Consider the following 56,787-nt stretch of genomic DNA (forward strand, 5'->3'; position numbering starts at 1 on the left):
CTCGGCGCGCACCGGCTGGCACAGCGAGCGCCTGGTCCCCGCGATCGAGCGGTCGCTCGCCTCCTGGGACCGGCGGGTCCCGACGGGCAAGCTCACCGCCTCGGGGTCGTGCGCCGCGAGCGCGCGCCAGATGGCCTCGTGCTCGTCGTGCGTGCGCTCCTCGATCCCCTCGGTGTGCAGCACCCGCCACAGGCGCGCCCGGACCGTGCGGCCGGCGAACGACTCGATGAGCGCCTCCAGCACCGGGTTGCCGGTGTGCGCCGCGATGACGCGGTGGAACGCGATGTCGATCTCGATGAACTTGTCGTGGTCCACGGGCGTGGTGCGCAGGACGTCGGCGACCTGGTCCAGGATCGCCCGCGCCTCGGCGACTGCGCCGTCGGGCATCCGGCGCGCGGCGAGCCCGGCGGCCTCCGTCTCGAGCACGCGGCGGACGCTGTGGAACGCGGGCATGGCGCCGTCGTCCTGCAGGTCGAGGACCAGCGCCATGGGAGAGAGCAGGCGGCCGGGATCGAGGCTGGTCACGTACGTGCCGTCGCCCTGGCGGGTGTGCACGACGCCGAGGATCGACAGCGCGCGAACGCCCTCCCGGAGCGAGCCGCGGGAGACCTGGAGCGTGTCGGCCAGGTCCTTCTCGACCGGCAGCCGGTCGCCGGGGCGGAGCCGTCCGTCGAGGATCATCCTGCGGATGCCGTCGACGACCTCGTCAGTGCGGGACATGGTCGGAAGTATCGCGCACAGCGGCATCGCGCACCCAGTACGTGCCGTGCGGGAACCGGAACCGGTCCAGGGACTCCTCGTACAGCTGCGTGGAGTAACCCGGCCGGGACGGCAGCACGTACGCGGTGCCCGCGCCCCGGTCCGCGACGAGGCACGGGTCGGTGAAGTGCTCGTGCAGGTGGTCCACGTACTCGGTCACCCGGCCGTCGAGGTCGCCGCCGATCGCCACGTAGTCGAGCACGGAGACGTGCTGCACCATCTCGCACAGTCCGACGCCGCCCGCGTGCGGGCACACCGGGACGCCGAACTTCGCCGCGAGCAGCAGGACGGCGACTATCTCGTTGATGCTCGCGAGCCGCCCGGTGTCGAGCTGGCAGTAGTCGATGGCGTCCGCCTGGAAGAGCTGCTTGAACATCACGCGGTTGTGGCAGTGCTCGCCCGTCGCCACCCCGACCGGCGCGACGGCGCGGCGGATGGCGGCGTGCCCGAGGATGTCGTCGGGCGACGTGGGCTCCTCGATCCACAGCGGGTCGAACCGGGCCAGCACCCCCATCCACTCGATCGCCTGCGGCACGTCCCAGACCTGGTTGGCGTCGATCATCAGCGCGCGGTCGGGGCCCAGCACCTCGCGTGCGATCGTCAGCCGGCGGAGGTCCTCGGTGAGACTGGCCCCGACCTTGAGCTTGACGTGCTGGTACCCGGCGTCGACGGCCTCCTGGCACAGCCGCCGCAGCTTGTCGTCGCTGTAGCCGAGCCAGCCGGCCGACGTCGTGTACACGGGGTAGCCGGTGCGCTCCAGGTGGGCGAGGCGCTCCTGCCTGGTGGGCTCGCGTTCCCGGAGCATTTCCAGCGCCTCGTCACGGGTCAGAGCGTCGGAGAGGTAGCGCAGGTCTGCGATCTCGACCAGCTCCTCCGGCGTCATGTCGACCAGCAGGCGCCACAGCGGCTTGCCCGCGCGGCGCGCGACCAGGTCCCAGGCTGCGTTGAGCACCGCGGCCAGAGACAGGTGCACCACGCCCTTCTCGGGCCCGAGCCAGCGCAGCTGGCTGTCGGACGTCAGGTCCCGGTAGACGGCGCCCATGTCCGCGGCGAGCTCGTCGACGTCCCGGCCCACGAGCGCGGCTGCCTGCTGGCGCGCGGCCTCGGCAACGATGTCGTTGCCCCGGCCGATCGTGAACGTCAGGCCGTAGCCGCTCAGGAGTGCGCCGCCGGGGTCGTCCGGGTCGGGGACGTCCGTCTCCAGGACGACATAGGCCGCCGAGTAGTCGGCGTCCTTGTTCATCGCATCGGAGCCGTCGGCCGTCACCGACGTCGGGAACCGCACGTCCTCGACGCGGACACCTCTGATCGTGGCCATGCCCGCTCCCTCGCAAACATCAGATGAACTTCCAGCAATCTACGGATGGGTGGGGCCAGGGTCAAGGCTGGAGGGTGCGGAGCGGAGGATTGATTTGACCAATGTGGGCTGGGGCTGGTTGCTTCGGTCCCATGCACGGTTCCGGGAATGACTTCGGTCGGTTGGGATGAGATCGGTCAGTCAACCGACCGGTCTCATCCCATCCGACCGATCTCATTGCGACCGACCGCAGGTCTCCCGCGCCGCCAGCCGTCAGACCAGCACCTCGCCGTCGCGCGCGACGACCCGTCCGCCCGCGACCACGAGCGCCCGGCGTGGGGCACGGACGACGGCGTCCGGCACGTTCTCGGCGTCGACGAGCACGACGTCGGCCGGAGCGCCCACCACCAGGTCGTGCACGGGCCGCCCCACGAATCGGCCGGCGTCCGCCGAGGCGATCCGGGCCGCGGTGACCAGGTCCTCGTCGTACCGAAATCCTGACAGGCGGGCGAGCTGCGTGGTCAGCGCCAGCAGGTCGCCGGTGCCGTACGGGGACCACAGGTCGCGGATGCCATCGGTGCCGAGTCCGACGGCGACCCCGGCGTCGCGCAGCGCGTGCAGCGGCAGGGGTGCCGCGCCGATCGGCGCCACGGTGGTCATGGTGATCCCCGCCTCACCCATCGCGGCGACGAGCTCGGCCTGGCGCGCGGCAGCCAGCTGGCCGACGGCGAAGCCGTGCGCCACGTTGACCTTTCCCTGGAGGCCGGCGCGCAGCGTCCGGTCGATGATCAGCTCGATCTGGAAGGCTCCGAGGTCGCCGCCGTCGTGCAGATGGACGTCGATCCCGACGCCGCGCCGCTCCGCGATCGCGAACAGGCCGTCGAGCTGGCCCACCGGGTCGCGGTCGATGGAGGCGGGGTCGAGGCCGCCGACGTGCTCGGCGCCCGCCACGGCGGCGGCGTCGAGCAGCTCGAGCACGCCCGGTCGGCGCAGCACGCCGTCCTGCGGAAACGCCACGATCTGAGCCGTCACGGCGCCGCCCAGCGCTGCGACCGCCTCGCGCACCGCCTCGATGCCGCGCAGCCCGACGCCGAGGTCGACGTCGACGTGCGTGCGGACGGCGGTGGTGCCGGTACGGACCGACTCACGCAGGACGGCGAGCGTCACGTCGACGCCGGGGATGCCGAGCTCGCCGCGGTGCGCCCGCTCGTGCGCGATGCGGCCCTGCACGCCGCCCTCTCCGCCGTAGCTCACCCACGGCTTGCCCCACCACGACTTGTCCACGTGGGCGTGCGCGTTGACCAGGCCGGGCAGCGCGAGCAGCCCGCCGCCATCGATGACGGCGCCGGCACCGCCGTCGGTAGCCGGAGCGGCTGAAGCAGCTGAAGCAGCTGAAGCAGCCGAAGCGTGCGGGACGATCGCCGCGATCAGGCCGTCCACGACGTGCAGATCGCTGCGCTCGCCGCCCCAGGGACGTACGTCGCGCAGGACGGTGACGGTGGACGTGCCGGGGCCGGGAGAGCGCATGCCGAAAATCGTAGGCGGTCTGTCGCTACCCGCGGCGCTTGCGGTCGGCCTTGCCGGTCCAGTGGCCTACCCAGATCGCGCCGAGCAGCGCCAGCACGCCGATGAGGACCGGCGCGGCCGCCAGCGGCGCGACGGCGGCCACCGCCGAGACGAGCAGGGGCCCGCCGGTGTTGCCGATGTCGCCGCACAGCCGCCAGCCGCCAAGGAACTGCGCACGGCCCACCTGCGGCGCGGCGTCGGCGCCGAGGGTCATCACGATCCCCGAGCCGAGCCCGTTACCGAGGGCGATCACCGCCATCACCAGGCCGACGCCGAGCGCGGAGTCGGTCAGCGGGAGCAGCAGGCAGCCGACGCCGACCGCGAGGACCACCGGCACGGCCACGACCTGCCTGCCGCGGGTGTCCAGCAGCCAGCCGCCCGGCAGGGTGAGCGCGATGTCGATGGTCGCGGCGACCGCGAACAGCAGCGAGACCACCGCCGCGGAGATGTGGACGTGATCGGCCCACAGCGGCAGCAGACCGGTGCGCACCGACCGGGAGGCGCCGATGATGATGACCGCCACGCCGAGGGTGAGCAGCGTGCGCCGGTGCTCCCACAGGACCGAGTGCACCGGGAGCGGGGTGGTGCTGCGCGCCACGCGCCCGAAGTCCGGCATCCGGGTCACGATCAGCGCCGAGGCGAGCGACGCGCACGCCGCGAGCACGAACACGGAGCGGACCCCGAGCAGGTGGATCAGCAGCGCACCCAGCAGCGGGCCGATCAGGACCCCGAGACGCATCGAACCGCCCAGCAGCGCCATCCCGCGCGCACGGTGGCTGATCGGCACCGCGTCGATCAGGAACCCCTGCCGGGCCAGCAGGAAGGCCGTCCAGCTCATCCCGCTGACGAAGACGCACACGCACAGCAGCCAGATCGAGGGCACCAGGAAGGCGGCCAGCATCGCCACCGCGTCGACGAGCCCGGCGATCACGAGGGTGCGACGCTCGCCGAGCCGCGCCACCAGCGCGCCCGACGGGAGGGAGTTGGCCAGCTGCCCGATCCCCAGGAGCGCGACCACGAACGCGGCGAGGGCCGTGCCCGCCCCGAGGTTGGCCGCGTGGATCACCAGGATCGGCAGAACGGCGCCGTGGCCGATCGAGCTGACGACGGACGGCAGGTAGGCGACGACGGCGATGTCGCGGAAGCGGAACGCCGGATCGTCAGCTGGGTCGCCCGTCCCGGTCACGCCATCATCCTGCCAGATAGTTAGCCGCGGCAACGACCTGGGCTACCGTGCTGGGCGTTGACGCGCCCGACCACCTCCGCTAGTGTCCCGTTCATCGACACAGCGGTCCCGATCAGTGGGACTGCGCACAATGGGGTGGAGATGTGGAGATGAGTACGCTCACGCGCCGCGCAGTGCTGCGGGCGATCGGGACAGCGGGGATCGCCGGCGTCGCGGCCACGATCGCCGGCTGCGCACCGACGATCGGGACGGGACGGCTCCCACGAATCGCCGCCGCCTATGACGGGCCGCCGATCAGGCTGCGGTTCTGGAACGGGCTCACCGGCGGCGACGGTCCGGTCATGCGGACGCTGATCGCCGAGTTCACGCGCGAGCACCCGAACATCGGCATCGACATGTACGCCTTGCCGTGGACGGACTTCTACCAGAAGTTCCCCGCCGCGGTCACCAGCGGTCTGGCGCCGGACTTCGCCCTCATGCACAACTTCCAGGTGGCCACGAACGCCGCGCGGAAGGTGATCATGCCCGTCGACGAGGTCCTCGACACCGTCGGCCTCGTGGAGGACGAGTACCTGCCGGTCGTCTGGGGTTCCGGCGTCTACCGCGGTCAGCGCTGGTCGCTGCCGCTGGACATGTGGCCGGACTCGCTGTTCTACAACCGCCGGGTGCTGGAGCAGGCAGGGCTGGACCCGGACGCGCCGCCGGCCGACCGCACCGGGTACGAGCAGGCGCTGGACGCGATCGCGTCCACCGGGATCCGCGGCCACTGGCTCCCCGCCGTCGACCCGCAGGGGGTCGGGCGTGGCTTCGACTCGCTCCTGTGGCAGTTCGGCGGCGAGCACTATGACAGCGCTGGCAGGGCCGCGACGTTCGCCGGCGAGGCAGGTGTCGAGGCGCTCGCATGGCAGCAGTCCCTCGTCCACAACGGCTGGAGTCCCCGGAGCGTCAGCGGCTCCGACGCCAGCATCGCGTTCAAGAACGACCAGAACGCGTTCCTCTGGGGTGGTCCCGGCGCCCTCATCAACGACCTCGGGTCGGTCGACGGGCTCGACTGGGACGTCGCTCCGCTCCCGCGGATCGGCGGCCGGCGCGCGGCGTTCTCGGGCTCGCACCAGTTCGTGGTCTCGCGCCAGCCGAGCTTCGACGCCGACCGGCTCGCCGCCGTCGTGACCTTCCTCGGATGGATCCTCGCGAACTCGATCGGCTGGGCGACGGCGGGCCCCGTGCCCGCCCGGCTGCCGATCCTCGAGTCCCCGGAGCTGGCGGACCTGCCCGCCCAGGCGAACGTCGCCGCGGGCGTCGAGCACATCAGGTTCTACCCGCTGGTGCCGGGTATCGCGGAGGTCCAGACGACCATCCTGTACCCCGCGATCGGCGACGCGCTGCTCTCGCTCGGCGACCCGCGCAGCGCGCTGGACACCGCGACGACCCAGGCGTCCTTCCTGCTCCAGGAGAACGCCGAGAAGTACGGGAGGGCCTGACATGACCACCATCGCCTCGCCGCGCGACCGCACGGACCGTCCAGGCGGTCCCCGGCGCTCCGCCGGGGACATGCCACGCCGCTCCACGGCACGCTCGCCCCACCAGCCCCGACCCTGGACGCCGTACCTCTTCCTCGCGCCGTTCCTGCTGATCTTCGGGACGTTCGTCCTGGCACCCGCCGTCTCCGGGATCTGGATGAGCCTGCACAACTGGGACTTCTTCCTGCCCGACCGGCCCTTCGTCGGGCTGCAGAACTATGTCGACCTGTTCACGCCCGACGCGCTCGTCGCGCAGCAGTTCTGGGAGAGCATGCGAGCGACCGGCCTGTTCGTGCTGCTCTCGGTCCCCTTGCTGATGGCGATCCCGCTCGGCCTCGCGCTCCTGCTCAACCAGCGGTTCCGCGGGCGCACCTTCTTCCGGGCGGTGTTCTTCGCGCCCTACGTGCTGGGCGTCAGCGTGGTCGGCCTGCTCTGGCAGTACCTCCTCAACGGCAACACCGGTCTGGTGAACGGCTACCTGGCGCAGCTCGGCATCGCCGAGGCCGTGCCGTGGCTGACCGCGACGCCGTGGGTCTGGGTGTCGCTCGTCGGCGTCACGGTCTGGTGGACGATGGGCTTCAACTCCGTGGTCTATCTCGCAGGGCTGCAGAACGTCGACGAGGCGCTCTACGACGCGGCCAAGGTCGACGGCGCGGGCCGCTGGGCCCAGTTCGTGCACGTCACCATCCCGCAGCTGCGCCCGGTGCTCCTCTTCGTCCTCACGATGACGGTGCTCGCCTCGGCCAACATGTTCGGCCAGTCGTACCTGCTCACCTCTGGCAACCCGTCGAACGAGACGCGCACGGCGATCATGTTCATCGCCGAGGTCGGCCTGGAGCAGTTCCGCATGGGCCTCGCCGCCGCGATGAGCTATCTGCTCGCCCTGCTGCTGATCGTCGTCAGCGCACTGAACTTCCTGTTCCTGCGACAGAAGGAGAGCTGAGATGGCAACGACCATCGACCGGACCGGCAGCGCTGCCCGGCCAGTGGCAACCCGGCCGGTCACGGCTCGGAGCGGTCAGGCAGCGGGCGGCCGCGGCGTCGTCGGAACCCTGCTGCTCTACGCCATGCTGCTCATCCTGTCCGTCATCATCCTGGCCCCGCTGCTGTGGATGCTGTCGACGTCGTTCAAGACCACCGGCGATGCCACGGCCCTCCCGCCGCAGTGGATACCGCCGACGCCGTCCCTCGAGGGGTACACCAAGCTGTTCGCCGACGCGCAGGCGCCCCTGCTGCGGTGGCTCGGGAACTCGGTGCTCGTCGGGGTGCTGCACACCGCGCTCGTGCTCGTCACCGCGTCGATGGCGGCCTACCCGCTGGCCCGGATGCGGTTCCCGGGCAGGCGAGTCGTGTTCGCGCTGATCATCGCCACGCTGTTCGTCCCGGGATTCGTCTTCCTCATGCCGAACTACCTGATCGTCGACGGCCTCGGCTGGCTCGACAGCCTCTGGGCGCTCGTCGTCCCGGGCGCGGCGAGCGCGTTCGGCGTCTTCTTCCTCACGCAGTTCTTCGCGAGTCTTCCCGCGGAGCTCGAGGAGGCGGCGCTCATCGACGGCGCGAACCGCTGGCAGATCTTCTTCCGCGTCGTGCTGCCGCTCTCCAGGGCGCCGCTCGCGACCCTCGGGCTCCTGTCGTTCCTCGCCAGCTGGAACGACTTCCTCTGGCCGTTGTACGTGCTGTTCAACCCGTCGCAGCTGACCCTGCCCGCCGGCCTGGCGACGCTGCGCGGCGCCTACGCCACCGACTTCCCCGCCGTCATGGCCGGCGCGGCGATCGCGAGCATCCCCGTGCTGATCCTGTTCGCCTTCGTGCAGCGCTTCGTGATCTCCGGCGTCGCCCGGTCGGGCCTCAAGGGATGAGCGGCGCCAGGAGAGAATGGCCCCGTGAATGACACGAGCACCCGGACCTCCGCCGACGGTGGGACCGTCGGCACCCTCGCACGTGGCCTCGACATCGTGGAATGGGTCGCCGCGACGCCGAGCGCGACCGTCCAGCGGCTCGCGGCCGACCTCGGTCTCAGCCGCAGCGCGGCCTACCGCATCGTCGGCATGCTCAGGGAGCGTGGTTACGTGGTGGGCGAGACCGAGCTGCGTCTCGGCCCGGTCATCATGCGGCTCGGCCTCCAGACGCTGCACGGCCTCGACATCTACGCCGTCGGGCCCGAGCCGCTGCGGGAGCTGGTCCGGCAGACCGAGGAGACGGCGTTCATCGCCGTCTTCGACGACGACCAGATGTGCTACGTCATGCAGGAGGAGGGGCCGCAGGTGGTGAAGGTGGTCTCCAAGCTCGGCAGCCGGGCACCCGTGCACGCGTCGGGCCTCGGCAAGGCCTACCTGTCGGCGCTGTCGGACGCCGCGGCCGGGTCGGTCATCGAGCGCATCCCGCTGACGGGCTACACCGCGACGACCTTCACCAGCGCACCCGCGCTGCACGCGGAGCTCGACCGCATCCGTGAGCAGGGCTGGGCCCTCGACGACGCCGAGCGCGAGCCGGGGGTCCGCTGCATCGCCGCGCCGATCCGTGGCGCCGACGGCAGCCCGGTCGCCGCGATCAGCACTGCCGGGCCGCGCGACCGGATCGTCGCCGCCCAGCCCACGATCGTCGCGGCGGTGCGCCGCACCGCCGACCGCATCTCCGTCGCGCTCGGCGCGGCGCCTTCTCCCGACCGGCTCTCTCCCGACACTTGATTGGACCCCATGGGCACCTCCGACCCTCGCATCCGTTCCGTCCGGCTCGCTCGCCTCGACACGCGCTACCCACGGACGGTGGGCCGCAACGCTCGGCTCGGCAGCCACGGCGACGGCCCCGACTCGCACGTCGCGGTGCTGGTGACCGACGACGGCCGCACGGGGTGGGGCCTGTTCGAGGGCCCGCCGGGCGACGTCGGCCGGGTGGAGGGCCGCCAGCTCTCCGAGCTGATCGACGCGGGCACCGGCGTGCTCGACGACGCGGACCGCTGGCTCGACATCGCCCTGCACGACCTGCTCGGCGTGGTGTTCGACGCTCCGGTGCACGCGCTGCTCGGCGGGCACGGCTCGGTGGACGTCCCGCTCTACGACGGCGCGATCTACTTCGACGACCTCGATCCGCAGGACGCGCCGCGCGGGATCGAGGTGCTGCTCCAGGAGTGCCGCGCCGACGCCGCTCTGGGCTACCGCGACTTCAAGCTCAAGATCGGCCGGGGCAACCGCTGGCTGCCCCGCGACCTGGGCGACGTGCGCGACATCGAGGTGACCCGTGCGGTCCGCGCCGCCTTCCCGGACGCCCGGATCCTCGTCGACGCGAACGACGGGTACGACCTCGACGGATTCGTCACGTACCTCGAGGCGGTCGCCGACGTCGGCCTGTTCTGGGTCGAGGAGCCGTTCCTCGACGACGCCGGCGACCTCGCCGCGCTCCGCGCGTGGCTCGACGCGAAGTCCCCGGAGACCCGGATCGCGGAGGGGGAGACGTCGCCGGACGTCGGCGCGCTGCTGCCCGTCGCGGCGGCCGGGTCCATCGACGTGCTGCTGATGGACGTGATGTCGTACGGCCTCACCGCGTGGCGACGGCTGATGCCGGATCTCGCCGCGGCAGGCGTCCAGGGCTCGCCGCACGCGTGGGGACGGCCGCTGAAGACCCGGTACGCGGCGCACCTCGCGGCGGGACTCGGCAACGTCGAGGTCGTCGAGGGTGTGCCGGGCGACGTCGCCGGTGTCGACCCCCGGCTGCTCCGCCCGGTGGACGGTGTGCTGCGCCTCGACGGCGCGCCGGGCTTCGGCGTCCCGCTGCCCGACGAGGCACACCTGCGGCAGATCGGCTGATGACGGCGACGAACCCGGTGTAGGACCTACGTCCCGGACGCAGCCGGCGGCCCGGCCCGGCCGGTCGACTCCCGCCAGACGATGTGCTGGAGGGAATCCCCCTGCGGCGGCGGCTCCTCGCCGCGCAGCGCCGCGACGAGGAGCCGCATGGCGTGCCTCCCCGCCGCCCGGAAGTCGACGTCGACGGTCGTGAGCGTCGGCATGGTGTAGGCACCGAACCGGGCGTTGTCCCAGCCGGTCACCACGACGTCCCCCGGCACGGACCACCCGCGCTCGGCGGCACCGCGCAGGACGCCGATGGCCAGGTCGTCGTTGGCCGCGATCACCGCGACGGGCGGCGCGTCGTCGGGCAGGGCCAGGACGGCCTGCCGACCGGTCTCCGGCGGCCACTCCCCGCCTAGCACGCCGAGCGACTCGGCGCCGAGCCGCTTGACCGTTGCGAGGTACGTGTCATGGCGGGCGCGCGCGGACGAGAACCCCTGCGGCCCCGCGACGTGCACGAACCGGCGGTGACCCGCCGCGACGAGCGCGCGGACGAACACCTCGATCAGGCCGGCGTCGGCCAGCTCGCCGACGCTCCGCATCTGCTCGTCAAATGCCGTCGCGGCCAGGACCGGAGGAGCGTCCCGGCCGTCCGACAGGGCTGAGCCGAGCACCGGGACGAACGTCAGGATGCCCTCGTACTGCCCGCCGGCGGCCAGCTCGAGCACGCGCTCGGTCCGGTCCTCCACGGTGCCCTCGACGCTGTGGGTCTCCATGACGTAGCCGGCTTCGTTCGCGACGTGGCTCGCGCCGCTGAGCATGCGCATCTGGTTGTCGAACGCGACCCCCATGATCACGGCAAGACGTCCGGACCGGCGGGTGCGCATCGACCGTGCCGCGAGGTTCGGGCGGTAGCCGATCGAGTCGGCGACCTTCAGGACGTGTTCGCGGGTCGCGGGGGAGATCGCGCCCTTTCCGGTCAGGACGTAGGACACCGTCGTCTGTGAGACGCCGGCGATGCGCGCGACGTCACGGCTCGTTGGCGGTAGTGACACGCTCATATTCTCCATCCTCTTGACAGTGGTCCCGGGCAGGCCCAACCATAGTGACACGTATCACCAGTGACACGTATCACCGGCCCGGATGCGGGCCTCGACCCTCAAGGAGGAGGTGTCCATGTCTGTCGTCGAGCTGCAACGGCTGGCGCGCAGGTCCCCGCAGGCCAGGCCGGACAACAAGGCGGCACTCGCGTTCCTCGGACCATGGGTGCTCGGCGCGCTCGTGCTCACTCTCGGCCCGATCCTCGCGTCCCTGTACCTGGCATTCACCGACTACAACCTGCTGCAGAACGCCAACTGGATCGGCCTCGCCAACTTCGAGCGCATGCTCACCGACACCCGGCTGCACCAGTCGTTGGTGGTCACGTTCGTCTATGTGCTCGTCGGGGTGCCGGGCCAGCTCCTGGTGGCGCTCGTGCTCGCGCTGCTGCTCGACCGTGGGCTACGTGGCCGGGCGATCTACCGGTCGGCCTTCTACCTGCCCAGCCTGCTCGGCGCCTCCGTGGCCATCGCGGTGCTGTGGCGTCTGGTGTTCGGGGGCGACGGGCTCGTCAACGCGATGCTCGGCCTCGTCGGCATCCACACCACCACGAGCTGGATCGGCAGTCCCGACACGGCGCTGGGAACGATCATCCTGCTGCACATCTGGACCTTCGGGTCACCGATGGTGATCTTCCTGGCCGGCCTGCGGCAGATCCCGGTCGAGCTCTACGAGGCCGCCGCGACGGACGGCGCAGGACCGTGGCGAAGGTTCGGCGCGATCACGCTCCCGCTGCTGACGCCGATCATCTTCTTCAACCTCGTCCTGGCGACCATCAACTCGTTCTCGTCCTTCACCCAGGCGTTCATCGTCTCGGGTGGTACCGGTGGGCCGTCCGACTCGCTGCTCTTCTACACGCTCTACCTCTACCAGGAAGGCTTCTCGTCCTTCCGCATGGGCTACGCGTCGGCACTCGCCTGGCTGCTCGTCCTGATCATCGGCGTGTTCACCGTCATCAACTTCTGGCTCTCGAAGTACTGGGTGCACTATGAAAACTGAGTCCACGACCCGACCCGTGCCGCACCAGCCCGCCAGCACCGTACGGCCGACGTCCGGAGGGTCGCCGGGCGCCGCTCGCCGACGCCCGGAGAGCCGACGGTTCCGGCAGGTGCTCCGCAGGGTCGTCAAGCACGCCCTGCTCGTCCTGGGCGTCATCACCACCCTGTACCCGGTGCTGTGGATGGTGGTGAGCTCGCTGCGGCCGGACGGCGAGATCTTCGGCAACCCGTCGCTGCTGCTGACGACGTTCCACGTCGAGAACTACGTCTACGGCTGGACGGCACTGGGCAGGCCCTTCAGCCTGTACCTGCTCAACTCGGCCCTCGTGGTGATCGGCTCGATCATCGGCAACCTCGTGAGCTGCTCGATGGCGGCCTACGCGTTCGCTCGCCTGCGGTTCCGGTTCCAGGGACCGGCGTTCGCCTACATGCTCGTCACGATCATGCTGCCCGTGCACGTCGTGATCGTGCCGCAGTACATCCTGTGGGCGCAGGTGGGGCTCGTGAACTCCTTCTGGCCGCTCATCGTCCCCAAGCTGCTGGCCACCGACGCGTTCTTCATCTTCCTCATGGTCCAGTTCATCCGGGGGCTGCCCCGCGAGCTCGACGAGGCCGCCCGCATCGACGGAGCAGGACACGGCCGGATCTTCTTCCTGATCATCCTGCCGCTGATGAAGCCGGCCCTGGCCACCACTGCGATCTTCACGTTCATCTGGACGTGGAACGACTTCTTCTCCCAGCTCATCTACCTGACCGACCCGCAGAAGTACACGGTCCCGATCGCGCTGCGCTCTTTCATCGACGCGCAGTCGAGCTCGTCGTTCGGCGGGATGTTCGCGATGAGCGTCGTCGCCATCGTGCCCCTCGTCCTCGCCTTCGCCCTCGGCCAGAAGTACCTGGTGCAGGGCATCGCCACCACGGGGCTCAAATGAGCCCCCGCACGAGAAGGAGCCCGCTATGAACCGGATCCGCCGGACCGCCGTCGGCACCGTCGCCGCGGCCATGACGCTCACGCTCGCCGCGTGCGGCGTCGCACAGCCACAAGGATCGACCGAGCTCGCCGACGAGCCCGTCACCCTCCGCGTCACGTGGTGGGGCGGCGATACGCGCCATGCCCGCACCCAGGAGGTCTTCGACCTCTTCGAGGAGAAGCACCCCACCATCACCATCGAACCGGAGTTCTCCGACTGGACCGGCTACTGGGAGAAGCTCGCCACCGCCACGGCCGGCGGCAACGCGGCCGACGTCATCCAGATGGACCAGCTCTACCTGGCCTCGTACGCCTCGCGCGGCAGCCTCGTCGACCTCGGCTCCCTGTCCCAGCTCGACACGTCGGGCCTGGAACAGCCGGTGCTGGACATGGGCGCGTGGAACGACGCCCTCTACGGGATGCCGATCTCGACCACCTCGACCGGCCTGCTGGTGAACACCGACCTGATCGAGGAGATCGGCGTCCCGCTGCCCGACACCTCCACCTGGGACTGGAAGGAGTTCGAGGCATGGGCCAACAAGGTCACCGAGAAGTCGTCGGGTGACACCTTCGGCACCGGCATCATCAACAACGAGTTCGGCCTGCAGCTCTTCGCCCGCCAGCACGACGACCAGCTGTTCTCCGCGGACGACATAGTGATCCAGCCCGAGACGCTGGCCGCCTTCTTCCAGCTCGCGCTCGACTGGACGTCAGGCGGTGCCGCCGCTCCGGCGTCGAGCCAGGCAGAGTCCACCGGCCTGGCGCTCGACCAGACACCGTTCGCGACCGGAGAGACCGCGGCGATCTTCACGCCCTCGACCATGATCACCGCGTACGCGGCGGCCAGCGGGGCCGAGCTCGAGCTGGTGCAGCTGCCGACCCCCGACGAGGACACGACGAACTACGACTACTTCAAGCCCGGGATGTACTGGTCGGTGTCGTCCAAGTCCGAGCATCCCGCTGAGGCCGCGCTGCTCGTCGACTTCCTGGTCAACGACCCCGAGGCGGCCAAGATCATCGGCACGGAGCGGGGCATCCCGGCCAACGCGCAGACGCTCGAGTCGCTCGGCCAGGACCTCACGCCCGAGGAGCGCAAGGCTGCCGACTTCGCCGAGCAGCGAAAGCCGCACCTGGGCGAGGCACCCGCGATCGTCCCGAACGGCGCCTCGGACATCGACACGATCCTGCAGCGCTACCTGCAGGAGGTCATGTTCGAGGAGCGGACACCACTGGACGCGGCCGACGCGATGATCGCCGAGGTCCAGAGCTCGACCGAAGCAGCCAAGTGACCGGAGGAAATGTGCTCAAGATCGGCATCATCGGGACCGGCGGGATCGCCCGCACCCACATCGACGGCTACCGGAGGTTTCCGGCCGAGTGCGAGATCGTCGCCCTGTGCGACATCGCGCCCGGCAAGGCCGACACCGTGCGCGCCGAGCTCGGCCTGTCGTCCGCGCGGGCCTACGAGCGGGCCGAGGACCTGCTCGCGGCCGAGGACCTGGATCTCGTCAGCATCGCGACGCCGCCGTCGACGCATGCGGAGCTCACGATCGCCGCCCTGCGGGCCGGCGTCGACGTGCTGGTCGAGAAGCCGATGGCACCGTCGCTCGAGGAGTGCGACGCGATGATCGCTGCCGCCGCCGAGAACGACCGGATCCTGTCCGTCGTCGCGCAGAACCGCTTCCGCGACGACATGGCCACGCTCAAGGAGGTGCTCAGCTCGGGCCTGGTCGGCCCGGTCTCCCACGCGCAGGTCTCCTCGGCGTGGTGGCGCGGCACCGAGTACTACGACCTGTGGTGGCGCGGCACGTGGGAGTCCGAGGGTGGCGGGTGCACGCTCAACCACGCCATCCACCACCTGGACCTCACCGCGTGGATGCTCGGCGCGCCCAGCGCCGTCACCGCGGTGCTCACCAACGCCGCGCACGAGAACTCCGAGGTCGAGGACCTCTCGGTGGCCGTCCTGCAGTACGACCGGGCGCTCGCCGAGGTGACCAGCTCCGTGGTGCACCACGGTGAGGAGCAGGCCATCGTGGTCCAGGGCCGGCACGCGCGGGTGTCCCAGCCCTGGAAGGTCGTCGCCGACGTCGCCGAGCCCAACGGGTTTCCCGCCGCCGGGGGAGACACCACGCGCGCCGCCAAGATCGAGGCGCTCGCCGCGGCGCACACCCCGCTGGAGCACGAGGGGCACGCGGGGCAGATCGGTGACGTGCTCGGTGCGGTGCGCGAGCGCCGTCGTCCCGTCGTGGACGGCACGGACGGCCGCCGGGCCATCGAGCTCGTCACCGCCATCTACGTGGCGGGCATCGAGCGCCGCACCGTCGACCTGCCGCTGCCGGCGCACGACCCGTACTACCGCGCGGGCGCGCTCGTCGAGCGGGCCCCGCGCTTCTTCGAGAAGACGGCCTCGGTGGCCGAGCTGCCCGGCGACATCACCGTCGGCAGCAGCAGCAGCGACGACTGACCCGCCCGAGAAAGTTCGAGCCCGAGAAAGTTCGAGAGAGAGCTGAGATGTCATGACGACGACCAGTGGCGCCGCGTACGCGCCCGAACCGATACCCGCCCCCGTTGTCCGTCCCGGTGAGTTCCCGTTCGCCGCGGTGCGCCTCGACCACGGGCACATCTACGGGATGTGCGAGGGCCTGATCAGTGCCGGTGGGACGCTCAAGTGGGTCTACGACCCGGACCCCGCGAAGGTGACGGCGTTCCGGGAGAAGTTCCCGGACGTGCGGGTGGCGCGTAGCGAGGACGAGGTGCTCGACGACGACGAGGTCCTCCTCGTCGCGGGCGCCGCGGTCACCTCGGAGCGCTGTGCGCTGGGCCTGCGCGTGATCGAGGCGGGCAAGGACTACTTCACCGACAAGGCTCCGCTGACGACCCTCGACCAGCTCGCAGCGGCCCGGGAGGCGACCGCGCGGACCGGGCGCAAGTACGCCGTCTACTACTCCGAGCGGATCCACGTCGAGGCGGCGGTGCTGGCCGGCCAGCTCATCGACCAGGGCGCGATCGGCCGCGTGCTGCAGGTCATGGGCCTCGGCCCGCACCGCCTGGGCACGGGACGTCCGGACTGGTTCTTCGAGAAGGAGAAGTACGGCGGGATCCTGTGCGACATCGGTAGCCACAACTTCGAGCAGATGCTCCACTTCGCCGGCGCCAAGGACGCCGAGGTGGCGTACTCGGCGATCGCGAACTATCACCACCCCGAGCACCCGGGGCTCGACGACTTCGGCGAGGCGACGATCGTCATGGACAACGGTGCCAGCGGCTACTGCCGGGTCGACTGGTTCACCCCGGACGGCCTGAGCACCTGGGGCGACGGACGTACCTTCGTGCTGGGCACCGATGGCTACATCGAGCTGCGCAAGTACGCCAACGTCGGCACGAACGAGGGCCCGGGCCACGTGTTCCTCGTCGACGGCAAGGATGAGCACCACCTCGTCGCGGACGGGAACGTGGGCTTCCCCTTCTTCGGCCAGCTCGTCATCGACTGCCTCGAACGCACGGAGACCGCGATGACGCAGGAGCACGCGTTCAAGGCGGCCGAGCTCAGCGTCCTGGCCCAGAGGGGCGCGCGGGTCCTCACGCCGTGACCCTGTTCGCCTGGTCCCTAGCTGCTGCAACCGACCGAACTCGCTGACTTCGGTCCCTTGGGATGAGATCGGTCGGTCAACCGACCGATCTCATCCCATCAGACCGATCTCATCCTGGTACGGTGCCGACCCCAACCTGCGGACCGAAGGAGTGTTCTCGACGATGGTGTTGGAGCGACATGGTCTCGTCGTCGACGTGGTCCCGGAGAAGCGCGAGGAGTACCTGCGTCTGCACGCGGCGGTCTGGCCGCAGGTGGAGGCGACCCTCCAGGCCTGCAACGTGCACAACTACACGATCTTCGTCCTGGAGAACACGCTGTTCGCCTACTACGAGTACACCGGCGCCGACCACGCTGCCGACATGGCGCGGATCGCGCAGGACCCGGTCACCCGGGAGTGGTGGACGCACACGGACCCGTGCCAGACACCCTTCGGGCGGGACGCCGGACCCGGTGAGACGTGGCGGGACATGCGGGAGGTGTGGCACCTGGAGTAGGCGACGCCCGGTCCGGCCGCCGGCGGACGAGCCCGTGGTGGACGCTTGTCCGGGTTGGTCGCCGATAAGGTTAGGCTTACCTGCGTGACTCCTACTGCTCTCCGTGGTGACGACCTCGTGCTGGGCTACCAGCGCACCACCGTCGTGCACGGTGTCGTCGTGCACCTGACACCGGGCGTCGTGACCGCCCTCGTCGGCCCGAACGGGTCCGGCAAGTCGACGGTGCTTCGCTCGCTCGCCCGCCTGCACCCGGTGCAGCAGGGCACCGTCAACCTCGGCGCCACACCCGACGACGCCGTCGACGCCGCGCCGCTGTCGGCGCGCGAGTTCGCCCGCCGCGTCACGCTGCTCGCCCAGTCCCGTCCGCACCCGGCCGGGCTCGAGGTGCGCGACGTCGTGACGTTCGGCCGGCACCCGCACCGCCGCCGGTTCGCGCCGCTGACCGACGCCGACCACGCCGCGATCGACCGGGCGATGGCCATCACCGGGGTCGCCGGGATGGCCCGCCGCGGCGTCGACCAGCTCTCCGGCGGGGAGGTGCAGCGGGTCTGGCTGGCGACCTGCCTGGCGCAGGAGACCGGCGTCGTCCTGCTGGACGAGCCCACCAACCACCTCGACCTGCGCTACCAGGTCGAGACGCTCGACCTCGTGCGTGACCTCGCCGAGGAGCACGGCACCGCCGTCGGCATCGTGCTGCACGATTTGGACCACGCCGCCTCCGTCGCGGACGCCGTCGTCCTGCTGCACCAGGGACGCGTGCTCGCGGCAGGGCCGCCCGCCCAGGTGCTCACGTCCGAGCACCTGTCGCTCGCCTACGGCCTGCCGATCGACGTCACCACCGACCCCGGCACGGGACGGGTCCGCGTGCACCCGCGCGGCCGCCACCACGGCCGGACGCGCTGACCTGCCACCGCCCCTCGGGCGCCTCGGCGCCCCGCACCATCCGCCGTACGCGGCGAGTACCGACCGACACGACGTGTCACGAACCTCAAGGAGACCCATGTCCCTGCGCTCCACCGCGCCCCTGGCGGGCGCCGCACTGATCCTGCCGCTCGTGCTGGCGGGCTGCGGCACCACCGACCCGAGCACGGCCGCCCCGGCGGCCCCGACCGAGGCGGTCTCCGGCGACTGCGCGGACGTCACGACAGCGACCGGGCCGGTCTCGCTGACCGACTCCTTCGGTCGCACGGTCGAGCTGGACCAGCCGGCCGAGCGCGTAGCGGTGCTGGAGTGGCAGCAGACGGAGGACCTGCTCAGCCTCTGCGTGAACCCGGTGGCCGTCGCCGACGTCGAGGGCTACACCACCTGGAACAACGCCGAGGAGCTGCCCGACGGCGTGACCGACGTCGGCACGCGCGGCGAGCCGAACCTCGACGCCCTGTACGCGACGGACCCCGACCTCGTCATCATCGAGGCCTACACGCCCGACGACGAGATCATCGCCAAGCTCGAGGCGTACGACGTCCCCGTGCTGGCCACCAAGGGCGGCGACGCCGCCGACCCGATCGAGAACATGTTCGCCACCTTCGACCTCATCGCGCAGGCCACCGGCCGCACGGAGCGTGCCGAGAGCGTCACGGAGGAGTTCGAGCAGCACGTGGCCGACGGCGCCGCGCAGATCGCGGAGGCAGATCCGGAGCACACCGACTTCGTCTACTTCGACGGCTCGGTCGACGGCGGCAACGTCGCGCTGCGCCCGTTCGGGCAGGGCTCGCTGATCGGGGAGCTCGGCGAGGAGCTCGGTCTGACCAACGCCTGGACGGGCGAGGTCGACCCCGCCTACGGCCTGGGCCAGTCCGACATCGAGGGCATGACGGAGGTCGGCTCCGCCACCCTGCTGCGCACCGGCACCAAGGAGGGGGAGACCGACGGGGCCACCGAGCTGACCAAGAACGACGTCTGGGCCGGCCTGCCCGCCGTCGCCGAGGACCGGTCCCACGCGTTCCCCGAGCACATCTGGACGTTCGGCGGCCCGCGCTCCGCCGAGAAGGTCATCGACGCCTACGTCGACGTCTTCGCGAAGTGACGCGATGACCGTCACCCGGTCGCCGTCCCCGACGGAAACCTTGCCACAGGCACCCGCCTCCCGCCCCACCGCGTGGGCGACCGGTGCCGCGACCCTGGTGGTGCTCGCGCTGGCCGTGCTCGTCGTCGGTGCCTGGCACCTGACGCAGGGCACGTCCGGCGTCGGAGCGGGCGACCTGCTGCGCCTGGTCACCGGGCAGGACCCGAGCGACTCCGGTGCGGTCCGCGACATCCTCGTCGGCTCCCGCCTGCCGCGCCTCGCGGCGGGCGTGGCCGTCGGGTTCGCCCTGGGCGTGGCGGGTGCGCTCTTCCAGTCGATCGCCCGCAACGCCCTGGCCTCGCCGGACACCCTCGCGGTGACCGCAGGCTCCTACCTGGCGGTCGTCGTCGTGTCCGCGTTCGGGCTGGCGGTCCCGTTCTGGGCCTCGGGTGCCGTCGCGTTCGCCGGTGGTATCGCCGCCGCCGGGCTCGTGCTCGGGCTGGCCGGGGGCGGGGGCTCGTCCACCACGCGCCTGGTGCTCGCCGGGACCGCCGTCGCCCTGGCGCTGCAGGCCGCGACCTCCGCGCTGCTCATCCTGTTCGAGGCGGAGACCACGGGGCTGTTCGCCTGGGGCAGCGGCTCCCTGAGCCAGCTCAACCTCACCGCGTTCTGGCGGGTGCTGCCCGTCGTCGTGCTCGTCACCGTGGTCGGCGTGCTGCTGTCCCGGCGCCTGGACGCGCTCGGCCTGGGCGACGACACGGCGAGCGCGCTGGGTGTGCCGGTGCGTTCCACTCGTGTGCTCGGTGTGCTGCTGGCCGTGCTCCTCACCGCCGCCGCGGTGACCCTCGCGGGTCCGCTCGGGTTCGTCGGCCTGGCCGCACCCGTGGTCGCCCGACTGCTCGCGCGGGTGGTCCCCGCGCTGCACCGGCACGCGATCCTGCTGCCGGCCGCCGGGCTGCTCGGATCCTTCGTCGTCGTGCTCGCCGACGTCGTCGTCCGTGCCGTGCTGGGTGCCGAGGAGGCGTTGTCGGTGCCGACGGGCGTCGCCACGACGATCGCCGGTGCCCTGATCATGGTGCTGCTCGCGCGACACCTGCGCGACGCCGGGCCGTCCCGGAGACCACCGACGGCGACGGCCGGACCACGCAGCACGCGGCGCTTCGTCGTCGCGCTGAGCGTCTGCGTGGCACTCGCGGTCGGCGTGGCGGTGCTCGGCCTGCTCGCCGGGTCGACCTGGCTCCGGACCGGCGACATCGCGCTGTGGCTGCAGGGCCAGGGGCCGGCTGTGGTCCAGTTCGCGCTCGACGAGCGCGCGCCACGGCTGCTGGCCGCCCTCGCCGCCGGGGCGGCGCTCGCCCTCGCCGGGACGATGGTGCAGGCGACGGCCCGCAACCCGCTCGCCGAACCCGCCATCCTCGGGATCACCGGGGGAGCGGGCCTCGGCGCGGTGATCGTGGTGACGGCGGTCGCCGGTACCGCCTGGGGCAACGGGATCGCGGCGAGCAACGGTGCGATGCTCGTCGCGGCCGTGGCCGGCGGTCTGCTGGCCTTCGGCGTCGTCTACCTGCTGGCCTGGCGCGGCGGGCTGCACGCCGACCGGCTCGTGCTCATCGGCATCGGCATCGGCTACCTGACCACCGCGCTGACGACGTTCCTGCTGCTGAACTCCGACCCGTGGAACACCCCGCGGATCTACACCTGGCTGTCGGGCACCACGTACGGGCGCAGCTTCGACCAGATCCTGCCCGTCGTCGTGGTGCTGGCGCTCGCGGTGCCCCTCGCACTGCTGGTCCGGCGTGAGCTGGACCTGCTCGCCGTCGACGACGACACGCCGCGCCTGGTGGGGGTCCGGCTGGAGCGCAGCCGGCTGCTCGTGCTCGCCGCCGCGGCCGTGCTGGCAGCGACGAGCGTGACGGCCGTCGGTGTCGTGGGGTTCGTCGGCCTCGTGGCTCCGCACGCCGCGCGCGCTCTCGTGGGCGGCAGGCACGCGCGGGTGCTGCCGGTGGCGATGCTGCTCGGGGCCGTGCTGCTCGGTCTGGCCGACACCCTGGGCCGGACCGTGATCGCACCGGCGCAGCTGCCCGCCGGCCTGGCGGTCGCGCTGCTCGGGGCGCCCTACTTCGTCTGGCTCCTGAGCCGTTCCCGGGCGTGACCCCGGGCGGTCAGCCGCCCGGACTCACGCCCGCTGCCCGGCCCGTCCGCCCGCTGCCCGGCCCGGCCCGTCCGCCCGCTGCCCGGCCCGGGCCGGGCCAGGACCCCGGCCCTGACCCGACGTACCCGGTACCGCGAGTCAGGGCCGCAGTCCGGTTCCAGGGCTGCGAACCTGCGCATCGTCGTCAGCCGACGTCGTGCGCCCGCACCATCCGCTCCTCGCGGAGCGCCACCTCCAGCGCCACGAACGCCAGCACGTCCAGCAGGAGCCCGAACGCGGCAGTCCACTGCACGGCGCGGAACACCAGGAGCTGGGTGAACAGCAAGCTGATCAGCACCGCGCGGCGCACCCAGACGGCGCCGCGCAGGTGGGCCCGCCGGCCGGCGACGACGCCGACGACCAGCAGCGTCACGGACGCCCCGACGGCCGTGAGGATCGCGACGCCGGTCCACTCCGGCAGCCCGGGCACGAGCCCCCGCGCCACCCGGGCGCCCACCCACGCCTGCGTCGCACCGACGACCAGGAGCACGGAGATCACCAGCCACGCGGCCCACGTCCGGTCCACGAGCCCGTCGAGCCACCGCACCACGCGGTCGACGCCGCCGCGTACCGGGTCCGGCACGTCGGTGTCGTCGTCCGGAACCGCCTCGATCAGCCTGGCCACCCGTTCCGCGCCGGGTTCGCCGGCACCCTGCGCGGCGAGCGCGCGCGCCTCCTCCCGGGCGGTCGGCGTGAAGCCGCCGGCCAGCCCGGCGGTGAGCCGGTCGGCCGCCACGGCGAGGTATTCGGCGGGGTGGTGCGCCCGCCGGCCGTGCAGCCCTTCGACGACCAGCACGAGCAGCACCGTGACGAGATAGATGATCGCGGCGGTGGGCGCATAGAAGTAGTCGTTGTCGGACGTGACGAACTTGCCCACCTCGTCGATGAACAACCCGAAGCCGACGCCGCCGAGGACCGCGCCGAGCGACCGCGGTGCCGGTCCCACGTACGACAGCAGCAGCATGATGGCCAGTGCCATGAGCAGACCGCCCCACAGGACGTGGGCGAGATGCAGCCCACCGCCACCGACCTGCGGGTAGCCCGTCGCGGCCAGCGCCGCCCGCGTGGTGAGCACGGTCACGACGCTCGCCACGAGGAAGGTCACCAGGTGCCGCACCGCGGCGGTGTCGCGCGGGGCCCCGAGCCGCAGCAGGTGCCCGCGGCCGCCGAGCCCACCCGGTCCGGTCGTCACCTCGTTCATCACGCAGTCTCCCTTCGTGCTCCACGGCGATGAGATTCGCCGAGGCTCCCAGTCTGTCCCGACATACCGATCAACCGGGTTCCGAGGAGAACATCATGACCACGACCTACACGTTCGACGTCTGCTCCAGCCTCGACGGGTTCGGTGCCGCGGGCGGGGACTGGTCCGGCTACTGGGGCAAGCAGGGCCCCGAGCTGCTCGACCACCGGCTCGCCCTCTACGAACCCGAGCAGCGGATGGTCCTCGGCGCCAACACCTACCGGGCGTTCGCCCAGATGCTGGCCGCGAGCACCGAGGAGTCCGACGTGCGGGACCCCTGGGTCACCCGGATGCGGAACCTGCCGGCCACGGTGGTGTCGACGACGCTGGACGAACCCCTCGACTGGCCCGACGCGACAGTCGTGCGCGGCGACGCCGTCGACGCCGTCGCGCGGCTCAAGGAGGAGTCCGACGTACCGTTGCGCTCCCACGGCAGCCTGTCCATGAACCGGGCACTGATGGCGGCCGGCCTGGTCGACCTCGTTCAGGTGACGCTCTTTCCCGTGGTCACCGGCCGCTCCGGGCTGGACCCGATCTTCCAGGGTGCGGCCGACTTCGACCTCGAGCTGATCGAGAGCCGGACGCTCGACGGCCGCACCCTGGAGCTCAGCTACCGGCCGACGCTGCACCGATGACGTCGGTCGTCATCGCGAGGTCGCGCGACGCGTCGAAGTCGTCCGCCAGGGCCTCGAGGCGGCCGGCCGCCAGCGACAGGGAATCCGAGCCGAGGAGCTGGTGCAGCGGGGCCTCGCCGGCGGTCGCGACGGTGATGATGGCCGCAGCGACCTTGGCGGGGTCGCCGAGCTGCGTCCCCGGCATCGCCAGGTGCTGCTCGACCATCTCCCGGACGGCGGGGTAGGCGTCGCTGGTGGACCGCGGCATGCCGAGCGAGACCGGGCGCAGGAAGTCGGTGCGTAGGTAGCCGGGCTCGATCAGGTGCACGCGCACGCCGTGGTCGCCGACCTCGGCGGCCAGCGACTCCGTGAGCGCCTCCAGGGCGAACTTGCCCGCTGCGTACAGGCCCCAGCCCGGGAAGGGCACCAGCCCGACGACGGAGGACACGTTGACGACATGGCCGCTGCGGCGCTCGCGGAAACCCGGCAGGACCGCGCGCAGCACGTTCCAGACGCCGAAGACCTGCACGTCGAACATCGCGCGGGCGTCGGCGTCGGAGACTTCCTCGACGGCGGCGAGATAGCCGTAGCCCGCGTTGTTCACGACCACGTCGAGGTTTCCGAACCGCTGCTCGGTGGTGGCGATCGCCTGCGTGACCTGCGCCTGGTCGGCGAGGTCTACCGCGAGGGGCAGCAGGCGGGACGTGTCCGTCCCGCCGAGCGCCGCGACCAGCCGCTCCGTCGAGCGGGTGGTGGCCGCGACGTCGTCGCCCCGCTCGAGCAGCTGCCGGACGAGCTCGAGGCCGAGGCCGCGCGAAGTGCCGGTGACGAACCAGGTGGCCGGGCGGTCAGTGGGGTAAGCCATGGTGGTGTGCTCCTTGGGTGGTCGGACGTCGGCACGTCGTGCCGACCCCTCAACCCTCCGGTCGGACGCGGCGCCCGCGGGCTCCACAACCCGTCGGGTGCGTCCTGGGTGCGCGCGGACCAGGACGCAGAGGCCTACCCACGGGGCGCCGTCGCGTCGAGCGGGCGCCCAGAATGGTGGCATGCCCGAGAAGAACGGTGAGCTCGCGGACTTCCTCCGCAAGGCCCGCGGCCAGTGCGACGCGACCCGTGCCGGCCTGCCGGCGGACGGCAGGGTGCGCCGGGTGCCGGGACTGCGCCGCGAGGAGGTCGCGTTCCTCGCGGGGGTCTCGGCCGACTACTACGCACGCCTCGAACAGGGGCGGCGCATCGTCCCGTCCGCGTCGGTGGTGGACGCCATCGGCCGGGCGCTGGAGCTCGACGAGGCGGGACGGGCTCACCTCGCGGACCTGATCGGTCTGGACTCCACCAGCTCGAGGCCACGCGCACTACCGGTCCAGCGGGTCCGTCCGGGGCTGTACCAGCTGCTCGCAGCCCTCGGCGACGTGCCGGTGCTCGTGCTCGGTCGCCGGGCCGACGTGCTCACGCAGAACCGCCTGGGCAAGGCCCTCTTCACCGACTTCGAGCGGTTCCCGGCCGCGCGCCGGAACTATGCGCGCTGGATGCTCCTCGACGACGACGCGCGCACCCTGTTCGTCGACTGGGAGGAGCAGGCGCGCGTCGCTGTGCAGAGCCTGCGGCTGGAGGCGGGCAACGACCCGGCAGACCGGGCCACCGCCGACCTGGTCGAGGAGCTGCGGGGGGCCAGCCCCGACTTCGGCCGCTGGTGGGACGAGCACCGGGTCAACCAGCGCACGTACGGTTCCAAACGGCTGCGCCACCCCGTGGTCGGGGACCTCACGGTCGAGTACGAGACGCTCACGCTGCCCGGCGACGCCCGCACGACGCTGTACGCCTACTCGGCCGAGGCAGGCTCGCCGTCGGAGCGGGCGTTGAGCCTCCTGGCGAGCTGGTCGCTGGCCGGCCCCGTCACCGCACCACCGCCGCGATCGCGCTGACCTCGATGAGCGCGCCGGGCACCCCCAGCCCGGCGACGCGCGCCCCGAGCACCAACGGCGGCTCGTCGGAGGCGAGCACCGGGGCGATCGCCCCGTACGCCGCGCGGAGGTCGACACCGTCCACGAAGAGCACGGTCCACTGCACGACGTCGGCGAAGGTGGCCCCGGCCGCGGCCAGCGCGACCCCGGCGTTCTCCAGGGCACGTGCCGCCTGCACGGCGACGTCCTCCGCACCGACGAGCGAGCCGTCCGCGTCGACGGCGTTCTGGCCGCCCACGTAGATGGTGGTCGCGCCGGGCGGTACCACCGCGACGTGGCTGAAGGCCGGGCTCGAGACGAGCCCCTCGGGGCGAAGACGCTGGATCGATGTCATGCCCAGATGCTGCCAGGAGCCACTGACACGCCCGCGGCTCGTGACCGGCCGGGCGGGCACGGCACGCGGTCAGTCGAACAGGCGCCGGAACACGTTCGTGTCGGCGAGGTCGACGAGCTCGTCCCCGCGCCCCGACATGATCGTGCGGAGCGCGTACAGCGTGAAGCCCCGTACCTGCTCGGCCGAGATCGCCGGCGGGATCGACAGCTCCTGCTGGGCGGTGACGACGTCGACCAGCGCCGGGCCGTCGTGGTCGAAGGCCGTGCGCAGGGCGCCCTCCAGGTCGTCGGGCTGCTCCACACGCTGGCCGTGGATTCCCATCGCGTTCGCGACGTCGGCGAAGTTCGGGTTGTCGAGCTGGGTACCGAAGTTCACGAACCCGGCGGCCTTCATCTCCACCTCGACGAAGTTCAGCGAGGAGTTGTTGAACACCACGACCTTGACCGGCAGCTTGTTCTGCCGGATGGTCAGCAGCTCGCCGAAGAGCATCCCGAGCCCGCCGTCGCCCGACAGGGCGATCACCTGCCGCTCGGGGAACGCCGACTGGGCGCCGATGGCGTGGGGCACGGCGTTCGCCATGGTCCCGTGGCTGAACGACCCGATAAGGCGGCGGGCGCCGTTCATCGTCAGGTACCGGGACGCCCAGACCACCGGGGAGCCGACGTCCGGGATGAACACCGCATCGTCGGTGGCCAGCTCGCTCACGAGCCGCGCGAGGTACTGCGGGTGGATCGGCTCGCGGTTGCGGTCGTTGTCGGCGAGGTCGTCGAGGTCCTTCCGCGCCCTCGCGTAGTGCTTCAGCGAGGAGTCGAGGTGCTTGCGGTGGGTGTGCTCGTCGAGCAGGGGGAGGAGCGCGTCGACGGTGTCGCCGACGTCGCCCACGAGCCCGAGGTCGATCGGGGTGCGCCGGCCGAGCTGCTCACCCCGGATGTCGACCTGCACGATCTTCGCCTTCGACGGGTAGAACTGCTGGTAGGGGAAGTCGGTCCCGAGCATCAGCAGCGCGTCGCAGGCCTCCATGGCGCGGTAGCCCGAGGTGAACCCGAGCAGCCCCGTCATGCCGACGTCGTAGGGGTTGTCGTACTCGAGGAAGTCCTTGCCGCGCAGGGCGTGCACGACGGGCGCCTTGAGCTTCTCGGCGATCTCGAGCACCTGCCGGTGGGCCCCCTCGGTGCCCGCGCCGCCCAGGATCGTCACCTTCTTCGCCGCGTTCAGGATCTCGGCCGCCCGCCTGAGCTCGCCGTCACCCGGCCGCACGACGCTCTGCGAAGCCCGGATCGGCGCCGACTTCTTGCGGCCGGCGCTCTCGGCCAGGAAGACCTCGCCCGGGATGACGACGACGGCGACGCCGCGCTTCTCCACCGCGGTGCGCATGGCGATCTCGAGCACGCGTGGCAGCTGCTCCGGGATGCTCACCAGCTCCGTGTAGACGCTGCACTCGCGGAACAGGTCCTGCGGGTGCGTCTCCTGGAAGTAGTTGCTGCCGATCTCGGCCGTCGGGATCTGCGCCGCGATCGCGAGCACGGGCACCCGGCTCCGGTTGGCGTCGAAGAGCCCGTTGATCAGGTGCAGGTTGCCCGGGCCGCAGCTGCCCGCGCAGACCGTGAGCTCACCGGTCAGCGTGGCCTCGGCCGCAGCGGCGAAGGCCGCCGACTCCTCGTGCCGCACCTGCTCCCAGGTGACCCCAGCGCTCGTGCGGATGGCATCGGTGAACCCGTTCAGGGAGTCACCGGGCAGACCGTAGACCCGCTCGACCCCCGCGTCCTTGATGATCTCCACGACGGTCTCGGCGACATTCGTCATCTCGTGCACCTTCGCTCGTCAGCGGTCACCTCTCGATCAGAGAGCGTCTCGAACCTAGACCGGGCCGCAGGCCGTCGCAATGCCAGGTGCCGCGGGTCACGGCCACCGGCCACAGGGTGCGCCGCCGTGCCGGCGGACCCTACGAACCGTAGGCCTCGGCGAAGTCCGCGACCTTGTGCGCGTAGGACACCGATTCGTTGTAGGTGCCCAGCGCGGTGGCCCAGCCGTCGTCGGTGGTGACGTCGTCGCCGCTGTCGCACAGGTAGAGCGCCGCCGTCAGTGCCGCGTCGTCGATCTGGTTCGGATTCGCCTCGCCGTCGAGATTCCCGTCCTCGGCGTAGTCCGCCCAGGTGGTCGGGATGAACTGCATGGGGCCGACGGCGCGGTCGAACTCCGTGTCGCCGTCGAGCTCGCCCCGGTCGGTGTCGAGGATCTTCTTGACGCCCTCCCTGCCGTCCAGCGGAATGCCGATGATGGACGGGCGTACGGTGCCGTCGGTGGTCGCGCTGGCGCCGCCGTAGCTGCCGTGGATCGTCTCGACGGCGCCGATCCCCGCCAGCGTGTTCCAGCCGACGCCGCACTCCGGCCGGGTCTGTGCCAGCCGGAGGGACGCGCCGGCGTAGGCGGCCAGGGCCCGCTGGGGGATCTCCGTGCGCTCGGAGACGTCCTGGAGCCAGTCGGAGGGGGCAAGCTCGGCCAGGGGGACCGCGTCGGCATCCGCGTCGGGCTCCGCGGCGGACTCAGGGACGAGCTGGAGCGGTGCGGGCGGGAAGTCGAGCATCGGCGGGCTCGGGCTCTGGCTCGGTGCTGAGCCCATGCTGCAGCCGCCCAGGAGCAAGACGGCTGCGACGGTGGCGATCCCGGTTCGTGGAGTTCTCACGGTGCAGACATTACGGCTGTTCAGAGGTCCGGTTGTCCATCCCGACAAGACCTCCCGCACATGCGCGCATCTGGACCCGCCGGCGCGCCGGAACAGTAGGCTCGCGACATGCTCGTGCCTCCCGTGATCCCGGCCGCGCGATGACGGTGCTCGAGTACCCGGGCCGGGCGGCGGAGTGGCTGCACGCGCTGCCGCTCGGCAACGGGCGGCTGGGCGCGATGTGCTGGGGCGGTTCGACGGCGCGGTTCGACCTCAACCACGAGGGCGTGTGGTCCGGATCACCCGACGGCGACGCGGCGTCCGCCGGTGGCACCGACAGGGAGGCGCAGCAGCTCCTGGCGCGCGCCCGCCGCGCGGCGACGTCGGGGCGCTGGCACGAGGCCACCGCGCCGCTCCAGGCGCTGCAGGCCCCGTACGCCCAGACCTTCCTGCCTCTGGGCACGCTGGAGGTCGTGACGCCGGAAGCCGGTCCGGGCCGCCGGTCGCTCGACCTGCGCACCGGGACCCACACCTGGAGCCGGCCGGGAGGGCAGTCGCGGACCGTGGTCTCCGCGGTCGACGACGTTCTGCTGCACGTGGTCGACGGCGCGTCGTCGGACCCGGTCGAGGTGCGCCTGACCTCTCCGCTGCACGAGCTGCACCGCGAGCACGGTCCCGAGGGGATCGAGGTCCGGCTCCGCGCGCCGTCCGACGTCGCGCCAGGCCACGAGCCGGACCTTCCGGCCGCGACCGAGGGGCCCGGCGCCGTCGAGGCCTGCGTCGTCGTCGGCTGGCGCCGGCAGGGCGACCGGCTGGTGCTCGCCCTCGCCGTCGAGACGACGTATCGCGGGCCCGGCTCAGCGCTGCGCGGTTCGGCCACGGAGCTGGCCGACCGGGCCCGCGCACGGGTCGGGCGGGTGCTCGCCGAGGATCCAGCGGAGGTGCTGCGCCGGCACGACGCCGAGCACACCAGCCTGTTCGACCGGTGCGGCGTCCGGGTGGACCGACCGGGCCAGGAACCGCCCGGAACGATCGAGGAGCGCCTGGCCGTGGCGCGTGCGGACCCGCGGCGGGCCCTGGAGGCCGACCCCGGCCTGGCCGGAGCGCTGCTGGACCACGCCCGCTACCTGCTCATGTCCTCCTCGCGCGGCTGCCGGCTGCCCGCGACCCTGCAGGGCCTGTGGAACCTCGACATGCGACCGCCGTGGAGCTCCAGCTACACGCTCAACATCAACACCGAGATGAACTACTGGCCCGCCGAGGTCCTCGGGCTGCCCGAGACGGTCCAGCCGCTGGAGGACCTCGTCGTGGCGCTCGCGTCGAGCGGCCGGGCCACCGCCCGCCGGCTGGGCGCCGCGGGGTGGGCGGCACACCACAACAGCGACGCCTGGGCCTTCGCCTCGTCCGTCGGCGGCGGCCACGGCGACCTGGCCTGGGCGTTCTGGCCGGTGGGCGGCCTGTGGCTCGTCCGGCACCTGGTCGAGCGGGTGCGCTTCGGCTCGGTCGACGACGACCACGTCCGCGACGTCGTGTGGCCGGTGCTGCGCGACGCCGCGGAGTTCGCCCTCTCGTGGCTCGTGCGCGCGCCGGACGGCTCCTGGGGCACTGCCCCGTCCACCTCCCCGGAGAACACGTTCGTCGACGCGCGGGGCCGCACCGTCGCGGTGACCTGCTCGAGCGCCATGGACCGTGCACTGGTGCGCGACGTGCTGCGCTCCGTCGTGGAGCTCGCGCCGCGGATCGGTGCGGAGTCCGCCGGCCTCGCCGAGCGGGCCGCCGTCGTGCTCCCGGACCTGCCCGGCGTCCTCGTGGCCGCGGACGGACGGGTCATGGAGTGGGGCGAGGCGCAGGTCGAGAGCGATCCCCACCACCGGCACGTGAGCCACCTCTACCCCCTCTTCCCCGGGGACGAGCCGCTGACCGCGACCGAGGAGGCCGCGGCGGCCGCCTCCCTGGAGCGGCGCGGCGACGACTCGTCCGGCTGGTCGCTCGCCTGGAAGATCGCCCTCTGGGCCCGGCTGCACCGCCCCGACCGGGTCTCCGACCTGCTCGACCTCGTGCTCCGTGACGCGACCGGCGTGCACGGGCAGTGGGCAGGGGGCCTCTACCGCAACCTGTTCGCGGCGCACCCGCCGTTCCAGATCGACGGCAACCTTGGGTACGCGGCGGCGCTCGCCGAGTGCCTGCTGCAGAGCCACCGCGGGTACGTCGACCTCCTCCCGGCGCTCCCGGCCGAGCTCGCCACGGGCTCGGCCCATGGCCTGGTCGCGCGGCCGGGCGTCGTCGTGGACCTCGACTGGGCCGACGGCGACCTCGTCCAGGCCGTGGTGCGGCCCCGTTCGCCCACGCCGAAGGCGGTCGAAGGACGGACCGTGGTGCTGCGCTGGCGGGGTCGCGAGGTGCGGCGCCGGCTCGCCGAAGGGCCGCTCGTGGTGGGGCCTGCGGACTTCGGGGCCACGACTGAGGGGACGTGAGTCACTACGGCGATACGGTGGCACCATGCAGACGGCGCGGCAGGCGGGACTCCAACCCCGCCCACTCAGGCGGGTGTTGTCCTGAGAAGAGGACGCCGATGGCGTTTCCCACGTTCTACCGCCGCGCGTTCCTGAACAAGCGCGGCTTCCACGCGGGCGCGTATGTGCACGCTGCTATCGAGGTCACCGAGGGGTACTCCGGAGAGCCACAGAATTGAGGTCGGCTCCTGCGCTGTCATCCGGCACGATGACGCCCATGAACACCGTGACCTTGTGGCGGCCGACCGGCCCCACCGAGCTGGCGCTGGTCGAGGCATCGGGCTGGAGGTCGTGGCCGCCGCGCCTGCCCGAGCAGCCCATCTTCTACCCGGTGCTCAACGAGGACTACGCGACCAGGATCGCGCGGGACTGGAACGCCAAGGCGTCCGGAGTCGGGTACGTGACCCGGTTCGAGGTCGAGAAGGCGTTCCTGGACCGGTACGAGGTCCAGCAAGCGGGCGGGCAGACCATCCTGGAGTACTGGATCCCGGCCGAGGACCTGGAGGAGCTCAACGGACACATCGTCGGCACGATCGAGGTCGTTGCCGAGTATCGGTGAGCCAGGAGATCAGGGGACGACCGACAGCGGATGCACTGCGCCGATGCCCGCGTCCACGAGTGCGGCGTGCGTCATCGTCGCGGTCAGGGGCACGATCTCGTAGGCAGCTTCGAGCACCAGCGGGGTCTGTTCCAGGCGCACGCGTGTCGCCACGGTGACGTGCGGTGTCCAGGTTCCCGGTACGTAGTGCTTGTGCAGGTCGTCCTCCGACGGGTCGAGTGCCTCGACGAGCCGTTCCTGGCGCGCCGCGAGGCGGCTCGACACCGCGGGGATCAGGCTCATCCGGCCGCGCCGGAAGGCCGCGACGGCGTCGAGCTGGACGGTGGTCGCGCCGGCGTCGGGCAGCGATTCGACGGCGGCGCGTACCTTCTCCAGGTCCCAGGACCGTAGGACTGCCAGCGACAGGTGCGGCACGTGCCGGCCGTGGGTGTGCGTGGCAGGCGTCGGCACGCCCTTGGCCTCCAGTCGCTGCCAGAGCTGTCGCAGGACCCGCTCGGTCGGCCTGTCGAACAGCAGGCAGATGGCCAGTGCCACGAAGCCAGCGTAGGCCGCTTTCCGGGGTCCGGGGCGCTCGCACCGAGCCGCTGCTACTGGTCGCCGTCCGACTCGCTGGGCCTGCTGGCAGCCGAACGCAAGGGACCCGGTGACGTCATCGGCTACCGCGGACTGATCGCCAACACCCATGGGCTGGACGACGAGCCGGAGCTGGCGTTCGAGCTGCTGCGCAGGGTCTGGGGCCAGGGGTACGCGACCGAGGCTGCTCTGGCGGTTCTGGGCTGGGCGCAGGCGTCGGGCTACCGGCGGCTGTGGGCCACCGTCCGGGACTGGAACGGTGCTTCTCGTGGCGCGCTGGCGAAGCTCGGGTTCGCCGAGACCGGCCGAGTGGACCCGGACGAGGTGCACGGGGACTCGCTGTTCCTGGCCAGGGATCTGTGAGCGGGGAGGTCCTTCGCCGTGTCCGCGCGCCCGCCGGCGCTGACGCTTGCCCGTAGAGATCACCAGTGTCAGTGTCTGGGGGCAGTATCGGGGGTGGCAAACCGACCTGGAGGATCTCATGTCTGACACACCCACCACGCCCCGCACCTACCCGCACGGCGTGCCCAGCTGGATCGACCTGGAGACGCAGGACGTCGACGCGGCGCTCGACTTCTATGGCGAGCTGTTCGGCTGGAGGTTCACCGAGAAGCTGCCGCCCGGGGCGCCCGGGCGCTATGTCGTCGCGTCGTCGGACGGCACAGACGCCACGGCGATCGCCGCGGTCGCCACGCCCGCCGCGGGCTTCGACGGCGAGGTGGCGTGGCACACCTACCTCGCAGTGGACGACGTCGACGACACGGCCGCGCGGGTCGCGGAGCTGGGCGGCGTCGTGAGCTCGGCACTGGAGGACGTCGGACCCCCGGGGCGCCCCGCGGGCCGGATGGCACGGATCGTCGACCCGCAGGGGGCGCCCGGCCGGCTGTGGCAGGCGGGTACACGACTCGGCGCGCAGACCACCAATGCGCCGGACACGTGGAACTTCAGCAACCTGCTCACGCCGGACGTGGACGCCGCACTACGGTTCTACGGCCCCCTGCTCGGCTGGGAACGCACCGACGACCTCGGGGCCGGCATGGCGCGCGTCCCCGGGTACGGCGACCACCTGGCCCGCACGGTCGATCCCGGCATCCACGAGCGGCAGGCGTTCGTGCCATCCGGGTTCGCCGACGTCGTGGCCGGGGTCCTGCGAGCCGCCGGGCCGGCGCGCTGGTCGGTGGCCTTCGCCGTCAGCGACCGGGACGCCTCGGTCACGGCCGCACAGCGCTCCGGTGCGACGGTCCTGGCGACGGAGGACGGCGAGTGGAGCAAGGAGGCGACGATCCGCGACCCGTTCGGCGCCGAGCTCGTGCTCGCGCAGTTCGACCCGCCGGAATCGTTCCTCGAGGCGGAGAGTGAGGCGGAGAACCAGGCATGAGGACCGACCAGGACGCTGGACGTCGCAACCTCGTCGTCACGTCTGCCGGGCGGAGGAGGCGAGGCGAGCGGCGAGCGCGGTGACGAGCTCGCGCAGCTCAGCGGGGCGTTCGACGACGAACGGCAGGTCGAGCGAGGCGAGCACGGGAGGCAGCCAGTCGAGACGCTCGACCCGCAGCTCGGCACGCCACCAGTCCCCGGCCGCCTGGGTCTTGCCTGCCGGCGACTCGTGCTCCGTCAGGGTCGCGACGCTCGCGGGCAGGTGGGCCCGGATCTGGCCGGCCGTCCCGTTGATCCGCAAGGTCACCGCATGCCGGTACTCGGCCGTGGCGAACCGCGACAGCAGATGCTGTGCCGGATCGAGGCCCGCTGGCACCTCGAACGAGCCGGGCAGGGTCCGCGCGTCCGTGATGCGGTCGAGCCGGAGGGTGCGCTGCTCGTCGATCCCGACGTCCATGCCCGTGACGTACCACCGGCCCGAATGGGCGACGAGCCCGTAGGCGTGCAGCGTGCGCTCGCTGCGCCGCCCCTCGCGATCGGCGTACCTGATGGAGACCGGCCGGCGGTGGCGCACCGCGTCCGCGACGGTGAGCAGGACCGCGGTATCCGGGGGGTCGGGCGCACCGGTCTGCTCCGTCCAGGTCAGAGACTCCAGGAGCGTGTCGAGGCGTCGGGCGACGTGCTTGGGCAGCACCCGCCGGATCTTGGCCGAAGCCGTCTCACCGGCCGTGTGCTGCGACGTCGGGAGGCCTGCCCGGCGGCCGGCGGCCAGGCCGAGGAGGACGGCCGTCGCCTCGTCGTCGCTGAGCATCAGCGGAGGCAGGCGGTACCCGGAGCCGAGGCGGTAGCCGCCGTAACGACCGCGCACCGACTCCACCGGGATGTCCAGGTCGATCAGCTGGTCCACATAGCGACGCACGGTGCGTCCTTCGACACCGAGCCGGTCGGCGAGCTCGGCGATGGTCCGGGTGCCACCCGACTGCAGCAGCTCGAGGAGGGTCAGCACGCGGCCAGCTGGTCGGGACATCCTTCCAGGTTACGCGGATAGTGGACCGATCCTGTCCACTATTGGTCGTAGCCTCGGGCCTGCACCCCTTCCGCACAGCCAGAGGAGACCACTATGAACTTCGTCTCGATCCGCGTCATCACCGGCGACGTCGCGCGCCTCGTCACGTTCTACGAGCGGGCCACGGGACTGGAGGCGACGTGGGCCACCGAAGACTTCGCCGAGCTCAAGACCTCCGGCGCGACCCTGGCGATCGCCAGCACCCGGACCGTCCAGGTCTTCGGCCCGGGCTCCGCGCGCCCGGGGGACAACCACAGCGTGATCATCGAGTTCCTCGTCGACGACGTGGACCGCGTCCACGAGAACCTGACCGGGTTCGTCACCGACTTCGTCAACGAGCCCACCACGATGCCGTGGGGCAACCGGTCGCTGCTGTTCCGGGACCCTGACGGCAACCTGGTCAACTTCTTCACCCCGGTCTGACGAGCGGTGGCCGAAGCTCGTCGAACAGACCGTCAGAACGGCGACCTGGCAAGATGTTCCGGACAGGTTCCCGGCTCAGTCACCCGACGGCCATTCCTGGGTCGCGCGGGCTCGGCAATGTCGTGTTCTGCCCTGTCCGTTCGACCCCTCGGGAGATCGATCATGCGTTTGACCCCACGCCTGTCCGCCCTGCTTGCCGTCACCCTCGCCGGTGCCGCCACCGTGCTGCCTGCTTCGCCCGCCCTGGCGGCCGGTGCTCCTGAGCATGTCGACGTCGTCAACACCGCTCACCGCGGGGCCATGGGCCACGCACCGGAGAACACGCTGGCCGCCTTCGCCCTGGGCGGCGAGATGGGGTCCGACCTGGTCGAGTCGGACGTGCAGCGCTCCAAGGACGGTGTCCTGGTCCTCATACACGACACGACGTTGTCCCGCACCACCGACGTCGAGCAGGTCTTTCCCGACCGGGCGCCCTGGCGCGTGAGCGACTTCACCTACGAGGAGATCCAGCAGCTCGACGCCGGCTCCTGGTTCTCGGAGGAGTACGCGGGCGAGCCCGTTCCGACGATGGCTCAGATGATCGAGCTGATCAGGCCGACCCGCGCGGGCATCCTGATGGAGCTGAAGTCACCGGCGCTCTACCCGGGGATCGAGCGGCAGGTCGCCGAGGAGTTCGCGAGCTACCCCGGCTACGTGAGGTCGGCGGTCCGTGCCGAGCGGTTGGCGGTGCAGAGCTTCGACTGGGAGTCGATGGCGCGGTACCACGAGGTGCAGCCGGCCGTCCCCGTCGGCCTGCTGGGCCGCCCCGACGAGGCACTCCTCCCCGAGCTGTCGACGTGGGCCGACCAGATCAACCCGGGCTTCACCACGTTCGACGCCGCGTACGTCGAGACGGTTCACGAGCTCGGTATGGAGGTGCACACCTACACCGTCAACACGGCCGGCGACATGAACCTGGTCCTCGACCGGGACGTCGACGGTGTGATCACCAACTTCCCCGACGTCCTCGAGGACGTGCTCGCCGAACGCCGCACCGCGGGCTGACCAGGAGACCCTTCTGGCTCGGCGCGCGGATGAGCCGAGCCAGAGGGGGCCGCCGGACCGGCACGGCGAGCTCCGAGGGAACATCCCGTCAGGGGCTGGCGGGGAACGCCTTGCCGGGGTTCAGCAGCCCGCGCGGGTCCAGCGCATCCTTGATCGCCCGGTGCATCGCGAGCGTCACCGGGCTGAGCTCCGCCGCCGCGCCCCGCAGCTTGAGGAGCCCGACGCCGTGCTCGCCGGTGACCGTGCCGCCGAGTGCCCGGCACTCGTCGACGATGCGGTCGAACGCCGTCTTCGCGCGGGCCTTCGCCGCGTCGTCGCCCTCAGGAGCGATGATGAGCGGGTGCAGGTTGCCGTCACCGGCGTGCGCGATGTTGGCGATCACGACGTCTGCGTCCTTGGAGATGCTCTCGATGCGGCTGAGCATCTGGGGCACGGCGCCCCGCGGGACGCAGACGTCCTCCGTCAGCACGGGGCCCAGCCGCTCGAGCGCCGGGTACGCGAGACGACGGGCGAGGAACAGCCGGTCGACCTCGTCCGCCGCGAAGGCACGCTCCACGTGGGTGCCGCCCGCGTCCTCGAAGAGCGCGGCGACCTGCTCCGCCAGCGCCTCTCCCGCGCCTCCTGGCTCGTCGACCTTCGCGAGGAGCAGCGCGTCGGCACCCTCGGGGAGCGCCCACTCCTGCCAGTCCGCGACGGCGCGCAGGCAGGTGCTGTCGATGAGCTCCAGGGCCGCGGGCACGATCCCGGCGGCCGAGACGGCGGCCACGGCGTTCCCTGCGTCGGCGAGGGACGGGAACCAGCCCACGACCGCCCGGTCCTCGCGGCCGGCGAGCGGGCGGAGCTTCAGCGTCACGTCGACGATGATCCCCAGCGTCCCCTCGGAGCCGACCAGGAGCCCCGTCAGGTCGTAGCCCGTGACGCCCTTCGCGGTGGTCCGGCCGAGCCGGGCGACCGAGCCGTCGGCGAGCACCGCCGTCATCCCGAGCACGTAGTCGCGGGTGACGCCGTACTTGACGCAGCAGAGCCCGCCCGCGTTGGTCGCGACGTTGCCCCCGATCGTCGAGATCGCCTGGCTGGCCGGGTCCGGCGGGTACCAGAGCCCGTGCTCGGCCACGTGCCTGCGCAGGTCGTCGTTGAGCACGCCGGCCTCGACGACGGCGTACCGCTCCGCCGCGTTGACCTCGCGGATCCGGGTCATGCGTTCCAGCGACAGCACGACGGCGCCGGCCATCGCGTTCGCTCCGCCGGACAGACCCGTGCCGGCGCCGCGCGGCACGACCGGCGCGTCGTGCTCGGCGGCGATCCGCACCGTCGCGACGACGTCGTCCAGGCAGGTCGCGAGCACGACGGCGGCCGGCGTCACGTAGTCGGCCCACTCGGCGTCGTCGTGGGCGTAGCGTTCGACGGACGCGTCGTCGGTGAGCACGGCGTCGTCGGGCAGCGCGGTCTGCAGGGCCGCGGCCAGCGCGGACGGTTCGGTGCGGATCATTGGTCTCGGATCGTATCCCTCACCGAGCCTGCAGCCGGCCCTCCAGGCCGTCGAGCATCAGCGTGAGCCCTGCCGACAAGGTGCGCTGCGGGTCGCCGGCCGACGCGACGGCCTGCCCCACCTTGGACGAGATCGGCAGGTGCTCGTCGCGCATCGCCTGGGCGATCCGTGGTCCGACCAGCTCCCACCACTCGAGGTCGGTCAGCTGCGAGTCGCGGCGGGCGGCGTCGAGCGTGACCTGCCAGCGGGCGGCCGACGTGGCGAGGGACCGGACGGCGGTGAGCGTCTCGTCCATCTCGAGGAGCTCCAGGCCGATGCCGTCCAGCGGGGCGAGCTCGAGCTCGTAGGTGCGGCAGACGCCCGGCCCGAGGACGGGGCGTGCGGGAGGCACCTCGAGCGCCCAGGCGTGGGCGCACCCGTGCTCGAACACCCGCTGCGCGATGTGTTCGAGCCCCGCGCGCCAGTCGCCGACCTCGCCTGGGACGTCGTGCCCGGCGTAGGTGGCTCCGGCCACGTGGTCCAGCATCAGCTCGATCAGCTCGGCCTTGCCGGGTACGTGGCCGTAGAGGGTCATCACGGGCACCCCGACGTCGTCGGCGACGCGGCGCATGGTCAGCGCGCTCAGGCCCTCTGCGTCGGTCAGCCCGATCGCCGCGGTGACTATCGACCCGATCGTCACGCCGGAACGCCCCACCCTGGTCGACGGCTCCCAGAGCAGGCCGACCAGCGCGAGCGGGTCGCGGGGCGGGCGCGCGGTTCGAGGCATCGGGAACAACTTTAGGGTGCGGGGCGTTAGATCCGCGTCTACCGTACAACGTACGAAACGAGGATCTGTGCCCACTTCTCAGGAGACCACCCCCGTCACCGAGGAGCAGCGCGTGCTCGACGCCGCCTGGCGCCGGCGCGCCGACCTGCTCGCCGAGCTCGACAGCGAGCTCGAGGCCGCCCCGGCCACCGACTCGCGGACCACCGAACATGTCCGGCTCGCGCGTCTGAACGCCCGCCGTGGCGAGCTCCGGAGCGCTGCCGACGGCGTGATCTTCGGGCGGATCGACGGCGACGACGGTTCGGTGCGCCATCTCGGGCGGGTCGGTCTGTCCGGCGTCGCGCAGGACAGCGACCCGCTGGTGGTCGACTGGCGCGCCCCCGTCGCGCGTGCCTTCTACACGGCCACGCCGCTGGACCCGCAAGGGGTACGCCGCCGGCGCCACGTCCGCACCAGGGGACCCGAGGTGCTCGGCGTCGACGACGAGCCGATGGACGGCGGGCTCGACCACTCGGGCCTCGTGGGCGAGGGCGCACTGCTGGCCGCGCTGGACGAACGGCGCACCGGCCGGATGGGAACGGCCGTCGCGACGCTGCAGCGGGAGCAGGACGACGTGGTGCGCGCGGACGCGAGCACCGCACTGGTGGTGCAGGGTGGCCCGGGCACCGGCAAGACGGTGGTGGCGCTGCACCGGGTCGCCTACCTCCTGTTCACCCACCAGCACCTGGCGGAGCGGGGCGTCCTGGTCCTCGGTCCGTCCACCCGGTTCCTCGAGTACATCGGCCAGGTGCTCCCGGCGCTGGGGGAGACGGCAGCGGTGGCCGCCACGTGCGACACCCTGGTCTTCGCTGCCGGGGCCGAGCGCGACGAGAGCCGCGTGGCCGCCGAGATCAAGGGCCGCGCCTCCTGGCTCGCCGCACTGCGGCGCTACGTCGAGACCATGGTGCCGACCACCGACCGCCTCGCCCTGGTGCTCGACGGCGAGGAGTACGTGCTGCCCCCGGACCAGGTCGCCGCCGCGCGCCGCGGCGCACGGTCCGGGTCCAGGAGCCTCGACCAGGCCAGGGCACGCTTCGTGGACCGGGTGCACGACCTGCTGACCGACGCGGTGGCCGACCGGCAGACCGAGCTGCTCGCCCACGCCGAGGAGGGTTTCGAGGACGTGCTCGGGCGGCTCGACGCGAGCCTCGCCCGGCGGGACGACCGCGCGGCCCCCAGCGGGGTCAGCGGGTCCGACGTCGACGGCGTGCTCTCCGAGGCCGACCTGGAGGCACTGCGGGCCAGGATCTCGGAGGACCCCGACATCGCCAGGTCCTTGGCTGCCTGGTGGCCGCGACGGGACGCCGCGCACGAGCTCGCCGTCCTGCTGGCGGACCCGGTGCTGCTGCGCGCCCAGGCTCCTGAGCTCACCGATGACGAGCTCGCCGCCGTCACCGCGGAGACCGCGGGGGATCCGCGGAGCTGGTCGAGCGCCGACCTCGCGCTGCTCGACGCGCTGCGGGAGCTGATCGGGGACCCGGACGCGCGGACCTTCGGGCACGCCGTGGTGGACGAGGCCCAGGAGCTGTCACCGATGCAGTGGCACATGGTGGTGCGCCGCTGCCCGTCCCGCTCCATCACCGCCGTCGGCGACATCGACCAGGCCGAGTCCGCGAGCCTGCACACCGACTGGGCGCATGCGGTCGGTGACGCCCTCGGCGACCGCTGGCGTCGTACCGACCTGACGATCTGCTACCGCACCCCGCGGGAGGTCATGGCGTTGACGGCGGACGTGCTGCGGGCAGCGGGCAGCCGGAACGACCCACCGCGCGCGGTGCGGTCCTCCGGCGTCGAGCCGTGGACCCGCCAGGCGACCCACAGGGACCTGGCCGCGGTGGCCCGCGACGCCGTCGCCGGGCTCCAGCAGCGGTACGGCGACGGGACGGTCGGCGTCGTCGCGCCGGCCGGGCGGCTCGCCGCACTGCGCCAGGTCCTGTCCGACGAGGTACCGGTCCTGTCGCCGACCGACGCGAAGGGCCTGGAGTGGGACGCAGCGCTCGTGGTGGACCCCGACGGCATCGCGTCCGGTCCGCGCGGGTGGAACGCGCTGTACGTCGCGCTCACCCGGTGCACGCAGGAGCTCGGGCAGGTGGTCGTCGGCTGAGCGGCGTCAGTCCTCGCGTTTGGGCTTCGACGAGCGCATCCGCTTGGTCGCGGAGCGTTGCTTCTTGGCGGTCAGCCTGCGCTCCTGCGACCCGCGGGTCGCCCGCGTGGGGCGACGCGTCCGCGGGGGAGGCGCCAGCGCGTCGGCCACGACGGCTCTCAGGCGCCGGGCGGCGGCGTCGCGGTTGCGTCGCTGCTCCCGGTGCTCCGAGGCGACGACGGTGAGGACGCCGTCGACGAGCCGGTCGGCGAGCCGGTCCGCGATGCGCTGGCGCTGGGCGTCGCTCAGGACGGCGGACCGGCCGACGTCCCAGGACAGCTCGACGCGCGAGTCCGTGGTGTTCACGCCCTGACCGCCCGGGCCGGAGGAGCGGGAGAACCGCTCGGTGAGCTCGGCCCGGGGGATCGTCAGTGCGGTGGTGACGGTCAGGCCGGGGCGGACGGGAGATGGCATGTGCTCATCGTCCCGCGATCGGGGGCGTGCTCACAGCCGGCGGGGTACTCCGCTCAGGCGGGCGCCTTGAGCGAACCGCCGTGCAGCGCCCAGTTGGACCCGACGGCACTGGGCAGCGTGGGGGAGGACAGCAGCAGGATCACGCGGGCGATCTCGGACGGCTCGATCAGCTGGCCGGTCACCATGCCGTTCTGTTCGGGAAAGCCCTCCAGCACGGCGGCGTGGCTCACGCCCATGGCGGCGGCCACCTGGCCGGTGACGCCGTCTTCCCGGGTCAGGAGAGACGTACGTGTCGCACCAGGGGTGACGACGTTGACGCGCACGCCCTCGCCGCCGACCTGCTCGGCCAGCCCCCGGGAGAACGCGTTGATCGCCGCTTTCGCCGTGGCGTAGGACAGCGGCGCCCGGTGCGGCATCAGCGCCGAGTCGGAGCCGACGTTCACCACCGACCCGCGCGCTCTCTTCAGCGCGGGTAGGGCGGCACGCGTGGTCCGCACGGCGCTGAAGAAGTTCAGGGCGAGAGTCTGCTCCCAGACGGCGTCGTCACCGCCGAACGGGTCGGCGAGCACGCCGTCGGGCAGCACCCCGCCTCCGGCGTTGTTGACCAGCACGTCGAGCCGGGGATCGTCCGCGAGGGCGGTCTCGACCATGCGCTGAGGCCCGTCGGGCGTGGAGAGGTCCGCGGCGAGGAACGTGGCGCCGGTCGCCTCGAGCTCCGGGGTGCTGCGCCGGGAGACGGCGGTGACCGCTGCGCCCTCCGCGAGAAACGCCTGGACGGTGGCGAGGCCGATCCCTCTGCTCGCTCCGGTGACCAGGACGCGCTTGCCTGCAAGGCCGATATCCATCATGTTCTCCCGTTCGTGGGGTGGCTTCCGATGGGCTAACTGGATCACGGGTGTCCTGGGCGTGTCAATAACTAAGACACAGGAGTCTCAGATAGTCCCGGGACGGCCGCGCGTCCGGCTCGGATAGCATGAGCGCGGGAGGCGATGCGTGATGAGCGAGGACGTCCGGTCCAGACCGGTACGAGCGGACGCGCAGCAGAGCATCGTCCGGATCCTCGACGCGGCGCAGCGCGTGCTCGCCGGCGACCCGGGCGCCTCGATGGAGCAGATCGCGGGGGCCGCAGGGCTGGGCAGGGCGACGGTGCACCGGCACTTCCCGTCCCGGCAGTCGCTGGTCGCGGCGCTGGTCGGTGATCTCAACGCCCGCTACAGGAGCGCCTTCGACCAGGCGCGAGTGACGAACGGCCCGCCACTGGTGGGCCTGTACCGCCTCACCGAGATCGCCTTCGAGCTGAAGGTCAGCCATCCCTTCGTCATCAGTCTCACTCCCGCAGAACATGGCTCCGGCACCCCCGCGTCGGACCCCGAGATCCAGGACGGGCTGGAGCGGCTGTTCGCCCGGCTCCATGCGGCGGGCGAGATCACCGTCGACGACCCGGCCTGGTGCCGGCGTCTCTATGTCGCGCTCCTGCACGAGGTCCACGAGCTGCCCGGTGGCTCCCCTGCGTTGACCGGGGCGGTGGACGCGCCGGTCGATGACCTCGACGCGCGGGTCGAGCTGCTGGTCAGGACGCTGCTGGGCGCGCTGGGCGGTTCGCGTCTCAGCGGCCCACGGCGTGCTCCGTGAGCCGGACGACTGCCTCTGCGATCTTCGGCCCGAACATGACCGCGTCGTTGTGCCCGGCGCCCGGGAGCACTACGTGCTCGACCAGCCGTGGTGCGGCGCGTGCCACGGCCTCGCTCTGTGCCGGCGGCACGATGTCGTCGCGGCCGCCGTGCACGACGGTGACCGGGACCTGCGTAGCGGCCACGTGGTCGAGGACCGCGTACCGGTCCCGCAGCAGCGTCTCGACGGGCAGGACGGGGTAGTGGTGCGCGCCGAGGTCGGCGAGGGAGGTGAACGGTGAGCGCAGGAGGAAGCCTGCGGGCGGCGCCTCGGCCTGGAGCGCGGCGACGACCCCGGCGCCGAGCGACTCGCCGAAGTAGATGGTCCGCTCGGGCGGGTAGCCCCGCTCGGCCAGTGCCCGCTGGGCAGCCCGCGCGTCGAGAGCGAGCCCGGCCTCGGACGGCCGGCCGGGGTTCCCGCCATAGCCGCGATAGTCCAGCAGGAGGACCGCGAAACCGCGCTCCGTGAGCAGCTCGGCAAGTCCGGCACGCCCGAGCCGGTTGCCGCCGTTGCCTGGCGCGACCAGGACGGCGACCTCACGGTCGCGCACCTCGGGCGCCGGCGGGACGAACCAGGCCGCTAGGTCGAGCCCGTCGGCGGTGACCAGCGTGACGTCGACGCCGCCGTCGAGCGTCGACGCCGCGGGGCCCGGCGACGAGCGGTCGGGGTGGTACACGAGCTCGTCCTGACCGAGCCAGGCGGCGCCGACCGCCAGGCTGGCGACCCCCGCAAGGATGCCGGCCGTCAGTGCCGCCGTCCGCACCGCGCGTCGTAACGCTGCCATGCCTTCATCTTCCGCCGTCCTCGGCCGTCGCCGCCAAGCCTTCCGGTAGGCCTGCGGACCGAGGTGGGCCCTGGAAGACACCAGGGCCCACCTTCATGGTCGTGTCACTTGCCCCGTGCCGTGAGGAACTGCTCGGGCCGCAGGGCGCGGGAGACGATCCTGGTGTCGCCGATCCACCCGTAGAAGCCCTGCCCGTACCGTTCGGCGGACTGGGTGCCGCCGACGGCGAACGGCTTGCCGAGCGTGGAGATGCCCCGCGACTCCTCGGCCGCGTTGCGCACGATCTTCGAGCCGTCGACGTACATCACCGTGTGCCGGCCGTCGTTGACGAGGGCGACGTGCATCCAGCGGCCGACCGGGATCGCGTGGCTCCACGAGGTGGGGTCGGCGTCGACCGGCACGGGATAGACGACGAACTGCAGGAACCGCTCGCCCGACAGGTTCAGGCTGCACGTCGGCTCGTCGTCGGACCATCCGCTGTGCTTGCCCGCGTCGCCGGCGCGCCCCTCCCAGCTGAGGATGCCCATCCAGGAGTGGTCGCCCTCAAACGGTTCCGGCAGCTTGAGGAACGTCTCGATCGTGTAGCCGGACTCGAATGTCGCGCTGTTGACCGGCGCGTCGGGGCCGGTCCGCAGCACAGCGCCCCGGTCGGGTCCCTTGCCGCCGTCGAACCGCAGGCTCGCGTGGGCCGGCTGGGCGTCGTGGTGCTCGTCCGACCAGGTCAGCGCCTCCGGGGCGCTCGCGTGCAGGAGCTCGGAGGTGAGGTCGTTGCCGTTACCCGTGAGGTCGCGGGCCACGGTGCCCGGCGCGACCGGGGCGCCGTCGGCTCCCGCGGTGGCGAGCCCCGCCTCGTCGAACCGCCAGTACGCGACGGTGCCCCGCGGCATGACGGCCGACGGCGCGAGCGGTACCGGCAGGACCGGCGGTGCGAACGCGGCGAAGCGCTCGTCGAAGTCGATCTCGACGGTGAACCGGTCGACATCCCCGCTGAGCTCGACGTGCTCCGACTCCAGGGGCGTCGGGTCCCGCTTCTCCAGGAGCCAGGGCGAGAACGTCTCGACGTCGATCACGCCGCGGGCCAGGTCGAACGAGTAGTACCGCACCATGCCCGCGCCGCCGTAGTAGCGGTCCTGATAGTTCGTGATGTGCAGGTGCACCGGGTTGCCGGCGTCGTTGGTCATCGTCGTGCGGCCGGAGGGCCAGTAGTGCCCGCCGAGCGCGAGGAAGATCTGGTCGTTGCCCTTGATCAGGCGGTCCCAGAGGCGCTTCCCGTTGTCGGACAGCTGCGCCTGGCCGTCGCCCTCGGCCCAGACGATGTCGTGGGTCGTCAGGACCGCGGGGAGCGGGTGCTCGTCGAGCACGCCCTGGGCCCACGTGAGCCCGGCGTCGGACGCCCGCCAGTCCAGCGCCAGGACCAGCCACTCCCGTCCGCCGCCGCGGACCACGTGGTAGCTGTTGTACCCGTCGGGGGAGGAGCCGCCGTAGGTCTTCATCCGGGAGAACCGCTGCGGCCCGAAGGTGCGCAGGTACGGCGTGTCGCCCCGCTGGTCGTCGCCGCCGACGTCGTGGTTGCCGGCCAGCACGCTGTACGGCAGCCGGCCGGCGGCGTCGAAGGCGCGGCTCGCCGCGTGCATCTCGGTCACCGTGCCGTGCTCGGTCACGTCGCCGAGGTGGGCCATGAAGACGATGTTGTCCCGGGCCTGCTCACGCACGAGGTGGCGCAGCGTGGCGCGCACCGGCTCGGGGTCGGAGCCGCCGTCGTCCAGGAGGTACTGGGTGTCGGGCAGGACGGCGAACGTGAATCGCGGGTCGGCCGGGTCCGGGCGGCCGCCGTGCGGCGTGGCGGACGCCGGTGCGGCGGAGGCCGGCGTCGCTGCGGCGCTCGCTGCTGCTGACAGGATCGGGGCGGTCGCTGCTGCCTGGAGCAGGGACCGGCGGGAGAGCTTGTTGTCCACGGTCGCATCGTGGCCGGGTCGGCTGGCGTGGGGGTGACGCGGAGTGGAACGGTGGCTGACCATACGACCACCGACGTCCGCGGTGCTGGCCTGTGCTGTGACCCGAGCACGCTGACCTGCACTGGCTGTCGGCCGCATGCCAGACTGCCCGACGTGCCCGCGCCCGCGTTGCTGCTCCCGTCACCGGTCGAGGTGCTCGACGACGAACGTCTCGACGCGGCGGGCGTGCGGGTGCTGCTCAAGCGGGACGACCTGATCCACCCGGATCTGCCGGGCAACAAGTGGCGCAAGCTGAAGTACAACCTCGAAGCCGCGCAGGCTGCCGGGGCCGCGCGGCTGCTGACGTTCGGCGGCGCGTACTCCAACCACATCCGGGCGGTGGCAGCTGCAGGCGCGCTGTTCGGGTTCGAGACGATCGGCGTGATCCGGGGCGAGGCGCATGACCCGCTGAACCCGTCGCTGCGGTTCGCGGTCGACCACGGCATGCGCCTGACGTACCTGGACCGCCAGACGTACCGGCGCAAGACCGACCCCGACGTGTCTGACCGCCTCGCAGCGGAGTTCGGCGACTTCTACCTGGTGCCCGAGGGTGGCAGCAATGCCCTGGCCGTGCGCGGGTGTGCCGAGCTGGTCGGTGAGATCGACGAGGACTTCGATGTCGTCTGCTGCGGCGTCGGCACTGGTGGGACGCTTGCCGGGCTTGCTGCTGGGCTCGCTACCGGGCAGCGGGCGATCGGCTTCTCTTCGTTGAAGGGCGGCAGCTTCCTGTCCGACGACGTCGCCGCGCTCCAGCGTGCCGCTCTCGGCGAGGTGACCGAGAACTGGGAGATCGAGACCGGCTACCACTTCGGCGGGTACGGCAGGGCGAAGCCCGAGCTGACCGAGTTCGTCGACGACTTCCAGGCACGGCACGGCGTGCGCTTGGACCGGGTGTACGTGGCCAAGATGATGTACGGCGTCTACGACCTCGTCGCACGGGGGCGGTTCCCCACCGGGACGAGGATCGTGGCGGTGATCACCGGCCCGGACTTCGTGTCGCTGACGCGTTAGTTGTCGGGCGAAGCCGGGTGACCTCCACGGCGTCGGACCGGGCCGAGCCGCAAGTTGATCGTCAAGCCGGTTGCTCAGCCGCAACGTATGGGTCGATCAGGGGTCCGATCGACCCATAACCTTCGGCTCGGCGCCTCGGAGACGATCACTTTGCGGTTCGGCACCGCCGGTGACATCGATCTTGCGGTTCGGCGCCGCGATGCGCTCGCCCGCGCCCCACTCCGCGCCACCCCCGTCTCAGCGCACCATGCTGTTCCCGTGCACGGCCGCCAGCCGGGCCTTCACGCTGAGCAGGGTCTCGATGATGAGGTCCTCGCGCCCGTCGCCGAGCCGGCTGATCGGCACCGCGATGCTCATCGCGTCCACGGCGTCGTGGCTCAACGGGAGCGCGACGCCGAAGCAGCGCACGCCCATGCAGGACTCCTCGCTCTCGGTGGCGTAGCCCTGGTCGGCCGCGCGGTCGATGATCTCGAGCACTGCGTCCTTGTCGGTGGTCGTGCGCGGCGTGATCGCGGAGATCGACTCGGGCACCAGGTCGCGGCGGGCGTCGGCCGGCATCTCGGCGAGCAGCGCGCGCCCCAGCGAGGTGGCGTACGCCGGGAGCCTGCGCCCGACGGCGGAGTGCATGCGCAGCGGGTGCACCGACTCACGCTTGGCCGTGTAGATGACGTCGGCGCCGTCGAGGCGTCCGAGGTGGACGGTCTCCTGCGTGGCGGCGGCCACCTCGTCGAGCACGGCCGTGGCCCGCGCCAGCGCCGGGTCGCCGTCGAGGTACGCCGAGCTCACGACGAGCGAGTGGATACCGAGCTGGTAGACGCTCCCTGTGGGGTCCGTCTGCAGCCAGCCCCGGTCGGTCATGGTCCGCAGCAGCGCGTGGAGGCTGCTCTTGGGGATGCTGAGGCGCGTCGAGAGCTGCAGCTGGGTTCCAGGGCCGTTGGCCGCGATGTCGTCCAGCAGGTCCAGTGCACGGGCCGCTGACTTGACCGGCCCGGCGTCGTTGGTGCCGGTCGTCTCACTCTGGAGCTCCCTCTGAAGCTGCATGAACGCTCTCCTCTGGTCCTTCTGCGGGGCACCGGGACCGCCCCGGGGTGATTATCACCCTACTCCCGAGTTCGCATACGTGGACATGTTTCGACCCCTTGACCAGTGAGCCGGATCACGTCTATCGTCGAGCAAGTTCACATAGACGAACGCAGTTCACAGACCGAGGGTGATACATGATCCAGGTTCGATACTCGACATCTCCGTCCAGCGCGGAGACGGCCACAACTGCGGAACTGCGGGAGAACTTCCTCGTCCCAGACCTGTTCGTGAGCGGTGAGGTCCGCGGCACGTACACCCATGACGACCGGATGGTGATCGGCGGAGCCGTGCCCGGCACCGGTGAGGTCGGCCTACCGGCCTGGACCGAGGTGCTGGGCACCGAGAGCCACCTCGAGCGTCGCGAGCTCGGCGTCATCAACGTCGGCGCCGCCGGCCACGTCGTCGTCGACGGCGAGAAGTTCGAGCTCGAGCACCTCGACGGCCTCTTCGTCGGCCGGGGGAGCGAGGTGTCCTTCGTCGGCGCCGAGGCAGCGTTCTACTTCGTGTCCGCCCCCGCCCACGCGACGTACCCGACCCAGGCGCTCAGCCACAGCGAGGTGGAGCCGGTAGCGCTCGGCTCGGCGGAGGCGGCCAACGAGCGCAACCTCTTCCGTTACGCCTGGGGCAAGGAGCTGCAGACCTCCGTCCTCCAGTTCGGCGTGACGGTCATCGCCAGCGGTTCGGTCTGGAACACCTTCCCGCCGCACCTGCACGCCCGCCGCACCGAGATCTACTGCTACGTCGACCTCGACGAGCAGGACCGCGTCTTCCACGTCATGGGCCAGCCCGGCGCCACCCGCCACCTCGTCCTGCGAAACCGCGAGGCCGTCATCTCTCCGCCGTGGTCGATCCACTCCGGAGCGGGCACCGGGTCGTACGCCTTCATCTGGGCCATGGCCGGTGAGAACAACGCCTACACCGACCTGAGCCCCGTGGCGCTGGAGGACCTGTGACCACCTATCCGGCCGCTGATCCCACCACAGCGCCCACCACCGAGCCCGCCACCGAGGCGCGCTCACCCTTCGACCTGCACGGCAGGTGCGCGGCGGTGACCGGTGCGGGGCGTGGCCTCGGCCAGGCGATCGCGCTCGGCCTCGCCCGGTCGGGGGCGGACGTCGTCCTGCTCGGCCGGCCGGGCAACCAGGAGGCCACCCGCGACCTGGTCGCCGACCTCGGGGCCAAGGTCGACGTCGTCGACCTGGACGTGAGCGACCTCGACGCGGTCGAGCAGGTCAGCGCCGAGCTGAACGCCTCGCGTCAGATCGACGTCGTGATCAACAACGCGGGCATCATCGACCGCGCGGACTCCGTCGCCGTCAGCCGCGGCTCCTGGGAGCGCGTGCTCGACGTCAACCTCAACGGGCTCTTCTTCCTCACCCAGCAGCTCGGCCGGCCGATGGTCGAACGCGGCCACGGCAAGATCGTCAGCATCGCCAGCCTGCTGTCCTTCCAGGGCGGCCTGCGCGTGGTGTCGTACGCCGCCAGCAAGCACGGCGTCGCCGGCATGACCAAGGCGCTGGCCAACGAGTGGGGACCCCACGGCGTCCAGGTCAACGCCATCGCGCCGGGCTACATGGTCACCGACAACACCACGGCGCTCCGCGCGGACGCGGACCGCTCACGCTCCATCCTCGAACGCATCCCGGCCGGCCGCTGGGGCACCGCCGAGGACATCGCCGGCGCCGCCGTGTTCCTCAGCTCCTCCGCCGCCGACTACGTCAACGGTCACGTGCTGGCCGTCGACGGCGGCTGGATGGCCCGCTGACACCGTCCCTCTCACCACAGTCCTACCGCCGCGCTGCGGCACAGAACCACCTGGCATCGAACGAAAATCGAGGAAACGACAATGAAGTTCACCTCTCGACACTCTGCCGCTAGAAACACGGCCGCCGTCCTCGGCGTCGCCCTGGCGGCCGCCACTCTCACGGGCTGCACCGAAACGGCTGCCGGGGGCGACGACGCCGCCGCAGCCGGCGCGTGCGAACCCTCCGACATCACCCTGGTGGGCCAGGTGCGCAACGAGTCCAACCCCTACGAGGCCGCATGGCTGGACGGCGGTGACGCCTTCGCCGAGCAGGTCGGCCTCACCCAGGAGCGGCTCACCTACGACGGCGACTCGACGCGGCAGCAGGAGCAGATCAGCCAGCTCCTCGCCGGCGACACCGAGTGCCTGGTCATGAACATCCTGCCCAACGGCGACTCCGACACCCCGCCCATCGTCGAGGGCGCCGAGGCGGCGGGCGCCTACCTCGTCACCCAGTGGAACAAGCCGGCCGACCTGAACGTCGCCGACTACGACACCTGGCTGTCCCACATCACCTACGACGGCGTGGAGTCCGGCAAGCAGATCGGCGACGCGCTGGCGGAGGCCATCGGCGGCTCGGGCGGCATCGTCGCCCTGCAGGGCGCCCTGGACACCGCCGCCGCCAAGGACCGCTTCGCCGGGCTCGAGGAGTCGCTCGCGGCCAACCCGGACGTCGAGCTGCTCGACGACCAGACCGCCAACTTCTCCCGTGCGGAGGCCCTGGAGCTGACCAAGACGCTGCTCACCAAGCACGGCGAGGAGGTCAAGGGCATCTGGGCCGCCAACGACGACATGGCGCTCGGGGCGCTCGAGGCGCTGCAGCAGGCGGGCCGCGACGACGTGGCGGTGGTTGGCATCGACGCCGTGCCCGACGCGCTCACCGCGATCCAGGACGGCACCATGACGGCCACCGTCTCCAGCGACGGGCCCTGGCAGGGCGGTATCGGCCTGGCCATCGGCTACTGCGTGGCCACCGGCGAGCTCGCCGTCGAGGACATCGCCGAGGAGGACCGCGCCTGGTACGCCGAGCAGTTCCTCATCGAGCAGGACAACGTCGCCGACTTCGTCTCCCCGGAGACCAGCGAGGCCGACTTCGCCTGCGACAACCTCTTCAGCCGGTCGCAGGGCGCGATGTCGTGACCATGACATCCCCCGCCGACGCTGATTCCGAGGTCGTGCACGCGCAGCGCCCCCAGCCTCGGCGGGGGATATCACTCACGGACGCGGGTCCGCCGATCGCCCTGGTCGTCATCTTCGGAGTCTTCGCGATCCTCAGCCCCGACTTCCGCACGATCTCCAACGTCCAGAACGTCCTGGACGCCGCGGCGGTCCTCGCGGTCGTGACCTGTGGGATCAGCTTCGTGCTGATGATGGGGTCGATCGACCTCTCGTCCCCGGGGATCATGGGGGCGGCCGCGATCACGGTCGCCCTCCTGGTCGCCAACAACCGCAACGACAACGACCTCGGGATCCTCGGAGTCATCGTGGCCGTCCTCCTCGCGGCCGCGCTCGGGTGCCTCAGCGGGCTGGCCCTGGTCGTGCTGAAGGTGCCTTCCTTCATGACGACCCTCGGTGTCTCCGCCGTGGGTCTTGGCGTGGCCACCCTCATGTTCGCGGGCGTGCAGCCCAACGTCGAGGACACCATGCTCCAGGGCTGGGCGGTCGAGCGGTTCCTCGGTCTGGCCTACCTGACCTGGATCGGCCTCGCCTGCGTGCTCGTGGGCTGGCTGGTGCAGCGCTACTCGCGCCTGGGCCGGTACGCGTTCGCGATCGGCGGGGCCGAGGAGGTCCTGGCGCTCTCCGGGGTGCGCGTAGCGCCCTACAAGGTGGCGGTCTTCACGATGGCGGGGGCCTTCTACGGCCTCGCCGGCGTGATGGTCACCAGCCAGCTGGGCGCCGGCCTCGTCCAGGCGGGCAGGGGCTACGACTTCTCCGCCATCACGGCCGCCGTCGTCGGCGGCACGCTCCTCATCGGCGGCCGCGGCGGCATCCTGCACTCCACGGTCGGGGTCCTGCTCGTGACGGTCCTCACCAACGGACTTGTCCAGGTCGGCGTGAGCCCCTACTGGCAGGGCGGTGTGCAGGGCCTCATCGTCGTCGCGGCCGTAGCGGCCGCCGTCATCCCACAGCGTCGTAGGAACCAGGTGACCAAGTGAGCACGAACCTGCAGACCCAGCCCGGGCCACGGGTGCCGGCGGCCGAGCACGCACTCGAGGTGCGCGGGCTGGTCAAGCACTACCCGGGCGTCAAGGCGCTCGACGGCGTCGACCTGGTCGTGCGCCAGCACGAGGTGCTTGGCCTGGCCGGCGAGAACGGCGCGGGCAAGTCCACGCTGCTCAAGGCGCTGGTCGGACTGGTGCGGCCGGACGCAGGCGAGATCTGGGTGCGGGGGGAGCAGGTGCGGCTCAGGAACATCGTCGACGCCGCGGACCACGGCATCGGCATGGTGTTCCAGGAGCAGTCGCTCGTGCCCAACCTCACCGCCGCCGAGAACATCGTGCTCGGCAGCGAGGGGCCCGGCGTCCGCCGCGGCATCTACCGCTGGAACACGATGCGCAGGCTCGCGCAGGAGCAGCTCGACAAGATCGGGTCGCACATCGACCCGCTCGCCCGCACGGACACCCTGAGCTTCGCCGACCGGCAGATGGTCGAGATCGCCAAGGTGCTCCGGATCGAGGAGCGCACGTCCCACCCGCCGGTGATCATCCTCGACGAGCCGACGTCGGTGCTGGAGTCGAAGGAGATCGAGACCCTGTTCACCCAGGTGCGCCGGCTGCGCGAGTTCGCGTCCGTGGTCTTCGTCTCGCACCGGCTCGACGAGGTGCTCGACGTCTGTGACCGGGTCGCCGTGCTGCGTGGTGGCCAGTCGGTGGGGGAGGTGTCCGCCGCGGGAGCGGCCCCCGCCGAGCTGCACCGGATGATGATCGGCTCGACCGGGGCCGACGACCACTACCACGGCGCGGCCGCCGGGCGGTCCGACCAGGACGGGCGGTCCGACGAGCCCCGCAGGCCCCGCCTCGTGGTGCGTGGCCTGTCCGGCAAGTCCTTCCACGACGTCGACCTCGACGTGCACGCCGGCGAGATCGTCGGCATCGTCGGCGTCCACGGCTCCGGGCGCGAGGACGTGTGCCGGGCCCTCTTCGGCGCCGAGCCCACCACGGCAGGCGAGGTGGTGCTCGACGGCGAGAAGCTCGAGCTGTCCGGCACCCGCGCGGCATGCGCGGCGGGGGTGGGGTACGTCCCCGCCGAGCGCAAGACCGAGGGCATGGTCGGCCCGATGTCGGTCGCCGACAACATGACGCTCACCAAGCAGCAGTCGCGCTGCACCGGCCCGCTGGTGCGGCCACGGAAGCAGGCGACGCTCGTGGACCGGTGGATCGAGCGGCTCTCGATCCGCACCCCGCACCGGGGCACCGCTATCCAGCGACTGTCGGGCGGCAACCAGCAGAAGGTGGTCCTGGCCCGCTGGCTCGTGGCCGGCGACGTCCGGCTGCTGCTGCTCGACCACCCGACCCGTGGCCTCGACATCGGGGCGCGCTCGGAGGTGTACCGGCTGATGCGCGAGCTCGCGTCCACCGGCGTGGCCACGGTGCTGCTGGCCGACAGCCTCGAGGAGGCGATCGGCATGTCCGACCGGATCATCGTGATGAGCGATGGCCGCGCGACCACGGAGGTCGCGGCCCCCGCGGGCGGCAAGCCGACCCCGCTCGACCTCGTCAAGGAGATGGTCTGACCATGTCCACGCCCGTCCTCACCCCGCCGGCGCCCGACGCCGCCGCTCTGGCCCGCCCCACCGTCGGTCAGCGGCTCACGTCGTTCATGCCGGTCATCGCGCTCGTCGTCCTGCTGGCGGCGCTGACCATCGCCGACCCCGGCTTCCTGACGCTGAACAGCCTCACGGCCGCGGTCCGGACCTCGGCGCCGCTCGTCGTGCTCGCGGCCGGCGCCACCCTGGTGGTCCTGTGCGGCGGTATCGACCTGTCGATCGCCGCGCTCTGCTCGCTGGCGACGGTCTTCTTCGCGCTGTGGCTGCCCGATCTCGGCGGGCTCACCATGATCGCGCTCATCGCGGCCACCGGCGCGATCGGGGCCCTGCAGGGCATCGCTCACGTGCTGTTCCGCATCCCGTCGTTCATCGTCACGCTCGGCGGGATGAGCATCTTCACCGCGATCGCCCTGGTCATCTCGGACGCCGGACCGATCCGGGTGGTCGACCGGGAGGCCACCAACTGGATCACGCTCTACGTCGCAGGCGTGCTGCCGATGTCGTTCGTCGTCGCGCTGGTCGTCGTCCTGGTCGTCTCCCTGATCCTCCGGCTCACCCCGCTCGAGAGCTGGATCCGGGCCACCGGCTACTCCGAGTCGGCGGCCCGGCTGGCCGGCTCGCCGGTCGACCTGGTCAAGATCGCCGCCTTCACCGTGTCCGGCGCCTGCGCCGGCCTGGCCGCGGTCATGCTCGTCTCCCGGAACTTCAGCGGCAGCCCGACCATGGCCGACAACCTGCTCCTGCCGGCGGTGGCGGCCATCGTCGTGGGCGGCACCGCCATCACGGGTGGTCACGGCTCGCTGTGGCGCAGCCTCGCCGGGGCCCTCGTGGTGACCCTGCTCCGCGTCGGGCTGCCGATCGTCGGCGTCCCGTCGGCCTACGAACAGATCCTCTACGGTGCGATCATCGTCGCCGCCGTCGCGCTCACCCTCGACCGATCGAAGGTGCTGATCATCAAGTAGCCGGCGCCGACCTCAACCCCAGCTCAGCCCCACCACCGATCCCTGACCCCGAAACCACGGAAGGCTCCCCATGCCCGAGAGCTCCCATCTCCTGCCCGCCGTCTCCGCGTTCCTCTCCTCGCCCAAGCAGCTGCTGATCGACGGCGAGTGGGTGGACGCCAAGGACGGTCAGACCTTCGCCACGGTGAATCCCGCGACCGAGGAGGTCCTCGTCCAGGTCGCCCAGGCCTCGGCGGTCGACGCCGACCGTGCGGTCGCGGCCGCGCGCAACGCCTTCGAGCACGGTTCGCCCTGGTCCAGGATGACTCCGCGCGACCGTTCGCACCTGCTGTGGCGCATCGGGGACATGATCGAGGAGCGCGCCGAGGAGTTCGCGCAGCTCGAGTCCCTCGACAACGGAAAGAGCCTCGCGTCCGCCCGTGGCGACGTCGGCGTGGCCGCCGAGCTGTTCCGCTACTTCGCCGGCTGGGCCACCAAGATGGAGGGCACGACCATCCCGATGTCGGTGCCCGGCCGCGACTTCCATGCCTACACCCGCCGCGAGGCCATCGGTGTCGTCGCCGGGATCGTGCCGTGGAACTTCCCGCTCACGATGGCCTGCTTCAAGATCGTCCCGTCGATCACGGCGGGCAACACGATCGTGCTCAAGCCGGCCGAGCAGACCCCGCTCACCGCGCTCCGGCTCGGCGAGCTGCTGCTGGAGGCCGGCGTCCCGGCCGGCGTCGTCAACGTCCTGCCCGGGTTCGGGGACGCCGGCGCCGCCCTGGTCGACCACCCGGGCGTCGACAAGGTCGCCTTCACGGGCAGCACCGAGGTCGGCAAGAAGATCGCCGCCGGCGCCTCGAAGAACCTCAAGAAGGTGTCGCTGGAGCTCGGCGGCAAGGCGCCGAACATCATCTTCGCCGACGCCGACCTCGACGCCGCGATCGCCGGCGCGGCCCTGGCCGGCTACTTCAACGAGGGCCAGTGCTGCGTCAACGGCTCACGCCTCTACGTCCAGCGCGAGGTGTTCGACCAGGTGATCGAGGGCGTCGCCGCGGCGGCCAAGGCCATCACGGTCGGTGACGCCTTCGACCCGGCGACCACGATGGGGCCGCTCGTCTCGCAGGAGCAGCACGAGAAGGTCATGGGCTACGTCCGCGGCGCCGTGGCCGACGGCGCCACGCTCGCAGCGGGCAGCCCCGACCCGGCCGCCGAGAACGGGTACTTCTTCGCGCCGACCCTCATCACCGGTGTCACCGAGCGGATGGCCGTCCAGACCGACGAGATCTTCGGGCCCGTCATCACGGCGATCCCGTTCGACACCGAGGACGAGGTCGTCGCGGCGGCCAACAACACCGTCTACGGCCTGGCCGCGGGCGTCTGGTCGCGCGACCTCAGCACGGCCCACCGGGTCGGGAGCCGGCTGCAGGCCGGCACGGTCTGGCTCAACACCTGGCACGCGGACGACGTCACCCTCCCGCGGGGCGGCTTCAAGCAGTCCGGCTGGGGCCGTGAGCTGGGGTCGTTCGGCCTGGACGACTACACCGAGCTCAAGACGGTCATCGCGGAGCTGCGGTGAGCGTGCGCCGCGACCGCTGAACCGGAACACCGGAAACCAGGACCCCGAGGACCCCCAGGAAATCAGGAACCCAGAGTGAGGTCTGGGCGGCCGGCCCCGTACGGGGTCCGGCCGCCCGGGCTGCCGTCATGTCCATGAACCACGTGCGAAAAGGGATTCAACGATGAACCTGCTACGCAGACCTGACCGGCGGCGCCGCACGCGTCGTCCCCACCGAGCGCTCCCGCGCCTGGCGGCCATGCTGGCCGCCGTGGCGGTGGCCGTACCCCTCGGCAGCGGCGTCGCGCTCGCCGCGCCCACCACCGCGTCGCCAGCGCAGGCCGCCGTCGGCTCCGTCGACGACGGCGAGCTGCGCGTCCTCCTCTTCTACAAGCCCAACTTCCACGCGTCCCACGTCCAGGCCCGCCAGGCCGTGCGCGACCTGGCCACGGACCTGGGCGCCGAGTACTCGCAGCCGGTCGACATCCAGGAGACCGACGACGCCGCCGCGTTCACCACGGAGAACCTGGCGACCAAGGACGCCGTGGTCTTCGCTCAGACCGGAGGCGTCCTGTTCAACGTGGACCAGCGCGCCGCGCTGGAGGCCTACATCCGTGGTGGCGGCGGGTACATGGGCCTGCACTACGCCGGCTGGTCGGTCGGGCAGAGCGAGCACGACGTGAACCCGTTCTACGCCCAGCTCGTCGGCGCGGTGTCGGAGGGCCACCCCGAGGACCCCGCGGTGCGCCCCGGCCGGGTAGTGGTCGAGGACTCCTCGCACCCGCTGACCCAGGGCCTCCCGGACGAGTTCACGCGGAGCGACGAGTGGTACGACTGGCTGGTCAACCCGGCCCCGAACGTGCGCACCCTGCTCAACGCCGACGAGTCGTCGTACGGCGGTGGCGACAACGGCACGAACCACCCGATCACCTGGTGCCAGGAGATCGACTCCGGCCGGTCCTGGTACTCGGGGATGGGGCACGAGGGCTCCGCGTACGCCGAGGCCCCGATCCGCACCCAGATGAAGAACGGCCTGGCGTACTCCGCGGGCCTCCTCCCGGCGGACTGCTCACCGCCCGACAAGGCCGAGCAGGGTTCCTGGAGCGGCGTCACCCCGTGGCCGCTGGTCCCGATCAACGCGGCGCTGACCTCCGACGGCCGGGTCCAGTCCTTCGGCAGCGTCTCCTCCGGCTGCACCGACGACTCGCCCTACGACTTCGGCGGCAACTCGTGCGTCACCCAGGGCGGCCAGATGGAGATCGACGTCTGGGATCCCGCGGAGCCACGCACCACGGCGAACGTGCGCGACAACGTCGTCACGAACTCGACGTACACCGACCTGTTCTGCTCGATGCAGGTCCAGATGCCGCACCGGCGGGCCACGATGACCGTCGGCGGCGACGATGGTCTGGGCGGCAACGCGCCCAACGACGCGTCGCTCGGCGTCACCAGCTACACGACGAACCAGGGCCTGCGCAACGAGGCCCCGATGAA

The 56,787-nt window shown here is 71.7% G+C and carries 51 protein-coding genes and 1 pseudogene (1 of these 52 only partly in view); 33 read left to right on the forward strand and 19 right to left on the reverse strand.

The features are described from left to right. Positions 1-153 precede the first annotated feature (153 nt). From AB0F40_RS15000 to AB0F40_RS15015, 4 genes and pseudogenes are all read right to left on the reverse strand, one after another. Positions 154-747, reverse strand: a pseudogene (locus AB0F40_RS15000) (GntR family transcriptional regulator); the annotation flags it as partial. Beyond that, on the reverse strand, positions 707-2,077 hold the full coding sequence (locus AB0F40_RS15005; RefSeq protein WP_357468719.1) for an enolase C-terminal domain-like protein: 1,371 nt from the start codon (positions 2,075-2,077) through the stop codon (positions 707-709). The gene AB0F40_RS15005 and the pseudogene AB0F40_RS15000, both read right to left, overlap by 41 nt. A gap of 252 nt (positions 2,078-2,329) precedes the next feature. After that, a complete protein-coding gene (locus AB0F40_RS15010; protein ID WP_357468722.1) occupies positions 2,330-3,583 on the reverse strand; it encodes an amidohydrolase in 1,254 nt (417 codons plus the stop codon). Between the two features lie 25 nt (positions 3,584-3,608). After that, on the reverse strand, positions 3,609-4,808 hold the full coding sequence (locus tag AB0F40_RS15015) for an MFS transporter (RefSeq protein WP_357468725.1): 1,200 nt from the start codon (positions 4,806-4,808) through the stop codon (positions 3,609-3,611). Between the two features lie 149 nt (positions 4,809-4,957). Here AB0F40_RS15015 and AB0F40_RS15020 point away from each other — a divergent pair, with 149 nt between their 5' ends. Genes AB0F40_RS15020 through AB0F40_RS15040 form a run of 5 tightly spaced genes read left to right on the forward strand, consistent with a single transcriptional unit; the run spans position 4,958 to position 10,131 of the window. After that, entirely contained in the window at positions 4,958-6,289 is a 1,332-nt protein-coding gene (locus tag AB0F40_RS15020) for an ABC transporter substrate-binding protein (RefSeq protein ID WP_357468728.1), read from the forward strand. A 1-nt stretch (position 6,290) separates the two neighbouring features. After that, positions 6,291-7,271 (forward strand): sugar ABC transporter permease, encoded by a 981-nt coding sequence (locus AB0F40_RS15025; protein ID WP_357468730.1) that lies wholly within the window; start codon positions 6,291-6,293, stop codon positions 7,269-7,271. A gap of 1 nt (position 7,272) precedes the next feature. Further along, a complete protein-coding gene (locus tag AB0F40_RS15030; RefSeq protein ID WP_357468733.1) occupies positions 7,273-8,187 on the forward strand; it encodes a carbohydrate ABC transporter permease in 915 nt (304 codons plus the stop codon). A gap of 24 nt (positions 8,188-8,211) precedes the next feature. Next, positions 8,212-9,015 (forward strand): IclR family transcriptional regulator, encoded by an 804-nt coding sequence (locus tag AB0F40_RS15035; protein ID WP_357468736.1) that lies wholly within the window; start codon positions 8,212-8,214, stop codon positions 9,013-9,015. Between the two features lie 9 nt (positions 9,016-9,024). Next, positions 9,025-10,131 (forward strand): enolase C-terminal domain-like protein, encoded by a 1,107-nt coding sequence (locus AB0F40_RS15040; protein ID WP_357468739.1) that lies wholly within the window; start codon positions 9,025-9,027, stop codon positions 10,129-10,131. Between the two features lie 26 nt (positions 10,132-10,157). Here the strand turns inward: AB0F40_RS15040 and AB0F40_RS15045 are convergent, their stop codons facing one another. Next, on the reverse strand, positions 10,158-11,174 hold the full coding sequence (locus AB0F40_RS15045; RefSeq protein WP_357468742.1) for a LacI family DNA-binding transcriptional regulator: 1,017 nt from the start codon (positions 11,172-11,174) through the stop codon (positions 10,158-10,160). Between the two features lie 115 nt (positions 11,175-11,289). On the opposite strand from AB0F40_RS15045, the gene AB0F40_RS15050 reads away from it, so the two are divergent. The 9 genes from AB0F40_RS15050 to AB0F40_RS15090 all read left to right on the forward strand — a co-directional run bounded on the left by AB0F40_RS15050 (position 11,290) and on the right by AB0F40_RS15090 (position 21,422). Then, positions 11,290-12,210 (forward strand): sugar ABC transporter permease, encoded by a 921-nt coding sequence (locus AB0F40_RS15050; protein WP_357468745.1) that lies wholly within the window; start codon positions 11,290-11,292, stop codon positions 12,208-12,210. A gap of 181 nt (positions 12,211-12,391) precedes the next feature. Beyond that, positions 12,392-13,141 (forward strand): carbohydrate ABC transporter permease, encoded by a 750-nt coding sequence (locus AB0F40_RS15055; protein WP_357468859.1) that lies wholly within the window; start codon positions 12,392-12,394, stop codon positions 13,139-13,141. A 25-nt stretch (positions 13,142-13,166) separates the two neighbouring features. After that, positions 13,167-14,468, forward strand: a complete 1,302-nt coding sequence (locus AB0F40_RS15060) for an extracellular solute-binding protein (RefSeq protein ID WP_357468748.1) — start codon at positions 13,167-13,169, stop codon at positions 14,466-14,468. Then, positions 14,465-15,643 carry a Gfo/Idh/MocA family oxidoreductase gene (locus AB0F40_RS15065; protein ID WP_357468751.1) on the forward strand — a complete coding sequence of 393 codons (1,179 nt, stop codon included), beginning with the start codon at positions 14,465-14,467 and terminating at the stop codon, positions 15,641-15,643. Before AB0F40_RS15060 ends, AB0F40_RS15065 begins: the two co-directional genes overlap by 4 nt. 52 nt (positions 15,644-15,695) lie before the next feature. Further along, positions 15,696-16,769: a Gfo/Idh/MocA family oxidoreductase gene (locus AB0F40_RS15070; protein ID WP_357468753.1), complete on the forward strand. Its 1,074-nt coding sequence runs from the start codon at positions 15,696-15,698 to the stop codon at positions 16,767-16,769. A gap of 163 nt (positions 16,770-16,932) precedes the next feature. Beyond that, a complete protein-coding gene (locus AB0F40_RS15075) occupies positions 16,933-17,265 on the forward strand; it encodes an L-rhamnose mutarotase (protein ID WP_357468756.1) in 333 nt (110 codons plus the stop codon). Positions 17,266-17,349: 84 nt separating this feature from the next. Further along, positions 17,350-18,168 carry an ABC transporter ATP-binding protein gene (locus AB0F40_RS15080; protein WP_357468759.1) on the forward strand — a complete coding sequence of 273 codons (819 nt, stop codon included), beginning with the start codon at positions 17,350-17,352 and terminating at the stop codon, positions 18,166-18,168. A 97-nt stretch (positions 18,169-18,265) separates the two neighbouring features. Beyond that, entirely contained in the window at positions 18,266-19,291 is a 1,026-nt protein-coding gene (locus AB0F40_RS15085) for an iron-siderophore ABC transporter substrate-binding protein (protein ID WP_357468763.1), read from the forward strand. 4 nt (positions 19,292-19,295) lie between these two features. After that, positions 19,296-21,422: an iron ABC transporter permease gene (locus AB0F40_RS15090; RefSeq protein ID WP_357468766.1), complete on the forward strand. Its 2,127-nt coding sequence runs from the start codon at positions 19,296-19,298 to the stop codon at positions 21,420-21,422. Between the two features lie 184 nt (positions 21,423-21,606). Here AB0F40_RS15090 and AB0F40_RS15095 read toward each other — a convergent pair whose 3' ends face one another. Then, entirely contained in the window at positions 21,607-22,662 is a 1,056-nt protein-coding gene (locus tag AB0F40_RS15095) for a hypothetical protein (protein WP_357468769.1), read from the reverse strand. A gap of 95 nt (positions 22,663-22,757) precedes the next feature. Here AB0F40_RS15095 and AB0F40_RS15100 point away from each other — a divergent pair, with 95 nt between their 5' ends. After that, positions 22,758-23,336: a dihydrofolate reductase family protein gene (locus tag AB0F40_RS15100; protein WP_357468772.1), complete on the forward strand. Its 579-nt coding sequence runs from the start codon at positions 22,758-22,760 to the stop codon at positions 23,334-23,336. Here the strand turns inward: AB0F40_RS15100 and AB0F40_RS15105 are convergent. Then, a complete protein-coding gene (locus tag AB0F40_RS15105) occupies positions 23,308-24,180 on the reverse strand; it encodes an SDR family NAD(P)-dependent oxidoreductase (protein ID WP_357468775.1) in 873 nt (290 codons plus the stop codon). The genes AB0F40_RS15100 and AB0F40_RS15105 overlap by 29 nt on opposite strands. Positions 24,181-24,361: 181 nt before the next feature. Here AB0F40_RS15105 and AB0F40_RS15110 point away from each other — a divergent pair, with 181 nt between their 5' ends. Next, the gene (locus tag AB0F40_RS15110; protein ID WP_357468778.1) at positions 24,362-25,237 is read left to right on the forward strand and encodes a helix-turn-helix transcriptional regulator; all 876 of its coding nucleotides are present in this window, start codon (positions 24,362-24,364) and stop codon (positions 25,235-25,237) included. Here the strand turns inward: AB0F40_RS15110 and AB0F40_RS15115 are convergent. The 3 genes from AB0F40_RS15115 to AB0F40_RS15125 all read right to left on the reverse strand — a co-directional run bounded on the left by AB0F40_RS15115 (position 25,209) and on the right by AB0F40_RS15125 (position 28,293). Beyond that, a complete protein-coding gene (locus AB0F40_RS15115) occupies positions 25,209-25,610 on the reverse strand; it encodes a RidA family protein (protein WP_357468781.1) in 402 nt (133 codons plus the stop codon). The genes AB0F40_RS15110 and AB0F40_RS15115 overlap by 29 nt on opposite strands. A gap of 69 nt (positions 25,611-25,679) precedes the next feature. Then, on the reverse strand, positions 25,680-27,413 hold the full coding sequence (poxB, locus tag AB0F40_RS15120; protein WP_357468784.1) for a ubiquinone-dependent pyruvate dehydrogenase: 1,734 nt from the start codon (positions 27,411-27,413) through the stop codon (positions 25,680-25,682). A 139-nt stretch (positions 27,414-27,552) separates the two neighbouring features. Further along, entirely contained in the window at positions 27,553-28,293 is a 741-nt protein-coding gene (locus tag AB0F40_RS15125) for a lytic murein transglycosylase (RefSeq protein WP_357468787.1), read from the reverse strand. A gap of 140 nt (positions 28,294-28,433) precedes the next feature. On the opposite strand from AB0F40_RS15125, the gene AB0F40_RS15130 reads away from it, so the two are divergent. Together AB0F40_RS15130 and AB0F40_RS15135 are read left to right on the forward strand one after the other, a co-directional pair. After that, a complete protein-coding gene (locus AB0F40_RS15130) occupies positions 28,434-30,746 on the forward strand; it encodes a glycoside hydrolase N-terminal domain-containing protein (RefSeq protein ID WP_357468790.1) in 2,313 nt (770 codons plus the stop codon). Positions 30,747-31,002: 256 nt separating this feature from the next. Next, positions 31,003-31,344, forward strand: a complete 342-nt coding sequence (locus AB0F40_RS15135; RefSeq protein WP_357468793.1) for a hypothetical protein — start codon at positions 31,003-31,005, stop codon at positions 31,342-31,344. A gap of 9 nt (positions 31,345-31,353) precedes the next feature. Here the strand turns inward: AB0F40_RS15135 and AB0F40_RS15140 are convergent, their stop codons facing one another. Beyond that, positions 31,354-31,758, reverse strand: a complete 405-nt coding sequence (locus AB0F40_RS15140; protein ID WP_357468795.1) for a 2'-5' RNA ligase family protein — start codon at positions 31,756-31,758, stop codon at positions 31,354-31,356. Between AB0F40_RS15140 and AB0F40_RS15145 the strand changes: the two genes are divergently transcribed. Together AB0F40_RS15145 and AB0F40_RS15150 are read left to right on the forward strand one after the other, a co-directional pair. Beyond that, entirely contained in the window at positions 31,759-32,280 is a 522-nt protein-coding gene (locus AB0F40_RS15145; protein WP_357468798.1) for a GNAT family N-acetyltransferase, read from the forward strand. Positions 32,281-32,398: 118 nt separating this feature from the next. Then, positions 32,399-33,295: a VOC family protein gene (locus AB0F40_RS15150; RefSeq protein WP_357468801.1), complete on the forward strand. Its 897-nt coding sequence runs from the start codon at positions 32,399-32,401 to the stop codon at positions 33,293-33,295. Positions 33,296-33,331: 36 nt separating this feature from the next. Here the strand turns inward: AB0F40_RS15150 and AB0F40_RS15155 are convergent, their stop codons facing one another. Next, a complete protein-coding gene (locus AB0F40_RS15155) occupies positions 33,332-34,321 on the reverse strand; it encodes a YafY family protein (RefSeq protein WP_357468804.1) in 990 nt (329 codons plus the stop codon). Positions 34,322-34,414: 93 nt separating this feature from the next. Here AB0F40_RS15155 and AB0F40_RS15160 point away from each other — a divergent pair, with 93 nt between their 5' ends. After that, complete coding sequence (locus AB0F40_RS15160) at positions 34,415-34,783, forward strand: VOC family protein (protein WP_357468807.1); 369 nt, start codon at positions 34,415-34,417, stop codon at positions 34,781-34,783. Between the two features lie 162 nt (positions 34,784-34,945). After that, on the forward strand, positions 34,946-35,827 hold the full coding sequence (locus tag AB0F40_RS15165; protein WP_357468810.1) for a glycerophosphodiester phosphodiesterase family protein: 882 nt from the start codon (positions 34,946-34,948) through the stop codon (positions 35,825-35,827). A gap of 88 nt (positions 35,828-35,915) precedes the next feature. On the opposite strand, the gene AB0F40_RS15170 is transcribed toward AB0F40_RS15165, so the two are convergent. Further along, positions 35,916-37,316, reverse strand: coding sequence for an FAD-linked oxidase C-terminal domain-containing protein (locus AB0F40_RS15170; RefSeq protein ID WP_357468813.1), 1,401 nt, complete (start codon positions 37,314-37,316; stop codon positions 35,916-35,918). Between the two features lie 19 nt (positions 37,317-37,335). Beyond that, positions 37,336-38,082 carry a helix-turn-helix domain-containing protein gene (locus AB0F40_RS15175; protein WP_357468816.1) on the reverse strand — a complete coding sequence of 249 codons (747 nt, stop codon included), beginning with the start codon at positions 38,080-38,082 and terminating at the stop codon, positions 37,336-37,338. 67 nt (positions 38,083-38,149) lie between these two features. Between AB0F40_RS15175 and AB0F40_RS15180 the strand changes: the two genes are divergently transcribed. After that, the gene (locus AB0F40_RS15180; RefSeq protein WP_357468819.1) at positions 38,150-40,225 is read left to right on the forward strand and encodes an AAA family ATPase; all 2,076 of its coding nucleotides are present in this window, start codon (positions 38,150-38,152) and stop codon (positions 40,223-40,225) included. Positions 40,226-40,231: 6 nt separating this feature from the next. Here the strand turns inward: AB0F40_RS15180 and arfB are convergent, their stop codons facing one another. Together arfB and AB0F40_RS15190 are read right to left on the reverse strand one after the other, a co-directional pair. Then, positions 40,232-40,678 (reverse strand): alternative ribosome rescue aminoacyl-tRNA hydrolase ArfB, encoded by a 447-nt coding sequence (gene arfB / locus AB0F40_RS15185; protein ID WP_357468822.1) that lies wholly within the window; start codon positions 40,676-40,678, stop codon positions 40,232-40,234. A 53-nt stretch (positions 40,679-40,731) separates the two neighbouring features. Further along, the gene (locus AB0F40_RS15190) at positions 40,732-41,523 is read right to left on the reverse strand and encodes an SDR family NAD(P)-dependent oxidoreductase (protein WP_357468824.1); all 792 of its coding nucleotides are present in this window, start codon (positions 41,521-41,523) and stop codon (positions 40,732-40,734) included. 151 nt (positions 41,524-41,674) lie between these two features. Here AB0F40_RS15190 and AB0F40_RS15195 point away from each other — a divergent pair, with 151 nt between their 5' ends. After that, complete coding sequence (locus tag AB0F40_RS15195; protein ID WP_357468827.1) at positions 41,675-42,310, forward strand: TetR/AcrR family transcriptional regulator; 636 nt, start codon at positions 41,675-41,677, stop codon at positions 42,308-42,310. Here the strand turns inward: AB0F40_RS15195 and AB0F40_RS15200 are convergent. Together AB0F40_RS15200 and AB0F40_RS15205 are read right to left on the reverse strand one after the other, a co-directional pair. Next, entirely contained in the window at positions 42,285-43,133 is an 849-nt protein-coding gene (locus AB0F40_RS15200) for an alpha/beta hydrolase (RefSeq protein ID WP_357468830.1), read from the reverse strand. The two genes, AB0F40_RS15195 and AB0F40_RS15200, sit on opposite strands and share 26 nt — an antisense overlap. Positions 43,134-43,237: 104 nt before the next feature. Further along, entirely contained in the window at positions 43,238-45,088 is a 1,851-nt protein-coding gene (locus AB0F40_RS15205; RefSeq protein WP_357468833.1) for a LamG-like jellyroll fold domain-containing protein, read from the reverse strand. A gap of 153 nt (positions 45,089-45,241) precedes the next feature. On the opposite strand from AB0F40_RS15205, the gene AB0F40_RS15210 reads away from it, so the two are divergent. Beyond that, positions 45,242-46,138, forward strand: coding sequence for a pyridoxal-phosphate dependent enzyme (locus tag AB0F40_RS15210; protein ID WP_357468836.1), 897 nt, complete (start codon positions 45,242-45,244; stop codon positions 46,136-46,138). Between the two features lie 237 nt (positions 46,139-46,375). On the opposite strand, the gene AB0F40_RS15215 is transcribed toward AB0F40_RS15210, so the two are convergent. Continuing rightward, the gene (locus AB0F40_RS15215; RefSeq protein WP_357468839.1) at positions 46,376-47,179 is read right to left on the reverse strand and encodes an IclR family transcriptional regulator; all 804 of its coding nucleotides are present in this window, start codon (positions 47,177-47,179) and stop codon (positions 46,376-46,378) included. Positions 47,180-47,355: 176 nt separating this feature from the next. Between AB0F40_RS15215 and kduI the strand changes: the two genes are divergently transcribed. The 8 genes from kduI to AB0F40_RS15255 all read left to right on the forward strand — a co-directional run. Then, positions 47,356-48,174: a 5-dehydro-4-deoxy-D-glucuronate isomerase gene (gene kduI, locus AB0F40_RS15220; RefSeq protein WP_357468842.1), complete on the forward strand. Its 819-nt coding sequence runs from the start codon at positions 47,356-47,358 to the stop codon at positions 48,172-48,174. A 74-nt stretch (positions 48,175-48,248) separates the two neighbouring features. Next, positions 48,249-48,986: an SDR family oxidoreductase gene (locus AB0F40_RS15225; RefSeq protein WP_357468862.1), complete on the forward strand. Its 738-nt coding sequence runs from the start codon at positions 48,249-48,251 to the stop codon at positions 48,984-48,986. Between the two features lie 81 nt (positions 48,987-49,067). Continuing rightward, entirely contained in the window at positions 49,068-50,165 is a 1,098-nt protein-coding gene (locus AB0F40_RS15230) for a sugar ABC transporter substrate-binding protein (protein WP_357468845.1), read from the forward strand. Positions 50,166-50,167: 2 nt separating this feature from the next. After that, entirely contained in the window at positions 50,168-51,181 is a 1,014-nt protein-coding gene (locus AB0F40_RS15235; protein WP_357468866.1) for an ABC transporter permease, read from the forward strand. After that, entirely contained in the window at positions 51,178-52,758 is a 1,581-nt protein-coding gene (locus AB0F40_RS15240; RefSeq protein ID WP_357468848.1) for a sugar ABC transporter ATP-binding protein, read from the forward strand. Before AB0F40_RS15235 ends, AB0F40_RS15240 begins: the two co-directional genes overlap by 4 nt. A 2-nt stretch (positions 52,759-52,760) precedes the next feature. After that, the gene (locus tag AB0F40_RS15245; protein ID WP_357468851.1) at positions 52,761-53,753 is read left to right on the forward strand and encodes an ABC transporter permease; all 993 of its coding nucleotides are present in this window, start codon (positions 52,761-52,763) and stop codon (positions 53,751-53,753) included. 70 nt (positions 53,754-53,823) lie between these two features. Further along, complete coding sequence (locus tag AB0F40_RS15250) at positions 53,824-55,314, forward strand: aldehyde dehydrogenase family protein (RefSeq protein ID WP_357468854.1); 1,491 nt, start codon at positions 53,824-53,826, stop codon at positions 55,312-55,314. A 163-nt stretch (positions 55,315-55,477) separates the two neighbouring features. Then, positions 55,478-56,787, forward strand: partial view of a LamG-like jellyroll fold domain-containing protein gene (locus AB0F40_RS15255; RefSeq protein WP_357468856.1) — the 5' portion only. It continues 4,456 nt past the right edge of the window; 1,310 of the gene's 5,766 nt are visible here — the first part of the coding sequence; the start codon lies at positions 55,478-55,480; its stop codon lies beyond the right edge, outside the window.

Origin of the sequence: Promicromonospora sp. NPDC023987 (assembly GCF_040639055.1) — a bacterium.
Classification (GTDB): Bacteria; Actinomycetota; Actinomycetes; order Actinomycetales; family Cellulomonadaceae; genus Promicromonospora.

Coding starts and splice junctions, on each gene's coding strand:
- AB0F40_RS15150 (WP_357468801.1), top strand. CDS start 32,399: ATGTCTGACACACCCACCACGCCCCGCACCTACCCGCACGGCGTGCCC.
- AB0F40_RS15045 (WP_357468742.1), bottom strand. CDS start 11,174: ATGAGCGTGTCACTACCGCCAACGAGCCGTGACGTCGCGCGCATCGCC.
- AB0F40_RS15010 (WP_357468722.1), bottom strand. CDS start 3,583: ATGCGCTCTCCCGGCCCCGGCACGTCCACCGTCACCGTCCTGCGCGAC.
- AB0F40_RS15030 (WP_357468733.1), top strand. CDS start 7,273: ATGGCAACGACCATCGACCGGACCGGCAGCGCTGCCCGGCCAGTGGCA.
- AB0F40_RS15165 (WP_357468810.1), top strand. CDS start 34,946: ATGCGTTTGACCCCACGCCTGTCCGCCCTGCTTGCCGTCACCCTCGCC.
- AB0F40_RS15250 (WP_357468854.1), top strand. CDS start 53,824: ATGCCCGAGAGCTCCCATCTCCTGCCCGCCGTCTCCGCGTTCCTCTCC.
- AB0F40_RS15090 (WP_357468766.1), top strand. CDS start 19,296: ATGACCGTCACCCGGTCGCCGTCCCCGACGGAAACCTTGCCACAGGCA.
- AB0F40_RS15135 (WP_357468793.1), top strand. CDS start 31,003: ATGAACACCGTGACCTTGTGGCGGCCGACCGGCCCCACCGAGCTGGCG.
- AB0F40_RS15040 (WP_357468739.1), top strand. CDS start 9,025: ATGGGCACCTCCGACCCTCGCATCCGTTCCGTCCGGCTCGCTCGCCTC.
- AB0F40_RS15020 (WP_357468728.1), top strand. CDS start 4,958: ATGAGTACGCTCACGCGCCGCGCAGTGCTGCGGGCGATCGGGACAGCG.
- kduI (WP_357468842.1), top strand. CDS start 47,356: ATGATCCAGGTTCGATACTCGACATCTCCGTCCAGCGCGGAGACGGCC.
- AB0F40_RS15050 (WP_357468745.1), top strand. CDS start 11,290: ATGTCTGTCGTCGAGCTGCAACGGCTGGCGCGCAGGTCCCCGCAGGCC.
- AB0F40_RS15200 (WP_357468830.1), bottom strand. CDS start 43,133: ATGGCAGCGTTACGACGCGCGGTGCGGACGGCGGCACTGACGGCCGGC.
- AB0F40_RS15005 (WP_357468719.1), bottom strand. CDS start 2,077: ATGGCCACGATCAGAGGTGTCCGCGTCGAGGACGTGCGGTTCCCGACG.
- AB0F40_RS15105 (WP_357468775.1), bottom strand. CDS start 24,180: ATGGCTTACCCCACTGACCGCCCGGCCACCTGGTTCGTCACCGGCACT.
- AB0F40_RS15095 (WP_357468769.1), bottom strand. CDS start 22,662: ATGAACGAGGTGACGACCGGACCGGGTGGGCTCGGCGGCCGCGGGCAC.
- AB0F40_RS15155 (WP_357468804.1), bottom strand. CDS start 34,321: ATGTCCCGACCAGCTGGCCGCGTGCTGACCCTCCTCGAGCTGCTGCAG.
- AB0F40_RS15190 (WP_357468824.1), bottom strand. CDS start 41,523: ATGGATATCGGCCTTGCAGGCAAGCGCGTCCTGGTCACCGGAGCGAGC.
- AB0F40_RS15215 (WP_357468839.1), bottom strand. CDS start 47,179: ATGCAGCTTCAGAGGGAGCTCCAGAGTGAGACGACCGGCACCAACGAC.
- AB0F40_RS15130 (WP_357468790.1), top strand. CDS start 28,434: ATGACGGTGCTCGAGTACCCGGGCCGGGCGGCGGAGTGGCTGCACGCG.
- AB0F40_RS15085 (WP_357468763.1), top strand. CDS start 18,266: ATGTCCCTGCGCTCCACCGCGCCCCTGGCGGGCGCCGCACTGATCCTG.
- AB0F40_RS15235 (WP_357468866.1), top strand. CDS start 50,168: ATGACATCCCCCGCCGACGCTGATTCCGAGGTCGTGCACGCGCAGCGC.
- AB0F40_RS15060 (WP_357468748.1), top strand. CDS start 13,167: ATGAACCGGATCCGCCGGACCGCCGTCGGCACCGTCGCCGCGGCCATG.
- AB0F40_RS15110 (WP_357468778.1), top strand. CDS start 24,362: ATGCCCGAGAAGAACGGTGAGCTCGCGGACTTCCTCCGCAAGGCCCGC.
- AB0F40_RS15025 (WP_357468730.1), top strand. CDS start 6,291: ATGACCACCATCGCCTCGCCGCGCGACCGCACGGACCGTCCAGGCGGT.
- AB0F40_RS15055 (WP_357468859.1), top strand. CDS start 12,392: ATGGTGGTGAGCTCGCTGCGGCCGGACGGCGAGATCTTCGGCAACCCG.
- AB0F40_RS15075 (WP_357468756.1), top strand. CDS start 16,933: ATGGTGTTGGAGCGACATGGTCTCGTCGTCGACGTGGTCCCGGAGAAG.
- poxB (WP_357468784.1), bottom strand. CDS start 27,413: ATGACGAATGTCGCCGAGACCGTCGTGGAGATCATCAAGGACGCGGGG.
- AB0F40_RS15160 (WP_357468807.1), top strand. CDS start 34,415: ATGAACTTCGTCTCGATCCGCGTCATCACCGGCGACGTCGCGCGCCTC.
- AB0F40_RS15100 (WP_357468772.1), top strand. CDS start 22,758: ATGACCACGACCTACACGTTCGACGTCTGCTCCAGCCTCGACGGGTTC.
- AB0F40_RS15195 (WP_357468827.1), top strand. CDS start 41,675: ATGAGCGAGGACGTCCGGTCCAGACCGGTACGAGCGGACGCGCAGCAG.
- AB0F40_RS15245 (WP_357468851.1), top strand. CDS start 52,761: ATGTCCACGCCCGTCCTCACCCCGCCGGCGCCCGACGCCGCCGCTCTG.
- AB0F40_RS15170 (WP_357468813.1), bottom strand. CDS start 37,316: ATGATCCGCACCGAACCGTCCGCGCTGGCCGCGGCCCTGCAGACCGCG.
- AB0F40_RS15175 (WP_357468816.1), bottom strand. CDS start 38,082: ATGCCTCGAACCGCGCGCCCGCCCCGCGACCCGCTCGCGCTGGTCGGC.
- AB0F40_RS15070 (WP_357468753.1), top strand. CDS start 15,696: ATGACGACGACCAGTGGCGCCGCGTACGCGCCCGAACCGATACCCGCC.
- AB0F40_RS15115 (WP_357468781.1), bottom strand. CDS start 25,610: ATGACATCGATCCAGCGTCTTCGCCCCGAGGGGCTCGTCTCGAGCCCG.
- AB0F40_RS15230 (WP_357468845.1), top strand. CDS start 49,068: ATGAAGTTCACCTCTCGACACTCTGCCGCTAGAAACACGGCCGCCGTC.
- arfB (WP_357468822.1), bottom strand. CDS start 40,678: ATGCCATCTCCCGTCCGCCCCGGCCTGACCGTCACCACCGCACTGACG.